Raw genomic sequence first — 57,671 nt, 5'->3', positions numbered from 1 at the left:
TATCAAGCAAGTAGCCGGTGCCCGTCTTTTTGATATCCATGCCGATCCCATGCTCTTTGAGCAGTTTTTTAAGCCGATAGACTGTATTGTATAAATTATGGGACGCCCGCTCCTCCTCCATGTCGGCATAGAGCAGCTCAAGCAGCACCCATTTACCGATCTCTCGGTTCGGATGGCACAGCAAATACGCGAACAGCTCCTCCGTTTTACGAGTCGGCCAATGGACCAGCTCGCCGTCGGCTCCGCGCACCTCGAACGCGCCGAAGCAGCTAATGGAGAGGCCATGCTCGCTGCTCTTCTTTTCGGGCGGGCGAGCATGGCCCGTTTGCAGCAGGCGCGCCGTTACTCTCTGCAAACTTGCCGGAGTCACCGGCTTTAATAAATAGTCGAGCGCCTGCACGTCGAACGCTTCGAGCGCATATTGCTTGTAAGCGGTCGTGAATACAATGCGCGTGCCGGGAAGCTTGGAGGCAACCGTTCGGGCCAGTTCCATGCCGTTCAGCCTCGGCATCTCGACATCTAGGAACAAGACATCCGGCTGCAGCTCGGGAAGACGTTCAGCCGCATCAAGCGGATTAGTGAACGTCGCGATAATTTGATAGCGGTTGTCCATCCCGACAATATGCTTCATCAAATCAAGAACAAGCTTCTCGTCGTCCACAATAACTGTCTTAAACATGGAACTTCACTCCCTTCCCTTGCCCCGCCCCAACCGTCAGATTGAGCGGAACGTACATCGTAACGGTCGTTCCGCTGCCAAGCTCCGATACGATCGTAAGCGACGATCCCGGAATGGCAGCCAGCCGTTTGCGGATATTCGAAATGCCTATGCCCGATCCCATATCGCTGCCGCTTGTGAAGCGGTACAGCAAGTCGTCGGGGATGCCGACGCCGTCATCGCTCACGACGATTTTCAAAAACCCGGCCCCTTCTTCAATCGAAAGCAGCACTTTGCCGTCGCCGTCCTTCTCAAATAGCCCGTGACGAATCGCATTCTCGATAAAAGGCTGAATGCAAAGCGACGGAATCAGCTTCTCCTGCAAGCTTGGATCCACATAGAAATCCCACTCCAGCCTGCTGTCAAAGCGCGCTTTCTCAATTTCGACATACGCATGGATCAAGTCCAGCTCATGATGCAGCGGAACAAGCAGGCTGTCATGGTCCATATCCAGTATGTGACGCAAGTATTGGCTCAGCATCGACAGCAAATGCGCTGCCTTCACGCCGTCGGAATAACAAATTGAAATAACGCTGCTGAGCGCGTTGTATAAGAAATGCGGCTTGATCTGCGCCTGATGGAATGCATGCTCGTTGCGAATGGCCTCCTGAATGGAACGCTTCATGGCGATCAGCGTTTGAACGCGGGCAAGCAGCGTCTCGGCGTCGAACGGCTTCGTAATATAGTCGTTGGCCCCCGCTCCAAAGCCCATCGCAATATCTTGCGGCGTATTGCGGACGGTTGCAAGCAGGATCGGAAGGTCGAGCACAGACCGCCGCCGACGCAGCATCCGGCACAAATCGTATCCGGAAACGGCCGGCATCATCACATCGGAAATGACCAGATCGATGCTGTCGCTCATTTCCTCGAATTTGCGTATGGCCTCCTCGGCGGAGAAAGCCGTAATGACGTTGTAAGGCCCTCTATGCAAAATGGCAAGCAGCATATAAATGTTGGAAGAATCGTCATCCACGATCAAAATCGTATAAGCGTGCTTATCGATGTGATCGACGATGCTCAGATCGGCGGCGGCAGGCCGTTCCCCGGCCGCGCTCGCTTCCACGGCGCCTAGCGGCGGAGCAGCGGATGGCAGCGTAAAGGTCATGCGGCTGCCTTGGCCGATTTGCGACCATGCTACGCCGATCGTGCCGCCCATTCGCTCCACCAGCTTGCGAGTAATATAAAGTCCGATGCCCATGCCCGCGTAGCCGTCCTGCTGCAGCGGCTTCGCCGCATCCATGTAATGATATTCGTTAAAAATCGCTTCAAATCGCTCCTTCTCGATCCCGGTGCCGGTATCCTCTACCGATAAATAAACATGGTCTTGCGAAGTGCCGGATGTCACCGATATGACTCCCCGCTCTGTATGTTTGATCGCATTATGCACGAGATTGTACATGATTTGCCGGAGCCGGTTCTCGTCGGCAATAACCCATGTGCCGGCGTCAACATCGTTTGTGAGCGCAACCGCCTTTCCGGTCAGCTCGAACCGGAGCACATCAACAACGATCTGCGCCACCATGCGGACATTGACGACCGATGGCTGCAGCCGCAGCTCTCCGTTTCTAATCTGGGTCACATCAATTAAATCCTCGATCAACAGCGACATTTTGGTTGACGTGTCGCGTATGAGCCACAAATGCTGCTGTTGCTTGGCTGAGAAAGCACCTTCCCCGTCCTCCAGCAAGTGCGAAGCCATGTTCATAATGCCGTGCAGAGGCGTTTTCAATTCATGCGACGTGTTCGCCAGAAACTCGTTTTTCAGCTCGTTGGCGACCGACAAACGATTCGAGAGCAGCTCTGTTTTCTCGAAAGCGGCCGTATATCGATAGGCGAGCAGCACATTTAGAAACATAATAAAGCACACGATGCCCGCTTTGATTCCGAAATCGGTCTGCACCGCATTGACAGCATACAGCAGCCCGCTTACAAGATAGAATTGCAGCGACCCCGCAGCGCCTATAAACATCACCATTTCTTTCCGGTAATGCGAGTCTCCCGCTTTTTTAACGTATTGGATAGCGAGCCGCGCAATAATGGCCAATACGACGACAAACATATAAAGCAGGAAATATACTTTTATTGCGCTGTACACCGCATACGGAAGAAGCAGAATAGCCGCGATAAAAGCGAGGACAGGAGCTATTGCAATCATCAGTTTGCGCAGCGGCAATAAACGGGAGTCTATCGCATTAAAAAACAGGACAAGCCAGACGATGCTCAGAAACTCAGTCAAGTTCTGCACGCGATACACAAACTCGAACGGCAAGTCCGGAGCGAGCCGCAAGCCGATCTTTTCACCGTATGTAAGCAGATTGATAAAAAGCGTCCACATATAAAGTCCGGAATAGAGGTTCGTTTTCTCTCTTATCCGAATCATCGAGATGCTTAAATGATAGGAACCGAACAGGAACAGCACGAATATGACCGCGAAATCCGCCCCTTGTTTCAGCCCGTCCAATGTCGCGATATCCCCGTCTCTGCCGAATGAAATGGCGCTGGCGATCCCTCCGCTTGCAAAGACGTGATTTGCCGTTTGAATGACGATCTCCATCTCGTTCGAATCGAGAAGAAACGCCGTACTGTAAGGCGTATTGCCGGGCAGATGTTCCGCTAAAAACGCATCGGGCTTGCCGTTCTCGCCCTCCAGCCTGCCGTTTACATAGAGCCGGTGCGACATGCGTATGCTGCTTATTTTCAGCGCCATAATTTCATCCGGCTTCTTCAGCGACACCACAAGCCGATAAGTGCCGTATCCCTTCGCGCTCATGCCGCTTCCGCCGCTTTTGCCAAGCCAGGCTCCCGGAACCTTCAGATACGACGCCTCTCCGGCCTCGGCTCCCGCTGCATTCCCTTTACGGAAATCGTCAGGCTCCAATAACCGTCCTTCATAAAACTCCCACTCTCCATTGAGCGAAACCGCGCCTTCCCGCGCGAAATCCCATCCCGACAAATCCAGCTTTCCTGCCTTCGCAATCGGCGCTCCATGTCCCGATTCCATGTTTTTATAGAACAGAAAAACGGCCGAAACCGTAATTATAAAAATAAGCAAGATCCCCGTTAATTTGGCAAACGAAGCCGCTCTCATCCATTTCCCCCCTGCAACGCACCATTTGGTCCCACTCTATCATATTCATCTCACAAAAAACTCAAATTGCCTCCGCATGCAGTAATTTCGAGGAAAAACAAGGAAAATGACTGTTTTTGTCGAATAACCCTAGTTGAACTTTTACAGCATAGGGGAGAAAGCAATTGTTAAAGCTGCAGTACCGCACAAAAATGGCGTTATCGTTGTTGTTGGCTGTTGCCATGATCTGTTCTTTACTCGGCCGGGCGATGCCTGCCCACGCCGCGGCATCCCCCATCGTCGATCCGAAGCAAATCTACACGTATGAAACGATGGTGAAAGATCTAAAGGAGTTATCGTCCGCTTATCCCGATTTGATTAAGCTGTCGACGATAGGCGAAAGCGAGTACGGCCGCAAGCTGTGGCGGATGGACTTTGGCAAAGGCCCAGCCGTTATTTTGCTGAACGCCTCCCATCATGCCAGGGAGTGGATGACCACGACGCTGCTGATGTACATGGTTGAAGACTATGCGGCAGCTTACGCAAGCAACGACACGTATCAGAAAAAAGCCGTACGCGATTTGCTCGACCGCGTGACGTTCGTCGTCATTCCGATGGTTAACCCGGATGGCGTAACGCTCCAGCAAAAAGGGCTCTCGGCATTTCCGTCCAACCTGCACGAATCGCTTATCCGCATGAATAAAGGCAGCCGTAATTTCAAACGGTGGAAAGCAAACGCGAAGGGAGTGGACCTGAATCGTCAATATCCGGCTGGCTGGAGCACCATAAGCAATGCCGCTCCGAGCAATAGTTATATGAACTACAAAGGCTCCCAACCGCTGCAGGCGAAAGAAGCGGCGGCAATGGCTAAGCTGGCCCGCGAGCTTAAGCCGGAGCTGGCAATGTCGTACCATTCGTCAGGCGAAATTATTTATTGGAACTATAAAACGAAGGCGGAGAACCTGGCACGCGACCGGGCGCTCGCTACAAAATATGCGAATATGACCGGCTATTCGCTCGTCGCGCCATCGCCTAACCCTTCTGGCGGCGGCTTCACCGACTGGTTCATTTCCGAATTCGGACGGCCGGCCATGACACCTGAGATCGGGCGCGCGGTAGGCGACACGCATGTGCCGTTATCCGAATGGTCCCGCATTTGGGGGCAGCACCGCTACACCGGCTGGATGCTGGCTATCGAAGGCTATAAGCTGTGGATGGACAAGCAGGAAGCGAAAGAGGCGGACGGCAGCATTTACTTGCTCGCGACGGAAAAAGGCTATCAATGGCCAAGCCTCGATTCGAAAATTTTGAACGCCAATAAAGCAGGCGTCTACGAGCTGCTTCGCGTAAAGGGCGACTGGCTGGAGATCAAGGCTGCAAGCGGACGCCAATGGATCAGCGAGCGCAACGCGCTGCAGCAGGTTGAAGAAGCGCCAAGCGACATGAAGGTCATGCTCAGCAAAGCTACGGATGTGTACACGTCACCATTAGCGGGCAAGCCGACAGCGATCAAATATGCCGATCAGAAGCTGACCGTCCAGCTTGCCTGGAAGGAATGGTATATGATCAAGACGTCGCGCGGTCCGCTGTGGGTGAAGAAGAAGCAAGTAACAATTGTGAAGAAGGAGAATCCAACGCCGTCGCCTTCTCCATCAGCTTCCCCTTCTCCATCTCCATCGCCTTCACCGCTGCCGTCGCCTTCTCCATCGGCATCGCCGCTGCCTTCTGACGCGCCGGCAGACGATAACGAAACCGAACAGCAGCCTGAATAATTCAAGCGAGATCCTCCATAATAGAAGGGAAGCCTTGGCAAGACGAGGCTATGATATGGATGGAGGAGAAGGCAATGCTCGATCATCTTGAAAGCAGCTATGATTGCGCCAATGCAAGCGAGGATTTGCATGAACTTAAGGCCGAGCTCGCCGCTCTGCGCGGACGCGGCTTGGAGGATACGGAATCGCAAGAAGCAATCAACCGCTTGGAAAATCAAATTTCGTTCATTCTGAACAAGTGCGACATCAATCACTAGCGCAAACGGGCTAGAAACGACTGTCGCCGTCCTCAGGCGGATAATGAAAACCAGCCCCCTCAGCCGCAGCAGCGGCCGAGGAGGCTGGTTTTTTCATGGCTAATAACGGTTACTTTGCGGTTACGCCGCCGTCGACCGGCAATTCTACGCCCGTAACGTAAGCCGATTCGTCGGAAGCGAGGAACAGCACCGCCTGAGCCACTTCAGACGCCTGTCCAACGCGCGGCAGCGCCGTTTGCGACAGGAACCATTGCAGCATTTGCTTATTTTGAATATGCTCCGCGCTCATTGGCGTTTCAATAAAGCCCGGATGCACGGAATTGACGCGGATATGGTCTTTGCCGAAATCAACCGCAGCCGCTTTGGTCAACATCCGCACCGCGCCTTTGGATGCTGTATATGCGCCCGCGCCGCTGCTGCCAGTCAGGCCAGCGATCGAGGAAATGTTGACGATCGAGCCGCCGTTATTTTGCTGCATAACCGGAATCACATACTTCATCCCGAGAAATGTGCTCGTTAAATTGATGCTCATCACTTTATTCCATTGTTCAATCGTTGTGTCCAGCAGCCCAACCGCGAGCGAAATGCCTGCGTTATTGACCAGCACATCGATGTTGCCGTAAGTTTCTGCCGCCGTTTGCACGACGCGAATCCAATCTTCTTCGGATGCGACATTATGCGCGAGGCCCGTTGCCTTGCCGCCAGCCGCTTCGATTTCTTGCACAACCGCTTGTACGGCCGCTTCGTTAATATCGGTCGCGATTACGTTCGCGCCTTCTTTCGCAAACAAGAGCGCTTCCTCGCGTCCCATGCCGCTTCCTGCCCCTGTAATGATTGCTGTTTTATTTGCCAGTCGAGTCATTTTCATGTCTCCTCTTCGATCATTTTGGGTTAATGATAGTTTAACTATCACTATGATATAAACTATATCACTGCGCGGCGAGGATTTCAATTTCCTTCTTCTTCTTGTGTGCCGACGAACCGGATAGCTATAATATTCATTATTGCTTTTCGACAGGAACATTATTGCGGAAAGGATTGGCGATCGCATTGGATCCGAGAGAAAGATACGAGAAGGAGCGGCAAGACGGCAAGCAAAATCGGCAGCAAAATGTGCTGGAAGCCGCTGCGCGCATTTTTGCGGTTAAAGGAATTGAAAAAACGACGATGCAGGATGTTGCCCGGGAAGCGAGCGTTGGCATCGCAACGTTGTTCCGTTATTTTCCAAAAAAAGAGAAGCTTATCGTCGCTGTCGCCACGATGCTGCTGGGGCCAATGCTGGAGCGGTTTCAAAGCGTCGCTGCCCTGCCGCATTCAAGCTTGAAGCGGCTGGACGCGCTGCTCGACACCTTCATCCGAAACGACGATGACATCAATATTAAAGTGCTTGCCGATTTCGAAAACTACAGCTCTCACTCTCCGGAGCCGCTGGAGGACATGCAAGCCTACAACGAGCTGCACCGCGATATTTCGCGCGCGTATTCGCGAATTATACAGGACGGCATGCGGGACGGCTCCATCCGGACCGATCTCGACGTTCGCGATGTGCTGACGACCGTGATGAACACCTTCGGTTTATTTTCCAAAAACTTATCGCTGCAGCAGAACATTCCGCTTCTGGAGTCCGACTTGGAGTCCGACAAGCAGCTTGCGATTCTGAAACGGATACTGCTCGATTATGTGCAGGCACGCTAATTGAAAAAGGGATGAAGCCGCAGACGGCTTCATCCCTTTTCATATGGCGCAGTAACGGGCATTATTCGGATAAAGCAGCAGCCCATCAGCGCGTCGCCCGCTCCTAGACGTCCAGCCGTTTGGCATAGCAGCGGCGCGGAAGGCCGCCGTACATGGGCCGGGAAAACTGCAGCGACAAACCCGCAGCCTCCAAATTGCGCCAGCTGAATGAATTGTCCGGGTGAACGGTGGAGAACAAGTACCGGTATCCCAGCTCGCGAGCGTGCTCCTCCCGAAGCTGGTGGAAAAGGCGCTGCAGCCCCTGACCGCGAGCCGCTTCATGCACCACCGTTGCGTCAAGCGCAGCTACCAGATGCAATTCCTCCTCCGGCACTCCGAACTCCCGCCCCAAATTGTCTTCGCTCAACCCGGGAAACGCCAACGTAGTAAATGCGACAAGAACGCCATTATGGTATGCCCCGTAAAGCTCGCCGTCCCGGCCCGCAACCGAACGCAAATAGTCCTCTCCCGACGCCGCAAACCAGCCTTGATTCGGCAGACGCGACGCTACATCCTCCATTAGCGCCAGCACCTCCGGCACTTCCTCTTGATCCAATCTGCGAATTTCAATCTCCAATGTCACGGTCACTGCGAATCCCCCCTTGCCTCTATGCATTCAGCAAAATTTCAGCATGCGCTAATCCTGCTATAAGGTTCGACTAAGGAGACACTCAGTTAGGCTGCTTATACTCATCATTACAGGAAATAACAGCCCGCGCAAGGCAGAGCGACTTTAAGCTCCGCTTAAAGATCCTGATGTAAGGAGTGAGTGATCCAATGAGCAAGTCTCATTTATCGAAAAGAAAAAAAACAGCGATCGCCGTCGCCGCTTTCGTCATCGTCATTGGCGCCATCCTCTACGGACTGGCAGACCGTTATTTAATAGAACATGTCCAAGTGAAAGTAGCCAGCCCGGCTTCCGCGACAGGCAGCGCAGGCGCAGACAACTCCGAAGCTGCCAGCGCATCCGGCAACCAGCTGGCGAGTAAAGCGCAATACGACTACTGGAGCTTTGCAAGCGATAACATCACGATCGCCATTAGCGAGAATCAAATCGGCTCGGGGAACGATACGACGACCTATTACGTCGCCGATGTCGTTCTGCGAAACGGCGCGACGCTCGACACCGCGTTCGCCAAGAGCGCTTTTGGCCGCAATATTATCGAGAATACGTCGACCATCGCAGAGTCTAACAACGCCATACTGGCGATTAACGGCGACTACTACGGCTTCCGCAGCGACGGTGTCATTATCCGCAACGGCACGCTGTATCGGGACGAGCCCGCGCGGGACGCTTTGGCGCTGTTCCAGGACGGCGCTTTAGAGGCCTATGACGAGCAGGAGCTTTCCTCGTCGTCGCTTCTTGAAAAAGGCGTCACCGATACATTCTCTTTCGGTCCAACGCTTGTAAATGACGGGGTTGCTGTGACTGGTCTGGACAACGTCAGCATCGATACGAACTTCGGCAACCGCACGATCGACGGCTCTAATCCGCGAACCGGCATCGGCATGATTGAGCCTAACCATTATGTGCTAGTCGTGGTCGACGGACGCAGCAGCACAAGCCGCGGCTTGACTTTGAACGAATTTGCCGGCTTGTTCGCCGAGCTTGGCGCGACAGAAGCCTACAATCTGGACGGCGGCGGTTCATCGACGATGTACTTTATGGGCCGCGTCGTCAACAATCCGCAAGGCAAACAGAAAGAACGCGGCGTCAGCGACATTATTTATGTCGGGGAATAGCGCAAGCGCAACTGAAAGGAGGCGTCTATCATGATCTGTCTCATTCCATCCTATGAACCGGATGAACGGCTGCTCATGCTGATAGAACAATTAACAGCAATGGACGATATGTCCGTTGTCATTGTCGATGACGGGAGCGGCGAGGGCTACGCGCCAATGTTTCAGCTCGCGCGGGAAGCCGGATGCGTCGTATTGACCCACGCCGTCAATCGGGGCAAAGGCCGGGCGTTGAAAACCGGCTTTCGTTTTTTAAAGGAGATCGGCACGAGCGGCAGCATCGTCTGTGCCGATAGCGACGGCCAGCATCTGCCGGCCGATATTCGGCGCATCGCCGATACGATAAGCGCTTATCCGGGACAAATCGTGCTCGGCAGCCGCCATTTCACCGGCGAGGTGCCGCTGCGAAGCCGGTTCGGCAATGCGGTGACACGCAAAGTGTTCGCTTTTACAACCGGCACGGCTATTCAAGATACGCAGACGGGATTGCGCGGCTATTCCGTTTCCATGCTGGACTGGCTGTGCGAAGTGCCGGGCGATCGCTTCGAATACGAGATGAATATGCTGCTGGAGGCCGGCCCTTCAGGCATTGGCATCCACGAGGTGCCGATTGATACCGTTTATTTGGACGGAAACCGCTCATCGCATTTTCGCCCGCTGCGGGATTCATTCAAAATCTATATGCCCATATTTGCGTTCAGCGCTTCCTCGCTTCTGTCGGCGGGAATCGATATTGTTCTTCTTATGCTGCTGCAATGGATGACTTCCAATCTGCTGCTCGCCGTCGTCTTTGCCAGAGTCGGCAGCTCGATATTTAATTTTGCCATGAATCGCAATTACGTATTCTCGCGCTCTTCGCGAGCCCGCGGCGTCGGCAAGATGGCGGAAGTCGCCCGCTCCGCTCCGCGTTATTTCACGCTAGTCGGCGTTATTTTGCTGCTTAATTATGCGCTTATGCATATAACGCACGAGCAGCTCGGGCTTCCGCTGCTTGCGGCCAAGCTGTTGACCGAGGGAGCGTTGTTCGTATTCAGCTTTTGGGCGCAGCGAAAATTTGTTTACTGAATTTATTTTCCAGCGGCTTGATTGTATGATGGAGTGAGATAAGAGCGGGCAAATAGACTTACTAATTTGAAGGAGAGTGGCCGCCGCTATGGAAGAGACTGAGGAGCCGCTTTATGCGGCGCTGCAGCGAATTGCGCCAATTCCCCGCGAGGAGTGGAATGCGTTCCGCGCAATGACGGAGCGCCGCAAGCTCGCAAAGAACAGCCATTTTATCCGGGAAGGCGACGCTGCGGAATGGATCGGCATTTGCATCAGCGGATTGTTTCGGCTCTACTACACGACTCCAGACGGAGGCGAATATAATAAAAGCTTTTGCAAGCCGCATGAATTCATCGCCACTTACAGCTCGATGCTTCTAAACGCGCCTTCGTTTATGTCCATCCAGGCGCTGGCCGACAGCGAGTTGCTCATGATCCGATACACTGACTTTCAGTCACTCTATAATCGGCACCGCTGCTGGGACCGGCTCGGACGGCTCATGGCGGAGCAGCTGTTTGTGAAGAAGGAGATCCGCGAGCGCGAGCTGCTCCTGTTGTCAGCGGAAGAAAGATACCGCAGCTTCCTCGACGTCTACGGCCAGCTTGAGCAGCAAATTCAGCAATACCATATCGCTTCCTACCTTGGCATCACTCCTGTCGCCTTGAGCCGAATTCGCCGAAAAATAAACTTAGGTTAATGAAAACCTCCCCTTTCTATTCTATTTTTAGTTAGAACAAAAGAAACGGCTTCGCCATCCATTAAGGGCGGAGTTTCGTTTCACGAGAGGGGAGATTTGATTTGAAAAATTTCGGACATACGGTGCTCATTACTGGCGGAGCGGCAGGCATCGGCCTCGCTCTAGCCGAGAAATTTCTGGAGTATGACAACGAAGTGATTATCGTCGGCCGCGATACGCAAAAGCTTGATCTTGTAAAAGCGAAGCACCCTCGCGTCATCGCCTACGCATGTGATTTGGCAGACGCGGCGCAGCAGGATGCGCTCGTCGAGCGATTGTACATCGAGCATCCGAGCTTAAGCGTACTAGTCAATAATGCCGGCATTCAGTACAACTATTCTTTTCTGGAAAAGGAGCCTGAAGCAATCGCCGCGCTCGTCGTGCATGAAATCGCCGTAAACTTAACGTCGCCCGTAAAGCTCACCGCCAAGCTGATGCCGCTCCTGGCACGGCAGCCGGAAGCCGCTGTCGTTAATGTTTCATCGGGGCTTGGACTCGTGCCGAAGGAGTCGGCTCCTGTCTACTGCGCAACTAAAGCAGCGCTTCATCTTTTCTCCAAAGCATTGCGCTGGCAGCTTGAAGAAAGCCGGATCAAAGTATTCGAGATTATTCCGCCGGTCGTCGACACGGACATGACACGCGGGCGAGGCAAAAACAAAATAAAGCCGGAGGCGCTTGCCGCCGAATTTTTCACTTATTATACAAAAGACAAGCAAGAGGTTCCCATCGGCAAAGTAAAGCTGCTCGGGATTTTGCAACGATTGCTGCCGTCGATCCCCGAACGGATTTTGCGGAAAGGCTGATTTCGAAACCTAGTCGCCGCCTTTTTACACTTCCCAAATACTCCTTTATCCATTATAATGTGCTTAAGTTGATTGCAGTTAGTCGTTGGCTGCAATTTTCTTTTGGATTAAATGTGCTTATATCGATTGCATTTCAATCACTAAGGAAAATAAGGAGTGTTTGACGGATGGATATCGTAGTCATTGTACTGCAGAGCTTGCTTGCCTTGATGTTCCTGATGGCGGGCTTCAGCAAGCTGGCCGGAGTGAAAATGCATGCAGACAACTTTGCCAAATGGGGACTTCCGCAATGGTTCCGCATCGTTGCCGGCCTTGTGGAAGTGATTGGAGCGGCTGCGCTGATCGTCGGCTATTGGGAGCCAAGCTGGAGCGCCGTCGGCGGGCTTATTATCGGCGTTACGGGAATCGGCGGCGTCCTTACGCATGTTCGCGCGAAAGATTCCTTCAAAGAAACGATGCCGATTTTGCTGTTGGGCTTGTTCGGTTTCATCGTTTTCTTTGTTCGCTTGAGTGACCTGTCCGATTTTCCAGGCTTTAATTAAATGAGCGAAAAAGCTGCCCATCACGAGCAATCGGCGCGTGCGGGCAGCTTTTTCATTCCAAATTGTTTAAATAGCTTTTTTCCAGCACGAGACTTTTATCCCCGTACTCCTTCTCGATATGGCGGTCGCCCCATGCGCACAGCGCATTCAAAATTGGCCGCAGGCTGTCGCCGTATTCAGTCAGCTCGTACTCCACCTTAGGCGGCACCTGCTGGTAGACGATCCGATTGACGATGCCGTCCTGCTCCAGCTCGCGCAGCTGCTGGGTCAGCATTTTTTGCGTAATGCCGGGCATCAAACGCTTCAAATCATTCGTTCTTCGTTTGCCATGCGTCAGGTGGCATAGAATGACGCATTTCCATTTGCCTCCGATAACCTCCAAAGACGCTTCGACGGAAATATTGTATTTTTTCATCGCTGGGCAAGCTCCTTTATCGAAATCCACGGGCGGGTACTTTTAAGTGCCTATATCACTTTTTTGTGCCTAGAGCACTGAAAAGTGCGTACTGTTCATCATCGCAGACATCCTCCATAATAGCATTTACCGGCCGGAGAACACCATACTGGAGGAACGAAAAATGAGTGCATTAGATACAAAAAGAAGCACCATGGCGCTCCTTGCTTTAGCAATTAGCGCCTTCGCTATTGGCACAACAGAGTTTATCAGCGTCGGTCTTTTGCCGCTATTGTCCGATGATTTGCATATATCGATTCGCACTGCCGGGCTGACCGTTACGCTTTATGCGTTAGGCGTAACGCTTGGCGCGCCTATTCTTACCTCGGCAGCATCGCGAATCAAACGCAAGACGCTGCTGCTTATTATCATGGCCGTGTTTATTGCCGGCAACAGCCTTGCCGCAGCAGCAGACGGCATTGGCCTGCTGCTCGCGGCGCGCATCCTGTCCGCATTCGCGCATGGGGTATTCATGTCGATCGGCTCGACGATTGCAGCCGATCTCGTGCCGGAGCAGCGCCGGGCGAGCGCGATAGCGATCATGTTCTCAGGCCTTACCGTCGCCACGGTGACCGGCGTGCCGTTCGGCACTTGGCTCGGCCAGCAGCTCGGATGGCGTGTCGCATTTATTACGATCGCCATTATCGGCATCGTCGCATTTATCGCGAATGCGCTGCTCGTTCCCGGAAGCTTGCGCCCCGGTTCGGCAAGGCCTGTACGCGAGCAGTTCAAGGTTATCCGCAGCGGCAGGCTGCTGCTCTCCTATGCGGTGACCGCTCTTGGCTATGGAGGAACCTTTGTCGTGTTTACGTATTTATCCCCTTTGCTTCATGACGTCACCGGCTTTAGCGAACAGGCGATTGTCGTCATTCTGCTGCTTTACGGCATTGCGATTGCGATCGGCAATGTCATTGGCGGAAAACTGGCAAACCGCAAACCGGTTCAAGCTTTGTTCTACATGTTCGCTGCGCAAGCGGCGGTGCTTCTGCTGCTGTTCGCAACGGCATCTTTTAAATGGCTCGGACTGATCACCATTCTGGTCATGGGTCTGCTCGCTTTTATGAATGTGCCCGGGCTGCAGGTTTACGTCGTCATGCTTGCCGAACGATTCGCCCCGAAAGCGGTCGACACCGCTTCGGCGTTCAATATTGCCGCCTTTAACGCTGGCATTGCATTAGGCGCTTACTTGGGCGGCATAATAGCGGACGGTATCGGTGTTGTGCATACGGCATGGGCCGGGGCGCTTATGGTCGCTGCCGCCGTCGCGCTGACCGGCTGGCTGCGCAGACTGGAAAAAACGGATTCATTATTTGCAACTACATCTACATCTACATCTACAACAAAGGAGATCATTTACGATGACAACAGCACAACATTTGCAGGCAACAACCACTCTGCATAACGGAGTCGCAATGCCTTGGTTCGGCCTTGGCGTATTTAAAGTGGAAGAAGGAGCGGAGCTGGTCGAGGCGATTAAAGCAGCTGTCCGCAATGGCTACCGCAGCATTGATACGGCGGCGATTTACCAGAACGAGAGCGGTGTCGGTCAGGGTATCCGAGAAGCGCTCGCGGAAACAGGATTGAAACGCGAGGATCTATTCATCACTTCCAAAGTGTGGAACAGCGATCAAGGCTACGAGACGACGCTGGACGCATACGAAACAAGCTTGAATAAGCTCGGGCTCGAGTATCTCGATCTGTATCTCGTTCACTGGCCAGGGAAAGATAAATACAAAGAAACTTGGCGCGCGTTAGAAACGCTGTACAAAGCCGGACGCGTCAAAGCGATCGGCGTAAGCAACTTCCAAGTGCACCATCTGGAAGAGCTGATGAAGGATGCGGAAATTAGACCGATGATTAACCAGGTCGAATTCCATCCGCGCCTGTCGCAGCAGGAGCTGCGCGATTACTGCACGGCGAACGGCATTCAGCTGGAGGCGTGGTCGCCCCTCATGCAAGGCAAGCTGCTTCATGATGAGGTTCTCGGCGAGATCGCCGCGAAGCATGGCAAATCGGTCGCGCAAGTGATTTTGCGCTGGGATTTGCAGCACGGCGTCGTGACGATTCCGAAATCGACGAAAGAAAACCGCATTGTCGAGAACGCCGATATTTTCGACTTCGAGCTGAGCGAGGAAGAGATGAACCGCATCGACGGACTAAACCGCGATGAGCGAGTTGGCCCGAATCCGGATGAGTTTCTGTTCTAATCGTATCTGAGTGATTGCAGCTTTTATAAAAGGAAAGCCCTCCGGGTCCGACCCGGCAGGGCTTTCCTGCTATTTCGCATCAATGTGGAACGTGTTCACCTTCTAACGGAACGAGAATCCGTTAGGGCGCGGTTTTGCATCGAAATGGAAGGTGTGCGCCGAGTGTTAGGTCCTCTCGTTCCGTTAGGAAGCAAATATGGAGTTGACTGCGGCTCTCTAACGGAACGAGAATCCGTTAGGGCGCGGTTTTGCATCGAAATGGAAGGTGTGCGCGCCAAGTGTTAGGTCCTCTCGTTCCGTTAGGAAGTAAATATGGAGTTGCCTGCGACTCTCTAACGGAACGAGGATCCGTTAGGGAGTGGCTTTGCATCGAAATGGAAGGTGTGCGCCAAGTGTTAGGTCCTCTCGTTCCGTTAGGAAGCAAATATAGAGTTGCCTGCGCCTCTCTAACGGAACGAGAATCCGTTAGGGCGCGGTTTCGCATCGAAATGGAAGATATGCGCCGAGTGTTAGGTCCTCTCGTTCCGTTAGGAAGTAAATATAGGTTACCTGCGGCTCTCTAACGGAACGAGAATCCGTTAGGGAGTGGCTCTGCATCGAAATGGAAGGTGTGCGCCGAGTGTTAGGTCCTCTCGTTCCGTTAGGAAGTAAATATGGAGTTGCCTGCGGCTTTCTAACGGAACGAAAATCCGTTAGAGTGCGATTTTGCATCGAAATGGAAGGTGTGTGCGCCAAGTGTTAGGTCCTCTCGTTCCGTTAGGAAGTAAATATGGAGTTACCTGCGGCTCTCTAACGGAACGAGAATCCGTTAGGGCGCGATTTTGCATCGAAATGGAAGGTGTGCGCGCCAAGTGTTAGGTCCTCTCGTTCCGTTAGGAAGTAAATATGGAGTTACCTGCGACTCTCTAACGGAACGAGGATCCGTTAGGGAGTGGTTTCGCATCGAAATGGAAGATATGCGCCGAGTGTTAGGTCCTCTCGTTCCGTTAGGAAGTAAATATAGAGTTACCTGCGGCTCTCTAACGGAACGAGGATCCGTTAGGGAGTGGCTTTGCATCGAAATGGAAGGTGTGCGCCAAGTGTTAGGTCCTCTCGTTCCGTTAGGAAGTAAATATAGAGTTGACTGCGGCTCTCTAACGGAACGAGAATCCGTTAGGGCGCGGTTTCGCATCAATGTGAAGGTGAGCAAACTTTAGTAAGAAATAGTAAGAAAGTTTGTCACAGCTTCCGGCCTTGCATCGTCTTGTTAGCAGAACGATCATTTAGGAGGCGATTATTATGATGAAACAACAATACGATGTGGCGATTATCGGCGGGGGGATCGCGGGACTGATTGCCGCTGCGGAGCTGGCAAAGGCGGGCGCTACCGTCATTTTGCTGGAGAAAAGCCAAAAGCTTGGCGGCCGGGGGATGACCGTCGAGAAGAACGGCTCGCTGTTCAATTTGGGCGGCCACGCTTTATATCGGTTAGGCGAAACCTATTCGATCTTGCAGGAGCTTGGCGTCAAGCTCACAGGCGGCTCGCCTGCTGCCAATCCGTATGCGATTTGGGACAATAAGCTGCAGCCTATGCCGGATAAGCCGCTCAAGCTGCTGAGCTCCCGCCTGCTTGGCTGGTCCGGCAAAATCGAGCTTGCCCGCTTTGTCGCCGGACTCGGCAAACTCGATCCTTCCGGCATCCCGAATATGAGCTTGCGCGAATGGGCGGAGAAGCAATTTGCCGACCCGATGGTCCGCCACATTTTTTACGGGCTATGCCGGACCGCAACGTACAGCAAGGAGATCGACAGCCAGCTGGCGGGGCCGGTTCTCCGGCAATTAAAGCGTTCGCTGCAGCCGAATGGCGTTCTATACGTGGACGGAGGCTGGCAAACGATTGCCGATCAGCTTCGCGGCATTGCAGAAAGCTGCGGCGCTGTTATTGCAACGGGCAAAGGCGCTGCTCAAATCGTGCTCGATGAGACAGGAACAGCTGTTCACGGCGTGCAATTGCAGGACGGCGAGCTCGTGCGGGCTGAACGCGTGATTAGCACGCTCGCGCCTCACGATACATGCCGCTTGCTGGAGAAGCAGCCGGAATCGCTGCTGCAATGGAAGCAATCGGCTCAGCCGGCAATGGCGGCTTGCCTCGATCTGGCTTTGAAACGGCTGCCTGTTCCGGAACGGAATCTCGCCATCGGGCTCGACCGGCCGATTTTTTTCAGCAATCATTCTGCCGGATCGAAGCTCAGCATTCACCCGGGCGTGCAGGTTGTCCACCTGATTAAATACAATTTACCGGGCGAAAGCGACGCGCGAGCCGATGAGCTGGCACTGGAAAAAACGATGGATATGATTCAACCGGGCTGGCGGCAGCAGCTCATAGAGAAGCAATACTTGCCGCGGATGACGGTCGTTCACGATTACGCGCATACAAGCCGCAGCCAGCAGCGGCCCGGTCCCGCCGTGGCGGAAATCCTCGGCCTGTATACGGCAGGAGATTGGGCCAGCCATGGAGAAATGCTTGTCGATGCGGCTGCAGCCAGCGCCAGAAGAGCCGCCGCACTTATTGTGCAGCAGCTTGCGGACGCGGGCGGACGCCAGACCCCGGCTCCGTCGCAACGGCTCACTTATGTTTAGAAAGGAAGGTTGGCCGCAATGTCTGAATTTCCTTTTACGGAGCAGCAATATACGTCCTACAAACCGCTTCTCTTCTCGCTTGCTTACCGAATGCTAGGGAGCGTTACTGACGCGGAAGACATCGTTCATGAAGCTTTTTTATCGCTTAAAGATACAGATACCATCAGCAATTTGAAATCTTACCTGTGCAGAACAACGACCAACCGCTGCATCGACCGGCTGCGCTCGGCCCAAAGCAAACGCGAGCTGTACGTCGGTCCGTGGCTGCCGGAGCCATACGTCTCGGAGGAAGGGGCCGCTCCCGACCCCTTCCAAGCCTTCGCGCAAAAGGAATCGCTATCGACCGCCTATTTGCTGCTGCTCCAGCAGCTGTCTTGGGTCGAACGAGTCGTCTTCCTGCTGCGAGAGGGGCTGCAATACGAATATGATGAAATTGCGGAAATCGTCGGCAAAAGCAGCGTCAACTGCCGGCAAATATTCCACCGCGCCAAACAAAGCGTCGGGAGCTTGCCTTTAGAAGGCGATGCAAGCAGCTCGGCGTCCGGCGAACAAAGCCGCCAGATGGCGGAGCTGCTCGGACGGTTCGTCCAGTCGCTGCAGACCGGCAATTTGAACGGTCTTCTGGACGTGCTCTCGCAGGATGCGATCGTCTACTCTGACGGCGGCGGCAAAGTAACCGCGGCCGTTCGCCCGATTACCGGGGCCGACCGTGTCGTTCGCTTCTTCGAGGGACTGCTCAAAAAAGCGTCGCCGGGCTTCTCCTTCCGGTTTGCTCCGGTTAACGGCGAGCCCGGCCTTCTCACTTATGAATACGGGAAGCCGGCCAGCGTGCTTTCCTTCCGCGTGGAAGAAGACCGGATCGCAGACATCTATATCGTCCTCAATCCCGACAAGCTGACGCATATCCAGGTTAAAGAAGGACCGCGAGCGCCGAATGGCGGATAAAACAAAAGCCGAGGAGCTGTTCTCCTCGGCTTAATTGCTTAGGCTCTCGCCCAAGCGGCAATGGCCCGAATATCGGCAGGCGCGGTACGGCAACAGCCGCCGATTAATCGAGCGCCCGCTTCATGCCAGCGCTGCGAGCTGCCGCCGCCGCTGTCTCCGGCTGCGGCAGCGTGCCATGTTTTCTCTGTCGCATCGAAATATTCGCCCGAATTCGGATAGACGACGATCGGCTTCGCGGTATGCTGACGGATTTGACCGATCAACGACGGGATATGCCCCGGAGGCGTGCAATTGATCCCAACCGCCGCAACTTGCTCATGTCCGTCCAGCCATGCCGCGCATTCGGCAACGGGGGTTCCGTCGCTAATATGCAGCCCGTCGCGGGCACTGAAGCTGAACCAGGCGTAAACGCCGGGAAACTCCTCCTCTAGCAATCGGACGATGGCTTTGGCTTCCGCCAGACAAGGAATCGTTTCACAAGCGAGAATATCTGCGCCAGCTTCTATTAATGCTTTCAGGCGAATACGATGGAAGTCCGCCAGCTCCTCTTCCGTCAAGGAGTAGTTGCCGCGATATTCGGAGCCGTCAGCCAGAGAAGCTCCGTAAGGACCTACGGAAGCGGCAATAAGCGGCTTTGGCCGCCGCTCTTCGATGCTTCCGGCGTTCGCCCAAAATTCGTCCCGCGCTTCGATGGCCAGCTGGACTGATTTTTGGATGAGCGCCAGCGCTTCCTTTTCGCTTAATCCGCGCTTCGAGAAGCCTTCGACCGTCGCCTGATAGCTGGCGGTAATCGCACAGTCGGCCCCCGCTTCGAAATAGTCACGATGAACTCGCTTGATAAGCTCCGGATTTTCCAACAGCACTTTGGCCGACCATAAGCTGTCCTTCAAATCGCAGCCGTGCCCCTCCAGCTCGGTCGCCATCGCGCCGTCCAGGATGAGAACCGGATAGTTTTGCAAAATCTGTTCGATCGGATTCACCCGTGTCACCGTCCAATGCTAAAGAACTTGTTCATTCTTGATTGCCTTGCCCAAAAACTGTCTCGTCCGTTCTGCCGCAGGCCGAGTAAACATCTGCTCCGCAGTCCCTTCCTCGACGATGGCGCCGTTTTCCATAAAAACGACCCGGTCCGCTACTTCGCGGGCAAAGCCCAGCTCATGCGTTACGATCAGCATCGTATTCCCTTCGCGGGCGACGGTTTTAATGACCGACAGCACTTCATCGACCAATTCCGGGTCAAGCGAAGACGTTGGCTCGTCGAACAGCAAAACCTCCGGATTAAGCGCCAATGCCCGGGCAATGCCGACCCGCTGCTGCTGGCCTCCGGAAAGCTGGGACGGAAAATGGTTCATGCGGTCTTTAAGTCCTACCTTCTCCAGCAGCACCTCGCTAATCGCTCTCGCCTTGCCGGCATCCATCTTCTTCACGCTCGTAAGTCCGACCATGACGTTCTGGAGCACCCGCAGGTTTTTAAACAGATGATACTGTTGGAACACCATTCCTGTAGCCGTCCGAAGCGCATGAATGTCCGCCTTGCCGGCCGATCCGGCGCTGACCCGGATTCCGTTGATCTCGATGTTGCCGCTGGTCGGCTGCTCTAGAAAATTAATGCTGCGCAGCAGCGTCGACTTGCCTGAACCGCTCGGTCCGAGAATCGCGACGACTTCCCCTTTATCGACCGTCAGATCGATCCCTTTCAGCACATGCTGCTTGCCGTAATATTTGTGGAGCTGCTCGATTCTGATCATGATACGACACTTCTTTCATAGATTCGGATGCGCTTCTCGACTCTTGCCAGCACTTTCTCGATGACGATGCACAAGATCCAATAAATGGCCGCGACAGCAATATAGACCTCGAAATAAGCTAGACCGCGTGCGCCGATAATTTTGGCCTGGCCCATAATATCCACGACGCCAATGACGAATACGAGCGACGTATCTTTAATTGTACTGATGAACGTATTGCCCAGGTTGGGAAGCGCGGTCGTAAGCGCTTGAGGCAAAATAATTTTGACCATCGTCTGCGTCTGGCTCATCCCGATTGCGCTGGCCGCCTCGAACTGTCCCCGATCCACCGATAGGATCGCCGAGCGAATCGTTTCCGACAAATACGCGCCCAAATTAAACGAAAACGATAGCAGCGCAAAAAGCTCAGGCGCCATCACATTGGCGTCAAACCCTTGAAACCAGCCGTATTCCGTCTGAAAAAAATAAATCACTTTCGGGATGCCGTAAAAGATCAAATAAATCTGCACCAGCAGTGGAGTTCCTCTTACGAAAGAGACATAAACGGCAGCAAGGCGCCCGACGACGGGCACCTTGTACATTCGTGCGAGGGCTGCGAACAACCCGATAATAATCCCCAAAGCCATGGACCCGACGGCAATTGATACGGTAACCGGCAAATGCGCGAGAATGGACGGGAGCGTTTTCCATATATAATTGAAGTCAATAAGCTTTTCCATAGGTTCGTACCTCTTGGCTGTTATTGAGGGATGTACTCGCCCTCGGTCCATTTTTTCGACAATTCCGCCAGCGTGCCGTCTGCCTTCAGCGCTTTAAGGATCGGATCGATCTTTGCTTTCAGCTCTTCGCCCTGCTCGTCCTTGTTGAAGACAAGGGCAATATTGTCCGATTGGATCGGTTCTTTGATAACGTCGAGCTTCAGGTTATGCTCTTTAATGATCGCCTTTGTCATGATCGGGTCGTTGACATAAGCGTCCAGCCGGCCGTTCTGAACATCCTGCAAAATATCCGCCGGGCTGCCGACGTCGCTGTATTTCAAAATGATTTTATCGCCGTGCGTTTTGTTGTATTCCTCAAGCAGCACCGTATAGGAATCGCCTGCGACGGCGCCGACCTTCTTGCCTTCTAGATCCTTGAGCGAGCTGATGCCCGTCGTGCCTTGCTTTACGATAATAACGGTCTGCGCCGAGAAATACGATTCGTCCGAGAACAGGTATTTCGCCTCGCGCTCCGCGCTTTTCGCCACTTCATCGGCAATGAGTTGTACTTTATTCGATTCGAGCGACAAGAAAATGCTGTCCCATGTCATTGCGGAAAATTCGAATTTGTAGCCGTCCAGCTTTTTGTCGATCTCTCTAATGACTTCGACATCGTATCCGGTAAGCTGGTTGTTATCGTCCACATAAGCGAACGGCGGGTAGTCGTTTTGCGTGCCTACAATAATCGTTTTCTCCTCTGCTGCCGACGTTGTGTCCGCCTTCTCGGAGGAGCATGCGCTCAGAGCCGCCGCCGCAAGCAGAAGTATAATGCCGAATGCCGAAATCGTTTTAAGCTTTTTCATGTTCAGTTCCCCTCGTAATCTCCATAGAATAAACAGATTAATACCAACCATTTTAATAGGATTTAAGTGTATTATACCTGTTTTTTCTATCGTTGCAAGCTATAATCTCTCAATATACTCTTTCGATTACGGCTGACACACTGAAAAAAAAGCCATTCCGAGCGGAATGGCTTTCATATGCAGGTGAAATCATCTTATTTGACTACTTCGCTGTCCGCAGCCTTAAGCAACGCCAGTATCTCAACAACGCCGTCTTACAGCGCCAAATGCCGCATTGACAAAAGACGGAACCATCTTACGCTTTCGTGCAGCCAAGCCTCGGAAGGCCCTCCGTCCAGCTCCCATCATGCTTGTCGGTCAATCCTTAGTGCAATTGTTTGCACAAAAGACTAAGAAACGCGCATCACGACTTATCATAGCCAGCGCGTTCCCTTTACCTATGTAACCGCGGTCTTACACAATCTCGTTGTAATCAATCTCCAAAAACTTCTCAACTTCCTTCTCCCACCGGTTTGCAACGAAATCGACATGCAGCGGATGCACGTTGTATGCCTCGTAATCGGCCTTGTTGTCAAACACCATCGAAAATCCGAAATCGTATGTATTTTTCGGGCTCACTTGCCGCAGGACGCGGAACTCTTTCACTGTCGGGATCGAGCTCAATATCGCTCTGCCGTCAGCCAAAAAACGCTGTTCTTCTGCCGATCCGGCCGCGTGCTTTAACGAAAAAATAACCGAGTGAATAATTGCCGTTTGAGACATGAAACACACTCCCTTATATGAATCGAATTCGAATGAAGCAGAAATCTGACTCTATTCTAGCTTAGCTCTGTCGATTGATCTACTCCAATCATGATAAAAAAAGCCAATGCATCGGCTGACGCATCGGCTTTTACGCAAACCGTTTTATCGCTCCATAAATACGCCGTCGCCGACGCTAATCCGGCCGGGTTTCACGACAGAGGCGTAGACGCCGAAGTTCAAACCGAGCTCCTCGTTCACCTTCCTCAGCAGAGAAGGATCGCGCTCCAGCGAATCCGGGTCGATTGTAATCATCGAGCATCGCTCGCAAAACCCTTCAGCACGAAATTCAGCGTCGCCAACCGACAGCGTTCTGCCGATCCATTCGCTTTCCTTCAACCCGTTATCGTCAACCGTAACGATAAGATTGGCGCGGAATCTGCGCTGGTCAAGCTCCTTGCCCCAAAGCCGCTCCAGCTTCCGCAAGGAATCGTCGGTGATGATCAGAATGCTGGCCGCATCAACCGACAACAGCTTGGCATCCTCAGGATGAGGCGCTTGGTAAGCGCTCATCGAAATTTTCCGCTTCGTAAACGGCTGAAGCTCCTCCGCCAAAGCATGGTCCCAAGAAAGACTTCGCCCGTCGGGAGAAGTAATGCTAAGCTGTTCGTTCGACAGCTTCGCCTCGTATGCGAGCATCGCCGGTATGTCTCGGGCAGTTATAAAGCTGTCCCAGCCTGTTTTGCTTTCGTCGTAAAAAGCGTATACGCGATCTCCTTTCAACCCGCAGCTTTCCACGCTGCAGCTGTCCAGCTTTTCGCCCGCCAGCGATTTAACCGGGAATCGGTTTATTTCATCCACAACGCCTAATCGCATTTTTTCCAATTTGAAGCCCTCATCTCCCATAAAAGTCTCTTTATCAATAGCAACAGCTTTTACCAAAATATATCATAAATTTCCGCAAACCAGCTTATCGCGATTCCTCGTTGCCTTGCCACCGCGGTAAGCGCGGCCAGCAGCCGCCGGAATTTATCATCGAAGCTGTGAGATAACCTCTAACAGACAGAACAGTGCCCGCGGCTCCAGGCTTCTTTTTCCCGCTATACAAACAGCTTCTGCATATAGTCCGTGAGGAAAATCCGCTCAGGATCCAGCTTCTCGCGAACTTCGGCGAACGATTCCCATTTCGGGTACAGCGCCTTGAGCTGTTCCGCCTGCAAGCTGTGCATTTTGCCCCAATGCGGCCTCCCGCCGTGGCGCAGAAAAATGCGTTCCATCGCCGCAAAATAGTCTTCGTGAGGCATCCCTTTGTACATATGAACCGCGATGTAAGCCGAATCCCGGCCATGTGCCGGACTCAGCCAAATATCGTCGCCCTTGGCGTAACGGCATTCGATCGGAAAATGTACCCGGTAGCGCCCCCGTTTCTGCTCCGCGCGCATCTCCTCAATAACCGGCTTCATCGCCTCCGCCGGCAGATTATATTCCATTTCGTTAAAACGAACGAGCCTCTGTGTGGCGAACAGCCGGTGGCTGTAATTAACCTTGCTTCCAACCGGCACTTGCGAGGCTGACAGCCGGCTGACCCATTTGCTCGTTCCCGGCACTTTGCGGCTAATCTCGGAAAGCAAGCCAAACAGCGTATTCTCGATCCATACGTCGCTAATGTGATCCCACATTTTTCGTTCCGAGGCCGGCTTTTCGGTTATATTCATCAGCTTGATCTGGCAAGGATCGGCGTATGGAAACCAATAAAATTCAAAATGGCGGTTGTCTGTCGCTAAGCGAGGGAGCTGCTGGAGACAGGAGGCCAGCGGCATTCGGCTGCTCCTATATTCGAGCTTATACGCCTTCCGCAGCTTCAGCTTGACTTGAACAATAACGCCAAGCACGCCGAGCGAAATCTGCATCGCTTTGAACCATTCCGGATGCGACTCCGGCGTACATTCCACAACCTCGCCCGTGCCGGTAACCACCGTCAGACCGACAACCTGCGTCGCCAGATTTCCAAGCTCTCGCCCCGTGCCGTGCGTTCCGGTGCTGACCGCGCCGGCGATCGACTGCACGTCGATGTCGCCCATATTTTGCTGCCCCAGCCCCTGCTCGAACAACAGCTCCCCAAGCAGCTTCAGCTTCGTTCCCGCCCATACGGCAGCAGTTTGTCCCTCAGGGTCGACACTGACGATGCCTTGCAGCTCGTCAAGCGACACTAACATGTCGTTGGATGCGGCAATCGCCGTGAACGAATGACCGGAGCCGACGACACGCAGTTTTCTTCCCTCGCGCAAACATTCCCGGACGATGCTGACGACTTCTTCGATCGAACGCGGGAACACCGCTTTGGCTGGTGTCGCTTGCACCGAACCGGACCAGTTGGTCCATGTTTTTCCGGAGCTTATCGTCATACTCATACGAAGCATTCCCCCATTCCTCGGTAGGTCGCATATTCCGCAACAATTCGCCCTTGCGATACGGCATGCAGCGTCTTGAACCGCTCGCAAAGCTCGCCCGCCTTGGCGTGGCGGAAATATACAGGATCGCCTAGCTCGAGCCGAACCCCTTCTTTGCACAGAAGCGGCGTCTGCACCTCGCCCGCTCCCTCCAGCTTGGTCAGTATGACGCCTTCCGGCAAATACGGCTTCGGCAGCTTCTCCGGCCCCGCCGAGCCGGATGCGGTATAGCCGCCGCTCATGCAGGTGACCATATTGTCCTTCGGCCGCCGCACCACCTCGACAGCGTACCCGGCTGCCGGCTGATAGCGGAAGGATGCGTAGTAATCGAACAAGCCGGGCGCGTAAAACCCGGAGCCAGCCGTTATTTCGGTTACGCAAGCCTCCAGACGGGAGCTGTCGAGGCTTCCAGTGCCTCCGGCATTGATGAAACGAAGCTCAGCGCCCATCGCGGCCAGCTTCTCCGCCGCTTCCTTGCGCCGTTTGGCCGCCTCCGCGATCGACTGCTTTTTGAGCCAGCTAACAAGCTTGTTTTTGACCGGACTGCCGGGCATTCTATCGCCGACTCCCGCCACCTGCGCCTCATAGCCCATAATCCCTTCAAGCTTGAGCCAAGACGATTGAAGAATATGCTCGGCGAGCGGCTGAAGCTGCTGCCAGCCGTGTATCGGAGAGCGCCAGACGCCGAAATGCAAGCCCGGGTAATCCGTCGACATATCGAGATCGATACAGACCGCAAACACAATGCCCCGATCCTTAGCGATTTTCTCCAAATGCGCCGCATGCTCCAAGCAATCGATCATAAAGACAATGGAACGGCCTTGCCCGATCCAATCCGCCAGTTCGGCAATCGCATCTTGATGCCACTGCGGATAGCCGAGCAGCAAATCGTCAAAGCCGTGACGAGCCAAGAAGGCAGCTTCCTCTGCCGTGTAGCACATAATCCCTTGATAAACCTTATCGGAGTCTAAAATGCGGCGAAGCACCTCTGTGCAGCGAATCGACTTGCTGGCGAGACGCACTTTTTTGCTCCCGGCCGCTTGAGCGATTGCCTTCGCGTTGGCATCCAGCATATCCAGATCGACGTAGGCGTAGGGCATCGGCAAGCCCGCGAACGCCTGTTTATAGTAAGCATATTTGTCCATAGCCAGCAGCTCCTCTTCATTCACTCGTTCCCTCTGTCGTCGGCCGTGCATAAAGCTAGATCAGTTCTGCTCCAGCCGCTCTGCCCGCCGTTCTGCCCGAGAACAGGCAGCCGCCGAGGAACGTGCCTTCCAATGCGCGATAGCCGTGCAGCCCGCCCCCGCCGAAGCCGGACGCTTCGCCCGCCGCATAGAGGCCGGGAATCGGATCGCCGGCAGCGTTCAGCACCCGACCGCTTAAGTCGGTCTGCAAGCCGCCGAGCGTTTTGCGGCTTACGATTTGCAGCCGTACCGCGATTAGCGGGCCATTCTTCGGGTCGAGCAGCTTGTGCGGAGCGGCGACGCGAATGAGCTTATCTCCGATATAATTCCGTGCGCCTCGAAGCGCCGTAATTTGCAAATCCTTCGTGAACGCATTGTCCATCTCCCGGTCGCGCGCCCGAAGCTGCCGTTCAATGGCCGCCACGTCGAGCAGCGGCTCTCCGCCAATGAGCTTGTTCATGCCCGCTGCGAGCTCTCCAATATTGCTCGCGATAATGAAGTCCTCGCCCTTGTCCATAAAAGCCTGCACCGGAGTAGGCGCGCCAGGCAAAGCACGGGACAGCACCTTGCGGATGCTTTTGCCGGTCAGATCGGGATTTTGCTCCGATCCCGAGAGCGCGAATTCTTTTTCGATTATTTTTTGCGTCAAAATAAACCACGAATAGTCGTAGCCGGTCTTCTGAATCGCCTCGAGCGTGCCGAGCGTGTCAAAGCCGGGAAAGTTCGGCGCCGGAAACCGGTTGCCTTTCGCATCAAGCCAGATCGAAGACGGGCCGGGAAGAATTCGGATGCCGTGATTGTTCCATACCGGCGACCAGTTTTTCAGCCCCTCCGTATAGTGCCACATCCGATCCCGGTTGACGATTCGTCCGCCCGCTTCCTCCGTAATGCCCAGCATCCGTCCGTCGACGTGCGCCGGGACGCCCGACAGCATATGCTTCGGCGGCTGCCCGAGACGGCTAGGCCAGTTTTGCCGCACCAGGTCGTGATTGCCGCCGATGCCGCCGCTCGTCACGATGACTGCTTGCGCCGCATATTCGAATGCGCTGACAACGGTCCGCGAGCTTGCCTCTCCGCGCACAGCTTCGCTCGGCTCCAATATGGAACCGCTTACACCAGTAATTGCGCCGTTGTGCTGAATGAGGCTGTCGACGCGATGGCGATTCAGCAGTGTAATGCGGCCGTTGCTCTGATGCTCACGCACGCGGCGCTCGAACGGCGCAACGATCGCCGGTCCTGTTCCCCAGACGATATGGAAGCGCGGCACCGAATTGCCATGGCCCTCGGCCAAATAGCCGCCCCGCTCCGCCCATCCGACGACAGGAAAGAAACGAATGCCCATGCCATGAAGCCAGGAGCGCTTCTCGCCAGCGGCGAAATCAATATAAGCTTCCGCCCACAATCGGCCCCAGTAGTCCTCGTCATGCTCGCGGTCAAAGCCGGCCGAGCCCATCCAGTCTTGCCGCGCCAGCTCTCTCGAATCTTTAATGCCTAAACGCCGCTGCTCCGGAGAGTCTACCAGAAACAAGCCGCCGAACGACCACCAAGCTTGGCCGCCAAGCGACGCTTCCGGCTCTTGATCCAGCACGGCTGCTTTTTTCCCGGCATCCGCGATTTCCGCCGCCGCGACAAGACCCGACAAACCCGCTCCTACTACGATCGCATCGAATTCCACCGACAAGCCTCCCCAAGTTTGGAAGTGATTTTTATCTATATTCTAACATAGGATGTTCGATTATAGACCGAAAACCTGTACCCTGTTGAGAACAAAAAAAATCCCCTGCACCATAGCCGAAACTAGGCTTGGCGCAGAGGCTTTTCGGTTGTTATGCCGTCTTCGACGCAGCGACCGCTTTCGCCGCCGGGATAGACATGAAGAGCAGGATCAAGCTGATGAATGCCAGCACGCTGCTGAAGCCGAACACATACGGGAAGCCGTCACTGTACGTGGCAAGCAGCTTGCCTGCGATGACCGGCCCAAGCGACGAGCCCATCGAGCGGAGAAGGCTCAAATAGCCGATTGCGGAGCCTGCATCCTTGAGCTCCACCGCTTGGAGCATGAGCACATTGATTGGCGCCCCGATAATGATGCCGACTCCGAAGCCCATCACTGTCGTAGCGGCGTAGAACACGGCCGGCTCTTCCCCTATCATGCCAAGAGCAATCGCTCCTGCAGCGGCAATAACGAAGCCGATCGCCATGATCCTTCTCGCTCCCAGCTTATCCGCCAGCACGCCGCCGAAATAAGAGGCAAGTGCTGAAGCTACGGCGAAAGGAGCAACAGTAAAGCCGGAGTCGCCTTTTGCCATTTGCAGCACTTTTTCCGAGAAAACCGGGATAAAGAAGGAAGTCGTCATAATCGCGCCGGAAAGAAAGGTCACGATGAGCAGAAGCAGCGTCGGGCGTCTTTGAAAATACGACAAGTTCACGATCGGATCAGCCTGACGCTTCTCGACCATAACGAGGAGCGGTATCGCTGCAAGACCGATAACGGCAATCAGCCACTGTCCGCTCGTAATGCCATACATGATCGCAAGAATGACAACCGCCAGCAGTGAAATGCCCTTATAGTCGATCGGCTTAACCTGCACCTGCTGCTCCAGCTTGATGCGGGAAATAAGAATCAAGATCACGATAGAGATCGGAATGTTCACAAGGAAAATCCATTCCCACTCCAAATACTTAATAATCGCTCCGCCGACAATCGGCCCGAGAATGCTGCCGGTCCCGAACACGACGCCGATCAAACCAAGCTTGGCGCCTCGCTGTTCCGGCGGATAGGAAACTGCAATTTGCGCGGCTGTAATCGGGAAAATGCCCCCAGTGCCAATACCTTGAATAGCCCGGCCAGCCAAAAACACGGCGAAATTCGGCGCAAACGCGCAGACAATCGAACCTAAGGCGAACATGGAAATGCCGAACATAAACGTTCTTTTTCGTCCAAAGCGATCCGACAATTTGCCGAGAACCGGTATGCTGACCGCGAACGTCAGCGTGTAAATCGTCATGCTCCAGCCGCCCCACGACGAATCGACGTCAAACGCCTGAAAGATCGAGCTTAGCGCGGGTCCGACAATGCCGTGATCGAGCGCCCCCATGAAAATCCCTAGTAGAAACGTAACCAGCATTAAACCTTTTGAAGCTGCCTGCAATCTGCCCAGTCCTCCTTCAACTCCACCCTCTAGTTTTCTAGTCGCTAGTGAAATTGATTTCTTTTTATAAACTGAGCCAATTATATCCAATTTGGGAATAAATATAAATCGTTGTTTTGTATGATATTCATAAAAATAACTATGTTTTTGGTTGATTTATCCTTCCTATTAACCTGTTTTCTAAAAATAGCGCCGTCTCTTAGCATTATATTCACGCAAGCAACCGTTTTCCGCCGCATCCAACACAAATAACGCTGCGCTGCAGCGTTATTCGGCTCCACTCATGCTAATCCGGCCAAATAGCGCTGTCCCGCAGCGTTATTTCCACGCAATGCACCGGTCCGCACCGGTCTTACTTGTAGTAAACCTTGTCCATGTTGTATCTCGCTCTGCGCCTGTTAATGATAAACGTCTCGTAAATTTCCCGATCAACGGCATCCTCAACGACGCAAACCTCGATTTTCGCCACTTCATCGCGCTTCGATTTCATAATCGATACAGAATCCTCGAAATGCTTTTTAATTCGCGGCCTGATCTTTCTCGCTTTGCCTACGAACAAGAGCTCGTCCTTGTCGTTGTAGAACATAAAAATGCCGCCCTTATCCCGGGGAATGAGATGAAAATCGGTAAAACCGTAAATATTGCTCATCTCAGGGTTGTCCTGCTTTATAATCGTAACGTCCGGATCGGGTACTGTAATGTGAATCAAACCGTTCACTTCCTCTTTGCATCAGTATTTTTTTGTCACACTTTTAATGGTCAAATACTAACATAAAATCGCAAGGAACACACGAACAACGATTGATCTCGCAAAAATAGCTATTGTTTCCAGTATGGGTTGCTGATACAATAGGGGCAAATGAACCGAAATGAATCGAAATGAACCGAAGGGCCCTGCTTCACTAGCGTTGCTAGAGACAACCCCGCTACTTGTAGCGGGGTTTTTTTATTTTACTAAAAAGGTGGAGTTATCAATGTCAACAGTTAAGGAACAACGCGCCATTCTTACGAGAGCGGATTTGGTCGATCAATTCAGAAGCTGCGGCGTAGCTCCCGGACAGACGCTGTTCGTGCACACCTCGCTAAGCAAGCTGGGCTTTGTCGTCGGAGGCGCGGAGACGTTCATTCGCGCGCTGCTGGACATTGTCGGCGAGGAAGGAACTCTGATGATGCCTGCGCAAACGTGGAAAAATCTCGATCCTTCGACCGGCGTGCATTGGGAAGAGCCTATGGAATGGTGGCCAATTCTCCGTGAGCATTGGCCGGCCTATGATAAAGCGGTAACGCCGGCTATCGGCATGGGCGTAGTCGCGGAAATGCTCCGCAGTTGGCCCGGAGCGCATCGCTCCGACCATCCGGCAAGATCCGTCGCCGCTGTCGGCAAGCATGCGGAGCATTTGACGGCAGATCATGGTCTGAGCAATATCTTTGGCGAGGGATCGCCGGTTGATAAGCTGTACAAATTAGACGGTCATATTCTGCTGGTCGGCGTCGGGCACGATAAAAACACGTCGCTCCATCTGGCGGAAACGCGGGCCCAGTTCGCTTCGAAAAAATGGGCGAACGAGAGCAGCGCGATTCAAACCGCCGAAGGCCGCAAATGGGTCACGTACGAGACCCAAGCGGTGGACGATGTCGACTTCGTTCAACTGGGCGACGAATATGAACGCGAGACGGGCCTAGTCGTCCATAAGGTCGGCGACGCCGAGGTTCGGCTGCTTGCCCAACGGCCATTTGTCGACTGGGCGACGGCATGGATGGAGAAAAATCGACCATAACCCGCCCTATAAAGACGTATGATTAGAAAAAAATCGTCGTGAAAGCGAATACAACTTACGGTATTATCGAATAACCGAGCCTCCTTCTTTATCCCTTTCTGTTATCTTCGGTTGATAAAGCGCTTCCATATGCGAGTCATATTAATGTATATAAAAAGAAATTAATAGTACTGTGAATAATTAGTGTCCGTAAAGGGCTTTTACCCCTATTTAGCAAATTCCATCTGGGTGCCTTCCTCAATTGCCGGCTCCGCGACCGGGACTTCAGCAATTGAACATTTGCCTCCCCGGCAAGCGTCCATACCAATAAATGCCCTCTAACATAAGTTATACTGTACTCGACAAGCGAGGAGGTGCATTTGATGTCCGGTTACGTTGGCGGAGCTTTCACTAGCCCTGCAGCCATTCTTGTGTTGTTCATCCTGTTGGTGATCGTTGCATGCAGCTGCGGTATCTTTGGATACTAATCCTTTTCCACCATGCCTCCATGCATGCGGATGGTCATATTTCTTAGAATAGAAAGCGCAAAGGGTCCATTCTATGGGCCATTTGCGCTTTTTTGATATAATAGGAACAAAATTTACGCAACACGAAGGAAGAATCTATCAGATGCAGGGGATCTACAATAACGTTTATGCCTTCCATCATTACGCGGCAAGCGCCGCTAGATTCATTGCCTGCGATGCCGTCTACGAAGCGCTCGCCGGCAACACAGACGAAAGCGATGAACAACTGCTGCAAGGCTTTTTCAGCCATTGGAATGCCCGCTCTTTCGAACAGCTTTATGCGATTGCCGCAACCGGTTTTGAAGCAGACCGGCGAGAGCGCGACAAACGTTTCGGCCAGTTGGCTCCTCTCATCACGTCGTTCGCAGCGCATATTTCAAACAAAAGCTGGCCAGTCTACTCGCGAACGGCAACCGGAAAAGCTTCGCAATCGTCGAGCCTCCATTAACTCCCGTTGCTGCTTCCGTACTCTATGCGCTCAACCAGCCGAATCAGAGCGATCAACACACTATGGAACCGTTCATCGCAAATTTTCAAAAGAACCGGTACGCCTTAACTCGCTAATTTATCTAACTTAACTTGAGAAGCTTTATTTTATTTAGTAAAATAAAACTATGATAAAAGGAGGCGAAATGGCTTGGAAAATAAAGCGCCAGTTATGGAAATCGGAATAAGTACTTTTCTGGAGACGACGCCCCATCCGGTGACGGGCGAGGTGATTAGCCACGCCGAGCGGCTGCGGCAGGCAGTAGAGGAGATTGTGCTGGCCGACCAAGTCGGACTGGATGTCTACGGCATCGGCGAGCATCATCGGCCGGATTATGCCGGCACCGCTCCTGCCGTCGTGTTGGCGGCAGCGGCTCCGTTGACGAAGCACATTCGGCTTACGAGCGCCGTTACGGTGCTGTCTTCGGACGATCCGGTTCGCGTGTACCAGTCCTTCTCAACGCTGGACGCCCTCTCGAACGGACGCGCGGAAATTATGGCCGGACGCGGCTCGTTTATTGAATCGTTCCCGCTCTTCGGCTATAACCTTGACGACTACAACGAATTGTTCGACGAGAAGCTGGAGCTGCTGCTGAAAATTACTGAATCGGAAAAAGTAACGTGGAGAGGCGGACACCGCCCGGCCATTAACAACCTGGGCGTCTATCCACGCTCTGTTCAAAGCCCGCTTCCCGTATGGATCGCGACCGGCGGCAACCCCCAGTCCGCCATTCGCGCAGGCGCGCTCGGGCTTCCGGTCGCTTTCGCCATCATCGGCGGCATGCCGGAGAAATTCGCGCCGCTGGTTGAGCTCTATAAGCGGGCGGCGGCTCAAGCCGGCCATGATGTGAGCAAGCTTCAAATCGCGACTCACTCCCACGGCTTTGTAGCGGATACGACGGAGAAAGCAGCGGAAGCCTTCTATCTCCCGACGGCGGCGCAAATGAACGTCATCGGCCGCGAAAGAGGCTGGACCGGACAATACGACCGCGAGACGTACGACTTCTCGCGCAGTCTGCGCGGCGCGCTCTATGTCGGCGATCCGGAATATGTCGCGGAGAAAATATTGCTGCTGCGCAAAAACCTCGGCGTTACCCGCTTCTTCTTGCACGTCAACGTCGGCACGATGCCTCACGAAGAGGTGCTTCGCGCCATTGAGCTGCTCGGCACCAAGGTTGCGCCGATTGTGCGCAAGGAGCTCGCCCGCCTCGAGGGTTAATGTCTAGCGTCTGCGGACAGCGCCTTGGCGATATCCGCGGCCTTCATGACGCTGACGCCAATATTTCTCATTTCTGTCAGGCCTTTCTCGTAAAGGCCTGATATTGCGTCTTCGGCTAGTACAGTTCGGAAATCTCGTTCGCTCGCCTCATATATCGATGTTCGCGGGCAGTTCGGAAAGTTGCATCCACTGAACACGACGGTATTTATACCTCTATCTCGCAAGAAACACTCTAAATCCGTCTGATAGAACGCGCCCCATCTCGGTTTGTACATCATCCATTCGTTAGCGCCGATTGACTGAAATTCACCGCTCAGCAGCCTTTCTGAATCAAGTTGTACTGCTGCTAAAGACGGTTTCATTGCCTCTGCCAAGTCAGCTCCCGAAGACATCGGCGCAACGATTTTTGCTCCATGCTCGATCATTTCTCTCCGGCATAGATCGACATTGCTCCCATTTTCCTTATACAGTCTTACTACATGGATAATTGGAATACCCGCCCTCCGATAGGCGGCAAGCAACTCCCGCATAACGGGCAGCACTTCGTTTGTCCCTGGGATTTCAGCTGGTGCTCCCGGCAGCGTAAAATCATTTTGCATATCAATGGTCAATAGAGCGGAGTTGTTCCACTTAGGCATTGTGTAATGACTCATTCTCAAAAAGCCTCCCTGTTATCGCATTTCTCTCCCCATCAAGCACAACTTCAGCTATTGCGCGGCATAAGTCCTCAATCGGCTTATCCACATTCGACAGCATGATCACGCACACTCGCTCATCGGGATAACGATCAAACTCGCCTCGATAACCGCGATAAGACCCGCTATGACCAACCACCGGCCTGCCCTGCCGGTAATCTGACTTCCAGCCTAGCCCGTAACCGAAACCGTCCGGCGCCAGCATGCGTTCAATCGCAGCCGATGGCAGCAGTCTTTCGGTATATAACGCCTGATCCAGCTTAAACAGATCTTCAACCGTCGAATAAAGCCCGCCCGCGGCAAATGCATTCTCGATATCCAAGTACTCGCTTTTATGAAGCGCATCCCCTTCGACGGCGTAGCCGCTCGCCATACCGCCAATCACTGCGCTGTTCTTTTCCAAGCCTGTACTAAGCATGCCTAGAGGCTCGAAAATGTTTCGCTTCAGAAACTGTTCATAACCTTCGCCAGAAAGCTGGGCAATGATAAGTCCGAGCAAATAAAAAGCAGAGTTGTTATAGGATCGGTCGGCTCCGGGTTCAAAAAGCGGCGGGTACTGTTGAATGAGGCCCTTAATGCCTTCTGTGCCAAGCCTAAGTTTCGTCCATTTCGAATCAAAGTCTTGGCTGGACGTATACGAATGGAGGCCGGACGCGTGCGTCAACAAATGCCTTACCGTTATTCGCTCATCAAGCGCCCAATCGTCCGGCAGCAGCTCAGCAGCCGATTGATCGAGCCCAAGCTTCCCGGCCTCGTGCAGCATAAGAATAGCAGTTGCCGTAAACAGCTTCGTAATCGACCATATCCGAAATTTAGTCGACGGGGTATTGCACACTTCATGTTCAAGGCTGGCAAAGCCATAGCTGCGTTTAAACAAGATTTCGCTGCCTCTCGCCGCAATAATCGATCCGCTAAAAGGTACCGCCCCCGACGTCTCTTGCACGCACCGCTCAATTTTTCTATCCAATTGATTTCGCACAAAATCGCCTGCTTTCTCTTTTTTTCATCACGCAATAATACAATGCCGACAGCGCCGCTATACCGGACATGCTTAGAAACAAACCATCGTAAACAGCCCCGGCGTTGTTCGGAGCATAGAACCCTAATGCCTGTCCGCTTAACGCAACGCCGGAAGCCCCTCCAAGAAACTGCGACAGTTGCGCGAGCGCAAGCCCGTCCGCAGGATCAGAGCCGTTTAACTTCGTCGACACTTGATGGTTTAGGCCCGCATTTGCCATTGTCGTCCCTGCAGCAATTGCCGCATAACCGACGATGATAGACATTCTTGGAATACTGCTCCCCCATGCAATCAGCAGGCTGCCGGCAGCTGCCATAACAAAGCTGAACGCGAGCACATCCCGCCCTCGCCTGCGAATCCAGCCGCCCAGCCGCCAGATCAGCAAAGCCGAGCATAATGCTCCCGGCGTCAGCAGCGCTCCCGTTTCAATTGCCGAATAGGACAGGTCTGCGCATTTCATGGACAGCAGGTACAGAACCGACATCTGCACAAAAAACACAACGAACTGTAAGGCCAACCGCCACATGTACAGCGGGAGGCGAAGCAGCTTTAGCAGACTGCAACCCCATCGCAGTATGTCCAGCCAATGGAATCGGCTCCGCTTGTCAGGTTCCGCATCTTCCTTCCGGGATGCCCAAGCCGGCAGCAGCACCAGCGAAGGGAGCAGCAGCAAAGAAGGCAGCACAAACAAGGAGTGCCAGCCCCAAAACTCCGTCATGCCTCCGCCCAGCAATGGCCCGAGACCAAACGCCAACCCAACCGAGCAGGCGATTTGCAAAAACGCGACTGACCTGGACTCCGCCGGAATATAGCGCATGACATAAACGAAGCTTAAGCCCGGCACCGAGGCCGCCCCGATCGCTTGTAGCAAACGAATTGCAGCAAGCGCCGAATACGAGGACCCGAACAGGCCCGCTATTGAAGCGGCTCCGCAAATAAACAATCCCGCACCTAACAGCTTCGCCATGAAACAGCTGTTCGCCAGCCGCGTATAGACGGCTGAAGCTAACGCTATCGCGATGGAATATTCGGTGACGAGCCAGGACGATTGCTCTGGAAGCAGCCGGTTCTGAGCGACAATGGCTGGCAGCCCTGTACTGAAAGTACCGGCAATGCTTACCACTATAAAGGTCAGAATGCTCCATCCGAGCATAGCTCCCTTACCATTCCGGATCATAATCGCCAGCTCCTTTCTTATGGATGTCTCTTTCATTGATGTAAATCTACACCATATGCTATATTGGTTTTGACCCTTAATGAAGTGTCAGAATTTATTAATTATATAGGGTCAGAAGAGGCGAACTTATGATTGACCTGACGCTGCCCGAACACGAAAATACGAATGAACCGCTCTACAAGCAGCTCTATCACCGTATCCGCGGGCTTATTCACAGCCATGAATTAGTTGACGGAGCAAGGCTTCCTTCTGTTCGTTCCTTGCGCCTTCAGCTCAATATAAGCAAAATTACGATTGAAACCGCCTATCAGCAGTTGCTGGCCGAAGGCTATATATTCAGCAAGCCCCGATCGGGCTACTACGTCATGAACCCCCAGCTTCCCCCTTTGTCTAGCTCGGCTGCGTCTGCCGGCATTCAAACGGTTTGCAAAACGCAGCAAGCTGAACCGGATCGCAGCGCCATCCCGATTATGATCGACTTCCACCCCGCTGCCGTTGACGGAAGCGCATTTCCGGCCCGAAGCTGGCAAAAGGCGATTGGCGAGACGTTAACGAACAATCCAATGCTGCTCCATCATTATGGCGACCCGCAAGGCGAATTCGAGCTGAGGTCAGCGTTGTCCCGCTATTTAAAGCACGCCAGAAGCGTCGTCTGCACGCCGGAGCAGATCGTAATTGGGTCAGGCATTCCGTACAGCATTCAAGTGCTGTGCAAATTACTGGACGGAAACCCTTTAGTCGCTGTCGAAGATCCCGGGTATCCCCCGGTTAAAGACACTTTTCTGGATAATGGATTGCCGACAATGGCCGTTCCCGTTCATGAATACGGCATCTCCATCGACGAATTGGAGCGCAGCGAGGCCGGAATTGTTTATGTAACGCCCTCGCATCAATTCCCCACTGGGGTGACGATGCCTTATGCGGCAAGGCAGCAGCTGCTGCAATGGGGCCATAACCGCAGCGCCTGTATTATCGAGGACGATTATGACGGCGAGTTTTTTTACTCGGGCAGACCGCTCTCCTCGATGCACAGCCTCGGCCGCAACGAATCAGTCGTCTATATCGGCACATTTTCGAAAGTGTTCTCGCCGGCCTTGCGCTTGAACTACATGGTGCTCCCTTTGAAAATGCTGCCCAAGCTTCAAGAGGTCAAGCATTTGCTCAGCGCTCCCTCCAGAGTCGATCAGTTGGCGATGCATTTATTTATGGAGCAGGGCGATTGGCATCGGCATATCCGCCGCATGCGCAGCCTGTACCGCAAAAAGAGGCGCTCCTTCATCCGGCTGCTTCACGAGCAATTCGGCCATCACATAGCCATTTCAGGCATAAACGCCGGCCTTCACATCGAAGTTACGCTCAAAACGGGCAGCTGCGGGACACAGGACTTCATCGAATCTGCCGCTAAAGAGGGAATGCGCGTCTACGGCTTTCAGCCTGCGCCTGAGCAGACAAGCCCGGCGCATGCCGAAAACCCCAAAGTTTATTTGGGGTTCGGCGGCATTCCTATGGAGGATATGGAACGAAGCGTCACATTGTTATGGAAGGCATGGTCGGCGCTATTGAACAACTAGATAAGCGGGCCTTATTCCTCTTCCTCTTCCGTTACCACGACGCGCGAAATATTAGTCAACAAGCCGGCTCTAAAGCAGGAAGGGCCAAATCGGAATTCAAAGAAAACAACCGCCTGGTTGTTGATCGTATCGTTCTCGGCATCCGTCGCTACCCACACTCGAAAAGATAATGTTCGCGTCGCGCCCGGTCCAATTGTGCCGAGGAATACGCCCACTTGCGGATCTAATTGCGGAGCTCCGTCGATAACGAGGCTGCCCGACACAAATTCAAGCTGATTGGCAAGCCGATCGTAGAAAATAACGTTGCCCGCAACGATATCGGTCGACAGGTTCGTCAGCGTTACGTTGTATTGATAGCTGTCGCCCGCTTTTACCGTTTGAACTGAAGCCGCCTTCAGGAAGTTGGCGAACGAAGCAGCCCGAATCGCAGAGACCGAGTTGGATATCGTCGCGGACTGGAAACTTTGCGTCGATACCGTATTGTTTGGCTGCACAAATTGCGAAGTGACCCGGGCTGTGTTCGTCAGTGTGCCCGCTCCCGCAACCAGCACGTCGAAGCGGACGACAACCGCCTCGCCTGGAGGAATCGGGCCCAGACTGACGCCTTTGCCCGGATCTGCGCCAAGACGAATAACGCCGTTCACTCTCACTGTGCCCGGGATAAACAATCCGGTTGCCGACAGCGTATCGAAGAGCGTCGTCGCGGCCGATACTGCATTCCCCTCGTTGACGACAAAAATACTGTACGTTATGCGTTGACCGACGAACAGCGATATGTCCAAAAACGCTTTCGTCACTCGCAGGCTAGGGAAATTAATAACCGGCGGCGGCGAGACTGCGACCGGATTCGACTGCGTAATCGGCTGGACCGTTCCCGTCAGAAGCGGTATCGTCAGTCCGAGGAACGGCGGCAGCGTAATGCCCGGAACGGTAACCGACCGCGGCAGCACCACCTTGCCGCTTGCCGTCGTGATCGGCGACAGATCGACGATTTGACCCGGCGTAGGCGTAACCCCCGGCTTGAACACAGGAAGCACCGGGAGCGTCTCCCCGACAATCGGCGGCACGCCCTGCATGCCGACAATAGTCGGCTCTCCGGGATTGCAAGTAGGCACGAGCGTACCTGGCGGGACGGTAATAACAAACCCTCTGTTGGTAATGAGGCCGTTCGGCGGAATGGCAGCGACGAATACTTGAAATTGAAGCGTGACGACTTGCCCCGGACTGAGCGTCCCTAATGTCACTTGCTCGGTAATGTCGACGCCGCTGAATCGTCCGCCGTTAATAAACAGACTCGACGCAATAAACATTATTCCGTCCGGGAATAGTTCAGTCAGCACCGCTTCCCCGGGCTGATCGCCGATATTGGTAACCGTAATTATGTAAGTGATCGTATCCCCTACTTGCGCGGTGGTGATGTTTGCCGTTTTAGATGCGATAATATTAGGACCCGTTACGACTGCCGGTGTGGTCGTTGTCGTCGTTGTGGTCGGCACCGGTGTGGTCGTCGTGGTCGTGGTTGGCACCGGCGTCGTTGTTGTTGATTCGGTCGTTGTGGTCGCTGTTGTCGTCGATGTGGTCGAGGTCGTTGTAGTCGTTGTTGTGGACGTGGTCGTTGTGGTCGTCGAAGTCGACGACATTGGCGTCGGCGTGGTCGGCAGGCAGCCTGTAAAAGGAACATGATGCGCTTCAAGCGTCCCGCCTACATTCGTCAAAGAGTTGGCTACAATCGTTCCGTTGATGTTGCCAAAGCCCCGTGCCTCCCAGTCGGCGTAAGGCGCAAGAACCGAGCCTGTAATGGAGAGATTCTGGTTGAACGCCGTCGTTGCTTGATAGAAATTCCATAAGAGAAACGCCGCATCGGCCCGTGTTGAGGTAATGCCATTGCGGAATATCGTATAGCTCCCGAAGCCGACAGGATCTCCGCTTATATTAATAATGATGGTCGATCCTGCAGGCGCGATAATATTGATGCCGTTGGCCGTGTCGAGCCGCAATCCGTTGCCGTCCACATTGTTGCCGTTAAACATAAACACATTCAACTCCGGGTCTGTTCCGGTCAGCACGATCTGGCCGAAATTGTTCGCTATCGTGCCGTTCGTCGTTATAGCTGCCAAATTAAGCGACAGCGAAGCCAATGCTTGCTCTGCGGCAATAAAATCGATAGGCGTACCCACAAGCGGTTGCCCCGGTACGCCGTTATTATTGGTCATCGTATACGCAATGACCTGACTGGTCGGATATACGACCGTATTGCCGGCAAAATTGATGCCGCGGTTTATGTTTACATTGCCCTGCACAATTAAATCCGCTGTGTCCGTTGATATAGGCGTCAGCGAAGATCCGACGCCGTAATCGGTGTAGGTCGCGTTGCCGCCAACAGCTACGCGCCCCTCCGAATCGACATTGGACTGCGTATGGTCCCCAAACACAAATATATTGAAATCATTGGCTATGCCAAGATTTCCACAAGCCATCCCGTCCACCTCTCCCCCTGTTCTAAATTCGTCGGCTTCACCTCATGATATGTATGCATATTGATCCTATAAAAGGCATAGAAGATTGGGGATGCTGTATAATTTTTTCGAGGTGGCTTCCTATGAATATCGCCGTACTGACCATGTTTAACGGACTGGCTAAAACGTATTCGCTAGTGAGCGTTGTCGAAGAGCATCTTCATATGCTGTTGAACGCCGGCATGAACGTCAAGCTGCTGGTCAGCGAGGATTGTCCCGATTCCGACCGGTACGGCATTTATAAAGATGAACGGCTGCAATGGGTCAAAATCACAAATCGGCTGCGCGGCCGGCAAATCCATTGGCGCGACTATACGCAGCCGGTCGGACGCGTCCACGACACTTTCCTTGAAGAAGCGACTGTCATTGCCGACAGCCTGTATGAAGCTTTAGCCGATACGAACGTATGCATGATGCACGACATTCTATATCAAGGCTGGCATCTCGTCCATAACATTGCCGTCCGGCAGGTTCAGACTCGCTTGCCGAGGCTCCGTTTCGCCGCCATGAACCACTCGCTCCCCGTCAGCAGGCCATTGAGAATGGACTGGCCGTTGTCGGCGCGGTTTACGCCAATGCCGAATACGACATACCTGTATCCGACAGAATCGGGTTTAGCCGCGCTTGCGCAACAGTATAACGTCCCGGCGTCACAGTGCCGCGCCGTCTACAACAGCCTGAATCCGTATGCCGAAGCCGGAGAAGACGTGCGGGAGCTAGGAAAGCTGACCGATCTGCTCTCTCCCGACTTTCTGGCGGTGTACCCCGGACGGTTAACGGCCGGGAAACAGCTGGAAAAGGCGGCAGCCTTGATAGGCGCGGCAGGCACGGTGTCTGGCAAGCAGGCCAAAATTGTTTTTTGCGACTTTCCGTCCATGGATATCGAGGCGGATACGTACAAGAAGCGAATCCTTCACGAGGGAGCGCGATACGGATTGCCGCATGAGCATATGGTGTTCACTTCGGATCTCGGCTGGCCGGACGGCTTTCCGCACCGCGGCGTTATGGAGCTTTTCGCGCTGAGCAATTTGTTTATTTGCTCTTCTTATTCGGAATCGTTTGGACTTATCGTGCTCGAAGCGGTCAGCCGGGGAAATTTTATCGTGCTGAACGAGGCCGTTCCCGCCTTGCAGGAGCTTGGACAACGGCTGGGCGCTTATTTTATGCGGTGGGACGCCCGGAACTTCGGCTTCGATACGCGGGAGAGCTATCATCCGTCCGAACGGGACTATTTGCTTGAGCATGCCGGAGAAATCGTTCGCTTAATGAAGGAGAACAAAGCGCTGCAGGGCAAAACGATCGTCAGGCAGCAATATAATCCGAGCTGGATTTGGGAGCATCAGCTTAAGCCGATTGTTGCTCCTTAGCGATTCACGGCAGGATTAGCACGCGGCGAAATCGAATACACTGATTAAAGGATCTGACTGTCGGACAGAGCTTTTTCAACATACATTCTCGAAGGAAAGCAGGTGCAACGCTATGAAATTTAGCGAATATCGATATGAACGCCCGGATGTGCAAGCTTTCGAACAGCAGTTCAAGGGACTGCTTGGCGTATTTGCTTCCGCAAGCAGTTATGAGGAGCAAGACGAGGCGATGTCCGCCATTAACAAGCTTCGCAGCACATTCGACACGATGCAGCAGCTCGCGAGCATCCGCCACTCGATCGACACGAACGATGAGTTTTATAAAGCGGAGCAAGATTTTTTCGATGAAAACGAACCTGTCGTGCAGGAGTACATAACCGATTATTATGCTGCGCTTGTGGGCTCCCGCTTCCGGACGGAGCTCGAAGGCAAATGGGGCCGTCAGCTTTTCCAGCTTGCGGAGCTGTCGCTCAAAACGTTCAGCCCGGAAATCATTGAAGATTTGCAGCAGGAAAATAAGCTGACGACCGAATATACGAAGCTGATCGCCTCAGCCAAAATATGGTTCGACGGCGAGGAGCGGACGCTCTCGCAGCTATCGCCGTTCCAGCAGTCGACCGACCGCAGCGTACGCAAGAGGGCTTCGGAAGCTTCATCGGGCTTTATGTCCGAGAACGAAGCGGAGTTCGACCGGATCTACGATGAGCTGGTCAAAGTACGTACCGCCATCGCCAGAAAGCTCGGCTTCGCCAACTTCGTCGAGCTTGGCTATGCGCGCATGTCCCGCACAGACTATAACGGCGAGATGGTCGCGAACTTCCGCAATCAAGTGCTGGAGCATATCGTACCCGTCGCTTCCAAGCTTAAAGAGCGCCAGCAGAGCCGCATCGGCGTCGATCAACTATACTACTACGATGAAAATCTCGCTTTCCTGTCGGGCAACGCCACGCCAAAGGGCGATCCCGATTGGATCGTCGGCAACGGCGCGGCAATGTATGCCGAGCTTTCGCCGGAGACCGACGCCTTTTTCCGTTTTATGCAAGATAACGGCTTGATGGATCTAGTGAGCAAGAAGGGCAAGCAAAGCGGCGGCTATTGCACCTATATTAGCGAATACGGCGCGCCGTTTATTTTCTCCAACTTCAACGGGACATCGGGCGATATCGACGTGCTTACGCACGAGGCGGGGCATGCTTTCCAAGTGTACGAGAGCCGCGGCTTCGCCGTGCCGGAATATAGCTTCCCGACGTATGAGGCTTGCGAAATCCACTCGATGAGCATGGAGTTTTTCACTTGGCCGTGGATGGATCGTTTCTTCCAGGAGGAAGCCGACAAGTACCGCTTCGACCATTTGGCAAGCGCGCTCACATTTTTGCCGTATGGCGTCACGGTCGATGAATTCCAGCACTTTATATACGAGAATCCGGAAGCGACGCCGGAGGAACGCAAGCAGGCCTGGCGCGCAATCGAGCGCAAATATTTGCCGCACCGCGATTACGAGGACAACGCGTACTTGGAGCAAGGCGGCTTTTGGCATAAGCAGGGCCATATTTTCCGCTCGCCGTTCTACTATATTGACTACACGCTGGCGCAAATTTGCGCATTTCAATTTTGGAAAAAGATGCACGAGGACCGTTCCGCCGCATGGTCGGACTATTTGAACCTGTGCCGCCAAGGCGGAAGCCTATCCTTCACGGAGCTCGTAAAGGTCGCCGGACTCATCTCGCCGTTCGAGGACGGCTGTGTCACCTCGGTCATCGGGAGCATCGAAAGCTGGCTGAACAGTGTGGACGATACCGCGCTCTAATGCTTATAGGGGCGGCAGCCTAAAAGCGGGACCCTTCGCGCACGCTCGCCCCTCTAGCTTCGCTCCATGCCAAACCATGGAGCGAAGCTGGAGGGCGATTTAGCGAAGTAATCGTTTCCCGCACCAACGTGTTGCTCCATGCCCACGTCTTTGAGCGAAGCTGGTTCGCTCTTTCTCTTGGCGGTATCGCGGCTGCAGTCAGACCGCCAATTAACGAAGCTGCTTCGCTGTTCTCTTGGCGGTATCGCGGCTGCAGTCAGACCGCCACTTAACGAAGCTGCTTCGCTGTTTAGCGAAACTAATTTCGCTTTTGGGGCGTTGTTAGCCACACTTCGGCTCTTTAGCGAACCTAGATTCGCTATTTGCGAACCCATGTTCACGAACAGCGAATCTAGGTTCGCTCGCAGTTGAAGTTACCTCTAAACCAACTGAAACAGCGAACTTGGCTTCGTTATTTAACGAAGCTGGTTCGCTGTTTCTCTTGGCGGTATCGCAGTTGCAGTCAGACCGCCATTTAACGAAGCTGCTTCGCTGTTTAGCGAAACTAATTTCGCTTTTTGAGCGCCTTTAGCCACACTTCGGCTCTTTAGCGAACCCATGTTCACGAACAGCGAATCTAGGTTCGCTCGCAGTTGAAGTTACCTCTAAACCAACTGAAACAGCGAACTTGGCTTCGTTATTTAACGAAGCTGGTTCGCTGTTCTCTTGGCGGTATCGCAGTTGCAGTCAGACCGCCATTTAACGAAGCTGCTTCGCTGTTTAGCGAAACTAATTTCGCTTTTTGAGCGCCTTTAGCCACACTTCGGCTCTTTAGCGAACCTAGATTCGCTATTTGCGAACCCATGTTCACGAACAGCGAATCTAGGTTCGCTCGCAGTTGAAGTTACCTCTAAACAAACTAAAACAGCGAACTTGGCTTCGTTATTTAACGAAGCTGGTTCGCTCTTTCTCTTGGCGGTATCGCAGTTGCAGTCAGACCGCCATTTAACGAAGCTGCTTCGCTGCTTCTCTTGGCGCAGGATGGCTGCAGTCAGCCAACCGCCTCGCGAAAGCCGTTTTGCTGTTCTCTGCTGCTCTGTCACTTTCGTTACTTTACTGATTTGGCGCGAGCCCCAGACAGTCGTGCGTTACCGCCGTCCGTCTCTGCGCCTCGCTTAATGCGACGCAGGCGCGCGGTCGATGTGCCGGATGTGCTTGCTGTTCGCCCACATGTACACGATCGACAGCAGCACGAAGGCAGCGCCGACGATAAACGGCACATGCGCATTGAATATTTCCGACAGCTTGCCGGCCATATAAGGCGAAATTGCCGCTCCCAGAAACCGCAGGAAGCTGTAGGCCGCAGAAGCCGTGGAACGCTCCACCGGCGCGGCGTTCATCACTGCTGTTGTAATAAGCGTATTGCTGTTGCCAATAATCGCTCCTGCAATAATAACGGCCACAATAACGACCTCCCTGGTCGATGTAAACATGCCCATTATCGCCAGATCTACAACGAATAGGAAGAGCATGCAAACGAGCGATTTAAGCGTGCCAAATTTCTTCTGCAATATTGGTGCGATAAATACGGATGTAATAGCCAGCAGTATACCCCAGCCTAAAAATACATATCCCATTCCCCGCGGCTTTAAGCCCATCACGAACGGCGCGAAAGCCATGATGGTGAAGAAGCCAATATTGTACAACGCAGCTACTATCCCCAAAACGAGAAGCGAATGGTGCTGCTTTAGAGCGCGGAACGGATCAAGCAGACTCGCCTTAGGCTTCGGCTTAGTCCCAGCGTTCGGACCTGCGCCCGTACTAAAGCTCGCATCTGCTCCTGCCCCTGCGCTCGCCGCCGCGTTCTTCACTTTCGCTCTCGGCATCGAAACGGCAAGTCCGATGCACGTTATAAGCATTAAGGATGAAACGACAAAGAACGGCATTTTCCAAGAAATCGAGCCCAAGGTGCCGCCAAGCAGCGGCCCGATCGACATGCCGATGCCGGCAGCCGCTTCATACAAAATAATCGCTTTGGCAGAGCCGCTGCTGGACAGCGACACGAACGCCGTCAACGCGGTAGCGACAAACAGCGCGTTGCCAAGGCCCCAGCCTGCCCGCAACCCGACCAGCGTCCAGATGCTGCCGGCGTGGCCGCCAAAGAAAGATACGATTGCGATAATGCATACGCCGGCCATTAGCGTCCCTTTGATGCCAAGCTTCGAAGATACTTTGGCTGTAAGCAGCATGGCGCATGCCATCACCGCATTGTAGCTCGTAAACAACAAGCTGACTTCACTCGGCGATGCATGCAGCTTTTCCGAGAGCTCGCGTAAAATCGGGTTAACCAAGCCCATCCCCATAAACGCGAATACACTTGCAAAAAACACGACCCATACGGGCAGCGGTTGATTGAATATACTCGATTCCTTTTTTAAACGGTTCGGCGATAAAGCCGCTGACGCTTGCGTTGCCATTCTTTCTCCTCCAGTGTCTCGTTTGATTCCCAACCGATATAGTTGTATGATGAAACTATATGATTGTATTATACAACTAGTTGAATCGTTGTCAACCAGGCTGCTGCATCCAATTTCAAATACAGCGGCTATATGATACGATAGCGCTAGCAGCAATACGATAAATGCGCATATTATGAAATGTTTTACCGAGGGGAGACTGCCATCGCATGGACCCAAAAGCATTGGAGACGATTGAGGTTGAACTGGCGCTTCTCGTCCGCCGAATCACCTCTATTACCGCCTCAAAAAAAATCGGAAGCTTGGAACGGTCGGCTTATCTTCTGCTTCATCAGATTGCATCGCACGGATCGGCCGGCGTGAAGGCGTTGTCGGATGAATTCCGTCTTGATATTTCCACTGTGAGCAGACAAGCCGCCGCACTGGAGCAGAAAGGATATGTGGAACGCATTCCTGATCCTCAGGACGGACGGGCCTATTCACTGCAAATTACCAAACTCGGAGCGAAGGAGCTTATTGAGAACCGGGAAGCGCGGATCGCGAGAATTGAAGCATTAGTGAAGGATTGGACAGACGAGGAACGTGAACAATTCGGCAGTTTGATGAAAAAGTTCAACCGAACCTTCATCTAACGCCGCCATTATTGCAGATTAGGGGCTGAATAGCGACATGACCAAAGCGGAACAGATGGATCGGCTTATGAGCGGCTATGACACCAAGATCAGCAGCACACAATTGCTTGCGCTTATTAACGAATCGTATCATGTGGAATTGGAGTTGCCTCAAGCAGATATCGACCATTGGCTGGAGGGTTACGGGGACTCGGTAGTAACAGGAGCCTGCGCCCGCGCCATGATTAATGAGCGATTCAGCATCAATCTTGATGCTTTGTCCGCATTAGAGGGGAAACGCATTTCGCTATTTTCCAAAAACCGCTGGATGCTTCGGCATGAGCACGATTGGTTCGCCGTCCATACGGGAGAGGGAGATGTCGATGTTCGCATTCGCCCAACGCCCTATTACGAGGAGCACACCGGTTCGACCGCGCTGCCCGAACGATTAAGCGAAACACTCGTACATATGGGCTACGGCTGCGACCATCAAGGCTGCTATTACGCCAACCCCGAAGGCCAAGCCGTTCCCGATGCATTCAAAGGAAAAACGATGATGGCCGTCATGCAAGCCATTCAAGAGCTGTAAAATTACTTGCCGAACGAGGATAAAAACTTGACGCGGTCGCCCATTGGCGGCGTATTGTTGTCGGTTAGCGCAATTTCCAAAATGGCAGGACCTGCTGTACCCATTAATCGATCGATCATTTCTTCCAAATCGCCCATCTTTTCGATTCGATAGCTCGGAATGCCCATCGCTTCGCCCATAGCGGCGATTCGAACCGGCTCCTGCTCGAAGGAAGGATGGGTTCTTTTGAATTGCAAAGAATGTCCGTGATAGACCATACCTAAACGGGCGTTGTTCATCACAACGAACAAAATCGGCAAGCCGAGCTCTTTCGCCGTCAATATTTCCATGCCGTGCATAAAGAAGCAGCCGTCTCCCGTAATCGACACAACCGGGCGGTCAGGATCGGCCAGATTGGAGCCGATCGCGGAGCTGATTCCGGTTCCCATTGCGCCGAAATGGACATTGATGTCGTACGAATCGGTATCGAGCACCTTCATATGATGAATAACATAAGACATAAATTCTCCAATATCTACGGTGTAACGCGTATTGGATGGCAAGTGCCGCTGAAGGCTGAGAAGAATGTTTTTGGTATTGTACTCCGAAGAGGCATCTAGCGCAGGCCATTCGATTTGCATGTCTGCCCGCATTTCCTGCGCCGCTGCCGCTTCGCTTGCTTCCGAGGCTTCAAGCGCGCTAGCCTTGGACAAACCCAGCGCCCTCAACTCTTCCAGCAGCATCAATAAGCTGATATGGATGTCGCCGAGCACCGGTATGTCGATTAGATATTTGCGATTAAATACCGTTGGATCGAAATCGAGCTGGACGGTAAAACGTCCTTTAGTTAAGCTTGCATTGTAGTTGTTGGTAGCCGTTTCGCCAAGGCTGGAGCCTACGATCAGAATTGCTTGGCTCGCCCTCTCCGTAATCAAAGTCGATGCAGCTTCATGTCCCGCGAAACCGAATACGCCGGTAAAGAGGGGGTGATTTTCCGGAATATAGCCCTTCGCTTGCGGCGTAACGACGATCGGCCATTGAAGCAGCTCCGCCAGCTCCAGCAAGGTATCAACCGAGCCTCTTACCCCTTGTCCGACGAGAATGCAGCCGTCAGGTCTCGCGAGCAAAGCTTTCGCCGTCGTTTCAATCGTCGCCAAATCAGGCACCATCGGACTTCTCGGACGAAGCGCCGGAATGTCGGGCGTCCCAATGTCGGCATGCTGAACGTCGATCGGTATCGCGACATGGACCGGGCCCGGCACGCCGGACAAAGCGATTGTCACCGCTTTGACAACCTCCCCCAGCAAGTCCTTCGCATCCTTTACAAGCACGCTGTATTTAGTAACCGGCTGAAATACCGGCGACGCGCCCAATTCCTGGGAGGCGTTAAGTCCCATCGTGCTGACCGGCACAGCTCCGGAAAGAAAGAGGACGGGCAGATGCTCGCGCATCGCGTTGGCCGCGCCCGTGACCAAATTCGTGCAACCCGGTCCGCTGCAGCCGATGCTTACACTCAAATGACCAGAATATTTGGCATATGCGGCGGCCATATAGGAAGCCGCCCCTTCATGCTTCGTGACAACCGGCTCGATCTCCGGCATATCGTACAATTCATCGAAAAAAGCATTGACCGAGCCAGCCGGAATGCCAAAAATATGTTTTACTCCGCTTTTTTGCAAAAATTCCAGTACCGCTCTCGCCGCTCTCATTATTCAATTACACCTCCCAGCACAAAATTTTCGATAATTTCATCCGCTCTCATAGGCTGACTGAAATAATAGCCCTGCATCAAGTAGCAGTCTCTGCCCGTCAAGTATTGGACATGAGCCTTCGTCTCGACCCCTTCGGCGATGACGTTTAGATTCAAGTTTTGCGCCAGTGTGATAATCGTGTTCGTAATCGCAGCATTATCATCATCATTTGTTATGCCTTGCAAAAAGGACTTGTCGATCTTCAACGTATCGATCGGCAATGTTTTCAAATAGCCTAATGAAGAATAGCCTGTCCCAAAATCGTCAATCGCGATTTTAATGCCGAGACTCTTTAACTCCTTCATCGTCTTGAGCGTAAGCTCCCGGTTATTGATAATGAGGTTCTCGGTAAGCTCCAGCTGCAAAAATTCAGGCAAGAGACCGACCTCCTCCAACACGCTGTTGACGACGGTAAACAGATTGCTCTGCTCGAATTGGCGCGCCGACAGGTTGACGGAAATACTCGTTATCGGGTAGCCCTGCCGCTGCCACTCCTTGAGCTGATTGCACGCCTGCTTAAGCACCCATTCGCCAATCGGTACGATCAACGCCGTTTCTTCCGCGATCGGAATGAATTGATCCGGAGCGATCATGCCTCTGGTCGGATGGTTCCACCTCAACAACGCTTCAACGCCGACGATCTGTCTCGTCAAGTAGTTGATTTGCGGCTGGTAATAGAGGACTAGCTCGTTTTGATCCAGCGATTTATACAGATCATTTTCCAATTTAATGCTTTCAAACGTTCTTGCATCCATGCTCTCTCTAAAGAAGTGATAGCTGTTGCCCGATATTTCCTTGGATTTGTACATCGCGGAATCGGCGTTCTTAATTAAATTTTCAGTCGTATCTCCGTGATCCGGGAACAAGCTGATACCGATGCTCGCTTTCATGTAGATGCCGTGGCCTTGAAGCTGGAACGGTTCCTTGAAGGCATCCACAATTAAATTAACGACCTGCAGAACGTCGTCCTCGCCTTTAATATGAGGAAGCAAAATCGTAAATTCGTCGCCCCCTTGCCGGGAGACGGTCGCGCCTTTCGGAATGCAGTGGATAAGCCGTTTTGCCACATCCCGAAGCAAAATATCGCCGTAGCTATGGCCAAGCGAATCGTTAATGAACTTGAAGCGGTCCAAATCCAAATAAAGAACCGCCAGCTTTTGCCCGTTCAATTGCGCGTAGGTGAGCCCCTGGTTCAATCGATCGATGAGCATCAGCCGGTTAGGCAAATCCGTTAAACTGTCAAAATAAGCTCTGTACTTAATTTCCTCCTCCATTTGTTTTCTTTGCGTAATGTCTTTAAAAGTGACGACTTCGCCGACTATTTCATCCCTCTCTCTGATCGCTGAGATGACAAATTCAACTGGGAAGCTAGTTCCGTTCTTGCGATAAAACTGTTCATGCTCGGCATAATGATCCCAATTGCCTTCGGATTCCAGCTGCCCGTCCGGCCGGTTCTCCGTCTTCTTTCCTTTAAAAATAATGCGCGACGGCTGGCCGATGATTTCACGCCTCGAAGCATATCCAAGCATGGCGACGCCTGCCGGATTGCAGAACGTAATATTCCGGTCGAGATCCAAACCGAAAATGCCCTCGCCCGCCGAATTGAGGATCAGCTCCTTCTCCCGGCTAAGCTGACGAAGCTCGGCAATGACTCGTTCGAGCTCGTTGTTCTTCACTGTAATTTCCGAGGTCCGCTCCTGAATAATAATTTCTTGCTTCTCCATGTACAGCAAATTGGATAATGTCGCTGCGGTTGCGTCCACAATCGACTGGGCCAATTGCTGGGTCGCTTCCGAATAGGCAAGCTTTTCTTCCAGGCCCACTACTGCAATTGCGCCAAGCACCTCGCCCATCGCCACCAAAGGAAGCATCAGCAACCCTTTCATTCCGAAATGGCGGCAAAGGTCGTGATTCGGCCTCTCATCGGCGTAGACATCGGGGATGAACACCGTTTTTTTCGTGCGGATCACTTCTTGGAATACCGCATCGTTGCGTTCGTCGACCGCTATTTTCCGATGCGTGTCCATCCAAGCCTCTTCGGTCCAATCGCTGTCCTTGCTTAGCTTGACCGGCCGAATCCGGCTTTCCGTAATCGGGTCAAGCAAATGAACGCCAATATTTGTGTTTCCAAGTACCTTGCCGACATAGCAAAAGCAGCTTTCCAAGCTTTCTTGCATCGTGGAGCACATCGCCAAATCGCGCGTGATATCCAGCAGCAGCTGCTTCTCGGCAAGCAGATTTTCTTTATAGGTTAAGTTTTTGGCATTCTGTATTGCTACGGCCGCCATATTCACATAAGCCTCTACCGTCTGAATCTCCGATTCCGTCAAATTCATCGGAATGCCGTAATCGAATAAAAAGACGAGTCCGAACAACTCTTGCTCGAATGAAATCGGGAGCGCGAGCAGCGATTTGATTTGAAACCCTTTGACCGCACGAGGATCCGGCCGATTGTCTGCTGACGTGTCCGCAATATAGATCGTTCTTCTCGTTTCGATAACTTCCTTAGCCAACAAATCCACATCCGTGTCAATCACATGCATATCCAGCGTCCAGCCATTGATAACCTCTGGCTTGCCTACGTAGCCGCGAAAGGTTCCGTCCTCCTGAGGCAAATAGATTCCGACGGAATCGCATCGAACAATCTCCTCAGAAATCGCTGTCGTTACTTGCTCCAGCACATCGCGCAGCTCCAGCTTCATGTTGATTAACTTGGTTATATTAGCCAGGCGGGAATATCGCATTTGCTCCCTTAGCATCTTTGCTCCCTCCATTCTCATTCACATGCTTTCTCCGCAGCTTCGCCCATGTCAGAAAAGCTGCCGACACTATTTAAATATTATCAATTTTATACAGATTTCAACAGCATTTTTTTGATTTCTAACTAAAAACTAACATATCGAGGTATATTGAGTCATCTAAGGCAATGCCTTGCCTCCGTAGAAGATCAAATAGGACTCAAGATGTCCGCGCCAATAACCGATATCATGCCCGCCGGGGCTCTCGGACCACTCTGCGTCGACGTTCAACTCGCGAATCCGTTCATACAAGCTGCGGCAGCGATCATCAAGGCCATTCGGGAAAGCTTCATCATAATCAACTTCCTTTAATTTAACCATTATTTTACAGAGGTTTTCGCCATAAAAAAAGAACCGAATCGCATGCAAAAAGCATATCGATCCGGTCCTTTGCTAGGATATGGATTACGCTTTGTTCGAAGAACCGAACTCGCGAATTTTACCTTTAACAGTTTCTTTGATTGCATCGCGGCCTGGCGTCAGGAATTTACGCGGATCGTAAACTTCCAAGTCTGTAGTCAGGATTTGACGAGCCACTTTCGTAAACGCGATTTGGTTCTCTGTGTTTACGTTGATTTTTGCAGTACCGAGCGAGATCGATTTCTTGATGTGCTCAGTCGGGATGCCTGTGCCGCCATGCAATACAAGCGGAAGCTTGATTGTTTGGCAAATCTCTTCCATTTCTTTGAAGCCCAGTTTCGGCTCGCCTTTGTAAGGGCCGTGAACGGAACCAAGAGCAGGAGCCAGACAGTCGATGCCCGTTTGTTCTACCAGCTTGAAGCACTCTTGCGGATCAGCGTAGATAACGCCTTCTGCAACTACGTCATCTTCTTGGCCGCCAACTGTGCCAAGCTCAGCTTCAACGGAAACGCCGCGCTCATGCGCGTAAGCAACAACTTCTTTCGTAATTCTAACGTTCTCTTCGAACGGCGAGTGGGAAGCATCTATCATAACGGAAGTAAAGCCTGCGTCGATAGCCGCTTTACATTTTTCAAAGCTGGAACCATGGTCAAGGTGAATCGCAACTGGAACCGTGATTTTCATTTCTTCGATCAGCGATTTCACGATTGCCGTTACAACTGTAAAGCCGCCCATATAACGAGCTGCGCCTTCAGATACGCCAAGGATAACTGGGGATTGCTCTTCTTGTGCAGCAGCCAGAATCGCTTGCGTCCATTCGAGGTTGTTGATGTTGAATTGACCAACAGCATAACCTTCCGCCAAACCTTTGTTCAACATTTCTTTCATCGAAACCAATGCCATTTCTAATAATCCTCCCTCAAAATAACTGACAGTGTAGTGACTTGTCCTTCTAATAAGTATAGTGTATATTCCGTCACGATTCCACTCCTTCTAGCAATTGCGCGGAAACAAAATAAATGAAACCGTTTACCTGAACGGCTGCCGCCGTCCATTGGCGGCGCGGTGCGTTTTATTCCGAGAATGCTAAGCCTATTATAAGGTGTCAAACTTATAATGGGCTTAGCATTTGAAAAAGGACCGCTAACGCCGCAGCGCTCGGGTCCTTTCCTGCCTATTTACAGTTCATTATTTCGTTTTGAAGCTGAGGAAGCCGTCGTCGACCGGAATCGTCTGGCCGTTGATTGCGCTCGCGCCGTCGCTGAACAGAAAAACGACGACGCTTGCGACTTTCTCCGGCTGAATCAGCTTCCCGCGCATGTGCTGCGCGCCGAGCGCTTTCTTCATCTCTTCGTCATTGCCGAGAATCGGCGTATCGATGAAGCCCGGCGCAACGCCAACGACCCGAATGCCATAATCGGCAAGTTCCAGCGCGCCAGACTTCGACATCATCACCACGGCCGCTTTTGCCGCATTGTAGTTAAAGCTGCCGATCGCCGCTGCCGTTCCATAGATGGACGCCGTATTCACGATCGTTCCTTGCGCTTTTAGTTCTACCATCTTCCTCGCTGCGTAGTACATACCGTAATAAACACTATGCTGATCGACATCAATAACCCGATGGTAGGACGCTGGGTCCATCTCCAGAAAGGGCTTCACCAAGCCGATCCCCGCATTGTTAAAAATGCCGTTCAGCGTGCCAAACTTTTCGACTGTCCAATCAATAAGCGCTTTTATTTCGTCGCCCTTGGAGACGTCTACTTTATAAGCCGCCGCTTTGCCGTTCGATGCTTCGACATCGGCCGCGACTTTGTTCGCCGCTTCCTCATTATAATCGGCAACGACGACCGAAGCCCCTTTGGCGGCCAGCTGCAGCACCGTTTCTTTGCCGATGCCGCTAGCGCCTCCTGTCACGATGATTACTTTTCCGTTCAGTTCAGACAAGCTGCAGGACTCCCTTCGAATGTAATCCTGCACTATTTTCCCCATTGCCGCTGCAGTCATGCATCGCGAAGAATATCCGTGGTCTACAGCATCTGCCTGTTCATGTCCAGCACACACTCCAGCACCAGGTTGCCGAACCGCTGAATGTCCTTTATATAATTATAGCCTGGCGGATTTCCCCCGGTCTGATTCAGCATTCTAACAGCAACAACTTGATGCTCCGGAATGATTAATACCGCATTGCCGTACAAGCCAAGCGCCTGATAGGAACCGAGCGGAAGCTGCTCGCCAATTTCGGAGTCCGGCCGCGGACGATCCTGCACCCACCAGAAAAAGCCGTTGCGGGGGAGGCTTTCGTCTAGCATAGAAGGTGTAGCAATCGCCGTTGCCTGTTCAAAAACAGCTTTCGGCAGCAGCTGACAGCCATCCACGCTGCCCTGCATCAAGTTTATGTATCCCCAATAGGCCAGCTCCCGCGTGCTGACAAATAGGTTTGCCTCTTCCCCTGTATCGCCGCCGTAGCTTTCGCCAGGCCATACAAGCTCTGGAGATTTTTCTTTCCTCCAACCGGTCCTATCCAAACCATAAGGGACCAGCAGCCTCTCCTCCACGACTCGAGCTAGCGGCTTATGGAATACGTTGCGGACGATTCGCAAAAGCAAATTTACGCCTGCGTTGTTGTATTCCCAGTCCGTTCCTGCCGCAAATATCGTCTCCCCTGCGCTATTCAAGCCATGCGTATGCGTCAGCAGATGGCGTATCGTCGTCGAGCCAGCAGAGCGCTCATCTATGTCAGCATTATTTAAATAGCGGACGGCGAGGTCGTCGATGCTGCTGATTCGTTTCTCGCACAAGGCTAGACTGATTGCTAGGGCCAAATACGTTTTACGGACGGAGGCCACATTAAACTGCGACTCGGCGTCGACTTTACGGCTGTCCTTTCCGTGTTCATGGAATCCGGAATACCACTCGTTTACGATCGTGCCATTATGGATCACGAGCACGGAGGAAGCAGATGCGCCGACTCCCTTACACGTATCGGAAACATACTGATTCAATTCTGCGAAGGCATGCTGGTGAATGTTCAAATTCCGCTGCATAAGCAGTATTCTCCCCTCCATCAATCTTTTCGAATGCACAGCTCCTTCAAATAGAGGGAAAGGCTTTCGATATTCATCCGCACATAGCGGTTGTCGCCTTCAAGCTTGCTCATCATGATGCCGCCTTCCATAACGGACAGCGTAAAGGTCGCCAAAGCGTCGGCATCGAGATCCGGCTTAAATTCACCGCTTCGGATACCCTCGGCAATAATCGCTTTCATGTTCGCCAACGTCGAAGCCATCCCTTGCATCGCCCTTCCGCGCAGCAGCGGATTGCTGTCATCGGACTCCGTCGCGAGATTCAGAAGCGGACAGCCCCCGATAAAAGGCGGTGCCTCGACTACATTCTCATAGACGCGCAAATAAGCGATCAGCTTGCCATAAGCTGTTTCCTGCTCCTCTTGCGCTGATTTGATGATCTCGCCTACTTTACTCCCTGCGTAACTGAACGCTTCAACGGCGATTTCATCTTTGTTGGCGAAATGGCGGTAGATGCCGCCCTTCTTAATGCCGGTCAACTCCGTAATATCGGACAACGACGCAGCCGAATAGCCTTTCTGATTAAACAGTTCCGCCGATTTGGCAATGATCTGCCTGCGGGTTTTTTCGCCTTTTTGCATGACCATTCTCCTTACATCAGGATCTTTAAGCATCACATCAGGATCTTTAAGCGGAGCTTAAAGTCACTCAGCACACTTAAAGTCACTCAGCACACTTAAAGTCACTCTGCACACTCGAAGTCACCCATTTCCCTAAGCTCACATGTAATTAAATTAATTATAACAAATGGAATAGAGCTATTGAAAAGATTTCCTCCTATGCTATAGTAAAGATACCGGTCGGTATCTTTTTTATTAATGTGATGGAATGAAAGGGGGAGCTACTTTGAGCGTAAACACAAGTTCGACTTGGTTCAATGAGCCCAAGCAGGCCTGGATTGGCCTGGGGTCTCTGTGGATTATCGGATTTATAAGCGCATTGACGCGATTTATTATGTCTTATTTCCAAGTACAAATATCGATTGATCTTGAGATCAGCCGAAGCTTTATCTCTATAGCTTGGTCAACCAACCTGTTGATTGCGGCGCTCTGCGCGCCTCTCAGCGGATGGCTTGTAGACCGATTCGGGCCGAAAAGAATCATATTGATCAGCTCCGTAATTAGCATCGCCGGCACTGGATCTGTCGTATTCGGACATCAATCGTCTACGGTCTTCTTTATCGGCTATGGCATTATATCCGGTTTCGTCGGCATCGGCACGACTACAACCTATATACTTATCTTCGATTGGTTCAAGCATCACCGGGCCAAAGCGACTGCGCTGGTAGCGAGCGCTTCATCTGTCGGACTCGCGGTCAGCACGCCAATCTTCGTCTCCAACAGCTGGCTGACCTGGAAGGATGCTTTCATCGCTTCGTTTGTGTTAAGCATACTTGTCGCTTTGCCTGCCATTTGGTTCGGTATCCAAACGTCAGCAGCCCAGAAAGCCGAAACCGCCAAGGATGATCTCGACGAGCACCAAGCTGAACCGCAGCCTGTTGCGGAAAATCGTCCCGCCCTATCCAAAGGCATTGGCGTCCATCTGCCGCTGTTTATTGCCGTCGCCTTCGCCTTGTTCACCTGCGGCTTCAATATGGGCACGGTGGAAATGAATTTGGTGGCCATCCACCAGCTCGCCAGCGTGACGCCTGCCATGATCGGTCTGTCAATGGGTGTATTAGGCACGTTGGAAATTGTAGGTTCGCTCTTATTCGGCTATTTCTTAGACCGCGCCAATAAGCTCGTCATCATGTCGCTTCTCTATGGCATCCGCGTCATTGGCTTCAGTCTGCTCTTTATGCATACCGAGTGGTCGCCAGTCATATTTGCCGCTGCCTTCGGCATCACCTATTTGAGCGCCATTCCGGGCGGGCTGCTCGTCATAAACGAATACAGCAAGGGAAGGGGCAAGCAAGCCGGGTTCCTGCTGCTCTTCCATCAAGGAGGAGGCATACTTGGCGCCCTGCTGGGCGGCCTGGCCTTCGACTATTTCGGCGACTATCAAACGCTGATTGCCGCAGACATTGCCGTAGCATTGCTCGCGGGACTTGGTTATATCGCTCTTTACACTTCAACCTTGCGAAAACAACAACCGGTTAACGCTGCGGCTTAAGGAAGTCAACGAAATAGACAGTTGGACATCGAGTTACGAATAATAACGCTGCCGCACAGCGTTATTCGATCACACAGGAGCGACTTTGAAGATATAGCACTGTCATGCAGCGTTATTTCTTCCAGAATAGGCAGTTAGACTCCGATTTACGGTGACGTAAAATAGTCTGTGTACCATGATCTGGAGTCTTCCCAGAACATAAAAAAGTAGGGTATCCTCGGGATTGCGACATCACCAAGAGGAGGACCCTACTCGATGATTAATATACCCGAAAATGCATTTAATGATCTACTTGAAAATACTGTTACCAAATTACTG

General features: G+C 52.8%; 52 protein-coding genes (1 of these 52 running past the window's edge). 22 read left to right on the top strand and 30 right to left on the bottom strand.

Features of this window, described 5'->3' with window-relative positions; genetic code table 11:
• Positions 1–679 carry the 5' portion of a response regulator gene (locus GOM71_RS11285; RefSeq protein WP_156281062.1) on the bottom strand. It extends 422 nt beyond the left edge of the window, so only the first 679 of its 1,101 coding nucleotides appear in the window; it begins with the start codon at positions 677–679; its stop codon lies beyond the left edge, outside the window.
• Entirely contained in the window at positions 672–3,806 is a 3,135-nt protein-coding gene (locus GOM71_RS11280; RefSeq protein WP_156281060.1) for an ATP-binding protein, read from the bottom strand. Before GOM71_RS11280 ends, GOM71_RS11285 begins: the two co-directional genes overlap by 8 nt.
• 164 nt (positions 3,807–3,970) lie before the next feature.
• On the opposite strand from GOM71_RS11280, the gene GOM71_RS11275 reads away from it, so the two are divergent.
• Positions 3,971–5,557 (top strand): M14 family metallopeptidase, encoded by a 1,587-nt coding sequence (locus GOM71_RS11275; protein WP_253944803.1) that lies wholly within the window; start codon positions 3,971–3,973, stop codon positions 5,555–5,557.
• A 74-nt stretch (positions 5,558–5,631) separates the two neighbouring features.
• The gene (locus GOM71_RS11270) at positions 5,632–5,814 is read left to right on the top strand and encodes a DUF2524 domain-containing protein (RefSeq protein ID WP_156281058.1); all 183 of its coding nucleotides are present in this window, start codon (positions 5,632–5,634) and stop codon (positions 5,812–5,814) included.
• A gap of 109 nt (positions 5,815–5,923) precedes the next feature.
• Here GOM71_RS11270 and GOM71_RS11265 read toward each other — a convergent pair whose 3' ends face one another.
• Positions 5,924–6,676: an SDR family NAD(P)-dependent oxidoreductase gene (locus GOM71_RS11265; RefSeq protein WP_156281056.1), complete on the bottom strand. Its 753-nt coding sequence runs from the start codon at positions 6,674–6,676 to the stop codon at positions 5,924–5,926.
• 188 nt (positions 6,677–6,864) lie between these two features.
• Between GOM71_RS11265 and GOM71_RS11260 the strand changes: the two genes are divergently transcribed.
• Positions 6,865–7,509 carry a TetR/AcrR family transcriptional regulator gene (locus GOM71_RS11260; protein WP_156281054.1) on the top strand — a complete coding sequence of 215 codons (645 nt, stop codon included), beginning with the start codon at positions 6,865–6,867 and terminating at the stop codon, positions 7,507–7,509.
• A gap of 103 nt (positions 7,510–7,612) precedes the next feature.
• Here GOM71_RS11260 and GOM71_RS11255 read toward each other — a convergent pair whose 3' ends face one another.
• Complete coding sequence (locus GOM71_RS11255; protein WP_367649557.1) at positions 7,613–8,137, bottom strand: GNAT family N-acetyltransferase; 525 nt, start codon at positions 8,135–8,137, stop codon at positions 7,613–7,615.
• A 188-nt stretch (positions 8,138–8,325) separates the two neighbouring features.
• Between GOM71_RS11255 and GOM71_RS11250 the strand changes: the two genes are divergently transcribed.
• The 5 genes from GOM71_RS11250 to GOM71_RS11230 all read left to right on the top strand — a co-directional run bounded on the left by GOM71_RS11250 (position 8,326) and on the right by GOM71_RS11230 (position 12,413).
• Complete coding sequence (locus tag GOM71_RS11250) at positions 8,326–9,291, top strand: phosphodiester glycosidase family protein (RefSeq protein WP_156281050.1); 966 nt, start codon at positions 8,326–8,328, stop codon at positions 9,289–9,291.
• 30 nt (positions 9,292–9,321) lie between these two features.
• A complete protein-coding gene (locus GOM71_RS11245) occupies positions 9,322–10,353 on the top strand; it encodes a bifunctional glycosyltransferase family 2/GtrA family protein (protein ID WP_156281048.1) in 1,032 nt (343 codons plus the stop codon).
• Between the two features lie 88 nt (positions 10,354–10,441).
• Positions 10,442–11,029, top strand: a complete 588-nt coding sequence (locus GOM71_RS11240; RefSeq protein WP_156281046.1) for a Crp/Fnr family transcriptional regulator — start codon at positions 10,442–10,444, stop codon at positions 11,027–11,029.
• Positions 11,030–11,130: 101 nt separating this feature from the next.
• Positions 11,131–11,871, top strand: coding sequence for an SDR family oxidoreductase (locus GOM71_RS11235; protein WP_156281044.1), 741 nt, complete (start codon positions 11,131–11,133; stop codon positions 11,869–11,871).
• Positions 11,872–12,038: 167 nt separating this feature from the next.
• A complete protein-coding gene (locus GOM71_RS11230; RefSeq protein WP_156281042.1) occupies positions 12,039–12,413 on the top strand; it encodes a DoxX family protein in 375 nt (124 codons plus the stop codon).
• Between the two features lie 52 nt (positions 12,414–12,465).
• On the opposite strand, the gene GOM71_RS11225 is transcribed toward GOM71_RS11230, so the two are convergent.
• Positions 12,466–12,828 carry a winged helix-turn-helix transcriptional regulator gene (locus GOM71_RS11225; RefSeq protein ID WP_156281040.1) on the bottom strand — a complete coding sequence of 121 codons (363 nt, stop codon included), beginning with the start codon at positions 12,826–12,828 and terminating at the stop codon, positions 12,466–12,468.
• Between the two features lie 163 nt (positions 12,829–12,991).
• Between GOM71_RS11225 and GOM71_RS11220 the strand changes: the two genes are divergently transcribed.
• From GOM71_RS11220 to GOM71_RS11205, 4 genes are all read left to right on the top strand, one after another.
• A complete protein-coding gene (locus GOM71_RS11220) occupies positions 12,992–14,269 on the top strand; it encodes an MFS transporter (RefSeq protein WP_156281038.1) in 1,278 nt (425 codons plus the stop codon).
• On the top strand, positions 14,226–15,074 hold the full coding sequence (locus tag GOM71_RS11215) for an aldo/keto reductase (protein ID WP_156281036.1): 849 nt from the start codon (positions 14,226–14,228) through the stop codon (positions 15,072–15,074). Before GOM71_RS11220 ends, GOM71_RS11215 begins: the two co-directional genes overlap by 44 nt.
• Positions 15,075–16,352: 1,278 nt before the next feature.
• Complete coding sequence (locus tag GOM71_RS11210) at positions 16,353–17,693, top strand: phytoene desaturase family protein (RefSeq protein WP_156281034.1); 1,341 nt, start codon at positions 16,353–16,355, stop codon at positions 17,691–17,693.
• Between the two features lie 18 nt (positions 17,694–17,711).
• Positions 17,712–18,638: an RNA polymerase sigma-70 factor gene (locus tag GOM71_RS11205; RefSeq protein ID WP_156281032.1), complete on the top strand. Its 927-nt coding sequence runs from the start codon at positions 17,712–17,714 to the stop codon at positions 18,636–18,638.
• Positions 18,639–18,676: 38 nt separating this feature from the next.
• Here the strand turns inward: GOM71_RS11205 and mmuM are convergent, their stop codons facing one another.
• From mmuM to GOM71_RS11150, 11 genes are all read right to left on the bottom strand, one after another.
• Positions 18,677–19,618, bottom strand: a complete 942-nt coding sequence (mmuM, locus tag GOM71_RS11200) for a homocysteine S-methyltransferase (RefSeq protein WP_367649562.1) — start codon at positions 19,616–19,618, stop codon at positions 18,677–18,679.
• 18 nt (positions 19,619–19,636) lie between these two features.
• Entirely contained in the window at positions 19,637–20,386 is a 750-nt protein-coding gene (locus GOM71_RS11195) for an amino acid ABC transporter ATP-binding protein (protein WP_156281030.1), read from the bottom strand.
• Entirely contained in the window at positions 20,383–21,105 is a 723-nt protein-coding gene (locus tag GOM71_RS11190) for an amino acid ABC transporter permease (RefSeq protein ID WP_156281028.1), read from the bottom strand. The genes GOM71_RS11195 and GOM71_RS11190 overlap by 4 nt, the downstream gene beginning before the upstream one ends.
• 20 nt (positions 21,106–21,125) lie before the next feature.
• Positions 21,126–21,947, bottom strand: coding sequence for a transporter substrate-binding domain-containing protein (locus GOM71_RS11185; protein WP_156281026.1), 822 nt, complete (start codon positions 21,945–21,947; stop codon positions 21,126–21,128).
• 453 nt (positions 21,948–22,400) lie between these two features.
• A complete protein-coding gene (locus GOM71_RS11180; RefSeq protein WP_156281024.1) occupies positions 22,401–22,709 on the bottom strand; it encodes a Dabb family protein in 309 nt (102 codons plus the stop codon).
• A 144-nt stretch (positions 22,710–22,853) separates the two neighbouring features.
• Positions 22,854–23,564, bottom strand: a complete 711-nt coding sequence (locus tag GOM71_RS11175; RefSeq protein ID WP_156281240.1) for an MOSC domain-containing protein — start codon at positions 23,562–23,564, stop codon at positions 22,854–22,856.
• Between the two features lie 224 nt (positions 23,565–23,788).
• Entirely contained in the window at positions 23,789–25,099 is a 1,311-nt protein-coding gene (locus GOM71_RS11170; RefSeq protein WP_483311037.1) for a D-arabinono-1,4-lactone oxidase, read from the bottom strand.
• A complete protein-coding gene (locus GOM71_RS11165; protein ID WP_483311036.1) occupies positions 25,096–26,334 on the bottom strand; it encodes an amino acid deaminase/aldolase in 1,239 nt (412 codons plus the stop codon). The genes GOM71_RS11170 and GOM71_RS11165 overlap by 4 nt, the downstream gene beginning before the upstream one ends.
• 4 nt (positions 26,335–26,338) lie before the next feature.
• The gene (locus GOM71_RS11160) at positions 26,339–27,997 is read right to left on the bottom strand and encodes an FAD-binding dehydrogenase (protein ID WP_367649556.1); all 1,659 of its coding nucleotides are present in this window, start codon (positions 27,995–27,997) and stop codon (positions 26,339–26,341) included.
• A 151-nt stretch (positions 27,998–28,148) separates the two neighbouring features.
• Positions 28,149–29,474: an MFS transporter gene (locus GOM71_RS11155; RefSeq protein WP_156281018.1), complete on the bottom strand. Its 1,326-nt coding sequence runs from the start codon at positions 29,472–29,474 to the stop codon at positions 28,149–28,151.
• A gap of 352 nt (positions 29,475–29,826) precedes the next feature.
• Complete coding sequence (locus GOM71_RS11150; RefSeq protein WP_156281016.1) at positions 29,827–30,183, bottom strand: nucleotide excision repair endonuclease; 357 nt, start codon at positions 30,181–30,183, stop codon at positions 29,827–29,829.
• Between the two features lie 265 nt (positions 30,184–30,448).
• On the opposite strand from GOM71_RS11150, the gene GOM71_RS11145 reads away from it, so the two are divergent.
• The 4 genes from GOM71_RS11145 to GOM71_RS11135 all read left to right on the top strand — a co-directional run bounded on the left by GOM71_RS11145 (position 30,449) and on the right by GOM71_RS11135 (position 33,463).
• A complete protein-coding gene (locus tag GOM71_RS11145) occupies positions 30,449–31,252 on the top strand; it encodes an AAC(3) family N-acetyltransferase (RefSeq protein WP_156281014.1) in 804 nt (267 codons plus the stop codon).
• Positions 31,253–31,614: 362 nt separating this feature from the next.
• Entirely contained in the window at positions 31,615–31,719 is a 105-nt protein-coding gene (gene yjcZ, locus GOM71_RS24095) for a sporulation protein YjcZ (RefSeq protein ID WP_216651744.1), read from the top strand.
• Positions 31,720–31,861: 142 nt separating this feature from the next.
• Positions 31,862–32,206, top strand: a complete 345-nt coding sequence (locus tag GOM71_RS11140; RefSeq protein ID WP_156281012.1) for a hypothetical protein — start codon at positions 31,862–31,864, stop codon at positions 32,204–32,206.
• A 210-nt stretch (positions 32,207–32,416) separates the two neighbouring features.
• Positions 32,417–33,463: an LLM class flavin-dependent oxidoreductase gene (locus GOM71_RS11135; protein ID WP_156281236.1), complete on the top strand. Its 1,047-nt coding sequence runs from the start codon at positions 32,417–32,419 to the stop codon at positions 33,461–33,463.
• Here GOM71_RS11135 and GOM71_RS11130 read toward each other — a convergent pair.
• From GOM71_RS11130 to GOM71_RS11120, 3 genes are read right to left on the bottom strand one after another with little or no spacing between them, the layout of a single operon-like run.
• Positions 33,460–34,116, bottom strand: coding sequence for a cysteine hydrolase family protein (locus tag GOM71_RS11130; RefSeq protein WP_156281010.1), 657 nt, complete (start codon positions 34,114–34,116; stop codon positions 33,460–33,462). The two genes, GOM71_RS11135 and GOM71_RS11130, sit on opposite strands and share 4 nt — an antisense overlap.
• The gene (locus GOM71_RS11125; protein ID WP_173275499.1) at positions 34,094–35,125 is read right to left on the bottom strand and encodes a serine hydrolase domain-containing protein; all 1,032 of its coding nucleotides are present in this window, start codon (positions 35,123–35,125) and stop codon (positions 34,094–34,096) included. Before GOM71_RS11125 ends, GOM71_RS11130 begins: the two co-directional genes overlap by 23 nt.
• Positions 35,118–36,353 carry an MFS transporter gene (locus GOM71_RS11120; protein ID WP_173275496.1) on the bottom strand — a complete coding sequence of 412 codons (1,236 nt, stop codon included), beginning with the start codon at positions 36,351–36,353 and terminating at the stop codon, positions 35,118–35,120. Before GOM71_RS11120 ends, GOM71_RS11125 begins: the two co-directional genes overlap by 8 nt.
• A gap of 128 nt (positions 36,354–36,481) precedes the next feature.
• Between GOM71_RS11120 and pdxR the strand changes: the two genes are divergently transcribed.
• Positions 36,482–37,924, top strand: a complete 1,443-nt coding sequence (pdxR, locus tag GOM71_RS11115; RefSeq protein ID WP_156281004.1) for a MocR-like pyridoxine biosynthesis transcription factor PdxR — start codon at positions 36,482–36,484, stop codon at positions 37,922–37,924.
• A gap of 11 nt (positions 37,925–37,935) precedes the next feature.
• On the opposite strand, the gene GOM71_RS11110 is transcribed toward pdxR, so the two are convergent.
• Complete coding sequence (locus GOM71_RS11110) at positions 37,936–40,401, bottom strand: choice-of-anchor A family protein (protein ID WP_156281002.1); 2,466 nt, start codon at positions 40,399–40,401, stop codon at positions 37,936–37,938.
• Positions 40,402–40,523: 122 nt separating this feature from the next.
• Here GOM71_RS11110 and GOM71_RS11105 point away from each other — a divergent pair, with 122 nt between their 5' ends.
• The gene (locus tag GOM71_RS11105; RefSeq protein WP_156281000.1) at positions 40,524–41,807 is read left to right on the top strand and encodes a glycosyltransferase family protein; all 1,284 of its coding nucleotides are present in this window, start codon (positions 40,524–40,526) and stop codon (positions 41,805–41,807) included.
• A gap of 112 nt (positions 41,808–41,919) precedes the next feature.
• Complete coding sequence (locus tag GOM71_RS11100; RefSeq protein WP_156280998.1) at positions 41,920–43,614, top strand: M3 family oligoendopeptidase; 1,695 nt, start codon at positions 41,920–41,922, stop codon at positions 43,612–43,614.
• 53 nt (positions 43,615–43,667) lie between these two features.
• Here the strand turns inward: GOM71_RS11100 and GOM71_RS11095 are convergent, their stop codons facing one another.
• The 3 genes from GOM71_RS11095 to GOM71_RS11090 all read right to left on the bottom strand — a co-directional run bounded on the left by GOM71_RS11095 (position 43,668) and on the right by GOM71_RS11090 (position 46,070).
• Positions 43,668–43,943 carry a hypothetical protein gene (locus GOM71_RS11095; protein ID WP_156280996.1) on the bottom strand — a complete coding sequence of 92 codons (276 nt, stop codon included), beginning with the start codon at positions 43,941–43,943 and terminating at the stop codon, positions 43,668–43,670.
• 347 nt (positions 43,944–44,290) lie between these two features.
• Positions 44,291–44,413, bottom strand: a complete 123-nt coding sequence (locus GOM71_RS24700; RefSeq protein ID WP_301539623.1) for a hypothetical protein — start codon at positions 44,411–44,413, stop codon at positions 44,291–44,293.
• 355 nt (positions 44,414–44,768) lie between these two features.
• The gene (locus GOM71_RS11090; RefSeq protein ID WP_156280994.1) at positions 44,769–46,070 is read right to left on the bottom strand and encodes an MFS transporter; all 1,302 of its coding nucleotides are present in this window, start codon (positions 46,068–46,070) and stop codon (positions 44,769–44,771) included.
• A 209-nt stretch (positions 46,071–46,279) separates the two neighbouring features.
• Here GOM71_RS11090 and GOM71_RS11085 point away from each other — a divergent pair, with 209 nt between their 5' ends.
• Together GOM71_RS11085 and GOM71_RS11080 are read left to right on the top strand one after the other, a co-directional pair.
• The gene (locus GOM71_RS11085) at positions 46,280–46,702 is read left to right on the top strand and encodes a MarR family winged helix-turn-helix transcriptional regulator (RefSeq protein WP_156280992.1); all 423 of its coding nucleotides are present in this window, start codon (positions 46,280–46,282) and stop codon (positions 46,700–46,702) included.
• Between the two features lie 37 nt (positions 46,703–46,739).
• Positions 46,740–47,270 (top strand): hypothetical protein, encoded by a 531-nt coding sequence (locus tag GOM71_RS11080; protein WP_156280990.1) that lies wholly within the window; start codon positions 46,740–46,742, stop codon positions 47,268–47,270.
• Positions 47,271–47,272: 2 nt separating this feature from the next.
• On the opposite strand, the gene GOM71_RS11075 is transcribed toward GOM71_RS11080, so the two are convergent.
• The 7 genes from GOM71_RS11075 to GOM71_RS11045 all read right to left on the bottom strand — a co-directional run bounded on the left by GOM71_RS11075 (position 47,273) and on the right by GOM71_RS11045 (position 55,822).
• Positions 47,273–48,958 carry a thiamine pyrophosphate-binding protein gene (locus GOM71_RS11075; protein ID WP_156280988.1) on the bottom strand — a complete coding sequence of 562 codons (1,686 nt, stop codon included), beginning with the start codon at positions 48,956–48,958 and terminating at the stop codon, positions 47,273–47,275.
• The gene (locus GOM71_RS11070; protein ID WP_156280986.1) at positions 48,958–51,759 is read right to left on the bottom strand and encodes a bifunctional diguanylate cyclase/phosphodiesterase; all 2,802 of its coding nucleotides are present in this window, start codon (positions 51,757–51,759) and stop codon (positions 48,958–48,960) included. Before GOM71_RS11070 ends, GOM71_RS11075 begins: the two co-directional genes overlap by 1 nt.
• Positions 51,760–51,918: 159 nt before the next feature.
• Positions 51,919–52,119, bottom strand: a complete 201-nt coding sequence (locus tag GOM71_RS11065; protein ID WP_156280984.1) for a hypothetical protein — start codon at positions 52,117–52,119, stop codon at positions 51,919–51,921.
• A gap of 84 nt (positions 52,120–52,203) precedes the next feature.
• Positions 52,204–53,061, bottom strand: coding sequence for a class II fructose-bisphosphate aldolase (locus GOM71_RS11060; protein ID WP_156280982.1), 858 nt, complete (start codon positions 53,059–53,061; stop codon positions 52,204–52,206).
• Positions 53,062–53,346: 285 nt separating this feature from the next.
• Positions 53,347–54,162, bottom strand: coding sequence for an SDR family NAD(P)-dependent oxidoreductase (locus GOM71_RS11055; RefSeq protein ID WP_253944802.1), 816 nt, complete (start codon positions 54,160–54,162; stop codon positions 53,347–53,349).
• 23 nt (positions 54,163–54,185) lie between these two features.
• Entirely contained in the window at positions 54,186–55,202 is a 1,017-nt protein-coding gene (locus GOM71_RS11050) for a serine hydrolase domain-containing protein (RefSeq protein WP_173275492.1), read from the bottom strand.
• 20 nt (positions 55,203–55,222) lie between these two features.
• A complete protein-coding gene (locus GOM71_RS11045) occupies positions 55,223–55,822 on the bottom strand; it encodes a TetR/AcrR family transcriptional regulator (RefSeq protein ID WP_156280978.1) in 600 nt (199 codons plus the stop codon).
• A 265-nt stretch (positions 55,823–56,087) separates the two neighbouring features.
• On the opposite strand from GOM71_RS11045, the gene GOM71_RS11040 reads away from it, so the two are divergent.
• Positions 56,088–57,353: an MFS transporter gene (locus GOM71_RS11040; RefSeq protein WP_216651743.1), complete on the top strand. Its 1,266-nt coding sequence runs from the start codon at positions 56,088–56,090 to the stop codon at positions 57,351–57,353.
• Positions 57,354–57,671: the final 318 nt, after the last annotated feature.

This window comes from Paenibacillus sp. NEAU-GSW1, from assembly GCF_009737085.1.
Lineage (GTDB): Bacteria > Bacillota > Bacilli > Paenibacillales > Paenibacillaceae > Pristimantibacillus.
This window is presented reverse-complemented; position numbering and strand designations above follow the sequence as displayed.

Bases quoted from the DNA above. Each gene is read 5' to 3' on its own strand.
- GOM71_RS11240 (WP_156281046.1), top strand. From the start codon at position 10,442: ATGGAAGAGACTGAGGAGCCGCTTTATGCGGCGCTGCAGCGAATTGCG.
- GOM71_RS11060 (WP_156280982.1), bottom strand. From the start codon at position 53,061: ATGGCATTGGTTTCGATGAAAGAAATGTTGAACAAAGGTTTGGCGGAA.
- GOM71_RS11100 (WP_156280998.1), top strand. From the start codon at position 41,920: ATGAAATTTAGCGAATATCGATATGAACGCCCGGATGTGCAAGCTTTC.
- GOM71_RS11270 (WP_156281058.1), top strand. From the start codon at position 5,632: ATGCTCGATCATCTTGAAAGCAGCTATGATTGCGCCAATGCAAGCGAG.
- GOM71_RS11170 (WP_483311037.1), bottom strand. From the start codon at position 25,099: ATGAGTATGACGATAAGCTCCGGAAAAACATGGACCAACTGGTCCGGT.
- GOM71_RS11245 (WP_156281048.1), top strand. From the start codon at position 9,322: ATGATCTGTCTCATTCCATCCTATGAACCGGATGAACGGCTGCTCATG.
- GOM71_RS11210 (WP_156281034.1), top strand. From the start codon at position 16,353: ATGATGAAACAACAATACGATGTGGCGATTATCGGCGGGGGGATCGCG.
- GOM71_RS11180 (WP_156281024.1), bottom strand. From the start codon at position 22,709: ATGTCTCAAACGGCAATTATTCACTCGGTTATTTTTTCGTTAAAGCAC.
- GOM71_RS11190 (WP_156281028.1), bottom strand. From the start codon at position 21,105: ATGGAAAAGCTTATTGACTTCAATTATATATGGAAAACGCTCCCGTCC.
- GOM71_RS11145 (WP_156281014.1), top strand. From the start codon at position 30,449: ATGTCAACAGTTAAGGAACAACGCGCCATTCTTACGAGAGCGGATTTG.
- GOM71_RS11135 (WP_156281236.1), top strand. From the start codon at position 32,417: ATGGAAATCGGAATAAGTACTTTTCTGGAGACGACGCCCCATCCGGTG.
- GOM71_RS11185 (WP_156281026.1), bottom strand. From the start codon at position 21,947: ATGAAAAAGCTTAAAACGATTTCGGCATTCGGCATTATACTTCTGCTT.
- pdxR (WP_156281004.1), top strand. From the start codon at position 36,482: ATGATTGACCTGACGCTGCCCGAACACGAAAATACGAATGAACCGCTC.
- GOM71_RS11055 (WP_253944802.1), bottom strand. From the start codon at position 54,162: ATGACTGCAGCGGCAATGGGGAAAATAGTGCAGGATTACATTCGAAGG.
- GOM71_RS11265 (WP_156281056.1), bottom strand. From the start codon at position 6,676: ATGACTCGACTGGCAAATAAAACAGCAATCATTACAGGGGCAGGAAGC.
- GOM71_RS11050 (WP_173275492.1), bottom strand. From the start codon at position 55,202: ATGCAGCGGAATTTGAACATTCACCAGCATGCCTTCGCAGAATTGAAT.
- GOM71_RS11250 (WP_156281050.1), top strand. From the start codon at position 8,326: ATGAGCAAGTCTCATTTATCGAAAAGAAAAAAAACAGCGATCGCCGTC.
- GOM71_RS11280 (WP_156281060.1), bottom strand. From the start codon at position 3,806: ATGAGAGCGGCTTCGTTTGCCAAATTAACGGGGATCTTGCTTATTTTT.
- GOM71_RS11090 (WP_156280994.1), bottom strand. From the start codon at position 46,070: ATGGCAACGCAAGCGTCAGCGGCTTTATCGCCGAACCGTTTAAAAAAG.
- GOM71_RS11140 (WP_156281012.1), top strand. From the start codon at position 31,862: ATGCAGGGGATCTACAATAACGTTTATGCCTTCCATCATTACGCGGCA.
- GOM71_RS11075 (WP_156280988.1), bottom strand. From the start codon at position 48,958: ATGAGAGCGGCGAGAGCGGTACTGGAATTTTTGCAAAAAAGCGGAGTA.
- GOM71_RS11070 (WP_156280986.1), bottom strand. From the start codon at position 51,759: ATGCTAAGGGAGCAAATGCGATATTCCCGCCTGGCTAATATAACCAAG.
- GOM71_RS11175 (WP_156281240.1), bottom strand. From the start codon at position 23,564: ATGCGATTAGGCGTTGTGGATGAAATAAACCGATTCCCGGTTAAATCG.
- GOM71_RS11085 (WP_156280992.1), top strand. From the start codon at position 46,280: ATGGACCCAAAAGCATTGGAGACGATTGAGGTTGAACTGGCGCTTCTC.
- GOM71_RS11165 (WP_483311036.1), bottom strand. From the start codon at position 26,334: ATGCACGGCCGACGACAGAGGGAACGAGTGAATGAAGAGGAGCTGCTG.
- GOM71_RS11105 (WP_156281000.1), top strand. From the start codon at position 40,524: ATGAATATCGCCGTACTGACCATGTTTAACGGACTGGCTAAAACGTAT.
- GOM71_RS11110 (WP_156281002.1), bottom strand. From the start codon at position 40,401: ATGGCTTGTGGAAATCTTGGCATAGCCAATGATTTCAATATATTTGTG.
- GOM71_RS11220 (WP_156281038.1), top strand. From the start codon at position 12,992: ATGAGTGCATTAGATACAAAAAGAAGCACCATGGCGCTCCTTGCTTTA.
- GOM71_RS11205 (WP_156281032.1), top strand. From the start codon at position 17,712: ATGTCTGAATTTCCTTTTACGGAGCAGCAATATACGTCCTACAAACCG.
- GOM71_RS11130 (WP_156281010.1), bottom strand. From the start codon at position 34,116: ATGAGTCATTACACAATGCCTAAGTGGAACAACTCCGCTCTATTGACC.
- GOM71_RS11065 (WP_156280984.1), bottom strand. From the start codon at position 52,119: ATGGTTAAATTAAAGGAAGTTGATTATGATGAAGCTTTCCCGAATGGC.
- GOM71_RS11215 (WP_156281036.1), top strand. From the start codon at position 14,226: ATGACAACAGCACAACATTTGCAGGCAACAACCACTCTGCATAACGGA.
- GOM71_RS11225 (WP_156281040.1), bottom strand. From the start codon at position 12,828: ATGAAAAAATACAATATTTCCGTCGAAGCGTCTTTGGAGGTTATCGGA.
- GOM71_RS11080 (WP_156280990.1), top strand. From the start codon at position 46,740: ATGACCAAAGCGGAACAGATGGATCGGCTTATGAGCGGCTATGACACC.
- GOM71_RS11045 (WP_156280978.1), bottom strand. From the start codon at position 55,822: ATGCAAAAAGGCGAAAAAACCCGCAGGCAGATCATTGCCAAATCGGCG.
- GOM71_RS11195 (WP_156281030.1), bottom strand. From the start codon at position 20,386: ATGATCAGAATCGAGCAGCTCCACAAATATTACGGCAAGCAGCATGTG.
- yjcZ (WP_216651744.1), top strand. From the start codon at position 31,615: ATGTCCGGTTACGTTGGCGGAGCTTTCACTAGCCCTGCAGCCATTCTT.
- GOM71_RS11120 (WP_173275496.1), bottom strand. From the start codon at position 36,353: ATGATCCGGAATGGTAAGGGAGCTATGCTCGGATGGAGCATTCTGACC.
- GOM71_RS11230 (WP_156281042.1), top strand. From the start codon at position 12,039: ATGGATATCGTAGTCATTGTACTGCAGAGCTTGCTTGCCTTGATGTTC.